The 57671-nt window shown below is 55.9% G+C and carries 53 protein-coding genes; 21 read left to right on the plus strand and 32 right to left on the minus strand.

Going from position 1 to position 57671, the window contains the following annotated elements:
• On the plus strand, window positions 1–387 hold a 387-nt coding region (locus tag ABSE13_RS06345; RefSeq protein WP_424027668.1), incomplete at its 5' end, for a hypothetical protein.
• Window positions 388–914: 527 nt separating this feature from the next.
• Here ABSE13_RS06345 and ABSE13_RS06350 read toward each other — a convergent pair.
• From ABSE13_RS06350 to ABSE13_RS06390, 9 genes are all read right to left on the minus strand, one after another.
• Window positions 915–1523 (minus strand): hypothetical protein, encoded by a 609-nt coding sequence (locus ABSE13_RS06350; protein WP_424027669.1) that lies wholly within the window; start codon window positions 1521–1523, stop codon window positions 915–917.
• Window positions 1524–1672: 149 nt separating this feature from the next.
• The gene (locus tag ABSE13_RS06355) at window positions 1673–1981 is read right to left on the minus strand and encodes a hypothetical protein (RefSeq protein ID WP_424027670.1); all 309 of its coding nucleotides are present in this window, start codon (window positions 1979–1981) and stop codon (window positions 1673–1675) included.
• 52 nt (window positions 1982–2033) lie between these two features.
• Window positions 2034–2861, minus strand: coding sequence for a cobalt ECF transporter T component CbiQ (gene cbiQ, locus ABSE13_RS06360; RefSeq protein ID WP_424027671.1), 828 nt, complete (start codon window positions 2859–2861; stop codon window positions 2034–2036).
• Window positions 2858–3691: an ATP-binding cassette domain-containing protein gene (locus ABSE13_RS06365; RefSeq protein WP_424027672.1), complete on the minus strand. Its 834-nt coding sequence runs from the start codon at window positions 3689–3691 to the stop codon at window positions 2858–2860. Before ABSE13_RS06365 ends, cbiQ begins: the two co-directional genes overlap by 4 nt.
• Before the next feature lie 35 nt (window positions 3692–3726).
• Window positions 3727–4083, minus strand: a complete 357-nt coding sequence (locus ABSE13_RS06370) for a PDGLE domain-containing protein (RefSeq protein ID WP_424027673.1) — start codon at window positions 4081–4083, stop codon at window positions 3727–3729.
• Window positions 4083–4739 (minus strand): cobalt transporter CbiM, encoded by a 657-nt coding sequence (gene cbiM / locus ABSE13_RS06375; protein ID WP_424027674.1) that lies wholly within the window; start codon window positions 4737–4739, stop codon window positions 4083–4085. Before cbiM ends, ABSE13_RS06370 begins: the two co-directional genes overlap by 1 nt.
• Before the next feature lie 189 nt (window positions 4740–4928).
• Entirely contained in the window at window positions 4929–6977 is a 2049-nt protein-coding gene (locus ABSE13_RS06380; RefSeq protein WP_424027675.1) for a type B DNA-directed DNA polymerase, read from the minus strand.
• Window positions 6958–7224, minus strand: coding sequence for a hypothetical protein (locus ABSE13_RS06385; protein WP_424027676.1), 267 nt, complete (start codon window positions 7222–7224; stop codon window positions 6958–6960). The genes ABSE13_RS06380 and ABSE13_RS06385 overlap by 20 nt, the downstream gene beginning before the upstream one ends.
• A complete protein-coding gene (locus tag ABSE13_RS06390; RefSeq protein ID WP_424027677.1) occupies window positions 7224–7841 on the minus strand; it encodes a hypothetical protein in 618 nt (205 codons plus the stop codon). The genes ABSE13_RS06385 and ABSE13_RS06390 overlap by 1 nt, the downstream gene beginning before the upstream one ends.
• 59 nt (window positions 7842–7900) lie before the next feature.
• On the opposite strand from ABSE13_RS06390, the gene ABSE13_RS06395 reads away from it, so the two are divergent.
• Window positions 7901–8143 carry a hypothetical protein gene (locus tag ABSE13_RS06395; protein WP_424027678.1) on the plus strand — a complete coding sequence of 81 codons (243 nt, stop codon included), beginning with the start codon at window positions 7901–7903 and terminating at the stop codon, window positions 8141–8143.
• Between the two features lie 79 nt (window positions 8144–8222).
• On the opposite strand, the gene ABSE13_RS06400 is transcribed toward ABSE13_RS06395, so the two are convergent.
• From ABSE13_RS06400 to ABSE13_RS06410, 3 genes are all read right to left on the minus strand, one after another.
• Window positions 8223–9044: a DODA-type extradiol aromatic ring-opening family dioxygenase gene (locus ABSE13_RS06400; protein ID WP_424027679.1), complete on the minus strand. Its 822-nt coding sequence runs from the start codon at window positions 9042–9044 to the stop codon at window positions 8223–8225.
• 48 nt (window positions 9045–9092) lie between these two features.
• Window positions 9093–9653 carry a ferredoxin domain-containing protein gene (locus ABSE13_RS06405; RefSeq protein WP_424027680.1) on the minus strand — a complete coding sequence of 187 codons (561 nt, stop codon included), beginning with the start codon at window positions 9651–9653 and terminating at the stop codon, window positions 9093–9095.
• A 115-nt stretch (window positions 9654–9768) separates the two neighbouring features.
• Window positions 9769–10932, minus strand: coding sequence for a sensor histidine kinase (locus ABSE13_RS06410; RefSeq protein ID WP_424027681.1), 1164 nt, complete (start codon window positions 10930–10932; stop codon window positions 9769–9771).
• A 308-nt stretch (window positions 10933–11240) separates the two neighbouring features.
• On the opposite strand from ABSE13_RS06410, the gene ABSE13_RS06415 reads away from it, so the two are divergent.
• On the plus strand, window positions 11241–13532 hold the full coding sequence (locus ABSE13_RS06415) for a response regulator (RefSeq protein WP_424027682.1): 2292 nt from the start codon (window positions 11241–11243) through the stop codon (window positions 13530–13532).
• Window positions 13533–13542: 10 nt separating this feature from the next.
• Here the strand turns inward: ABSE13_RS06415 and ABSE13_RS06420 are convergent, their stop codons facing one another.
• Window positions 13543–14697, minus strand: coding sequence for an NAD(P)/FAD-dependent oxidoreductase (locus tag ABSE13_RS06420; RefSeq protein WP_424027683.1), 1155 nt, complete (start codon window positions 14695–14697; stop codon window positions 13543–13545).
• A gap of 46 nt (window positions 14698–14743) precedes the next feature.
• A complete protein-coding gene (locus ABSE13_RS06425) occupies window positions 14744–15316 on the minus strand; it encodes a DUF308 domain-containing protein (protein ID WP_424027684.1) in 573 nt (190 codons plus the stop codon).
• Window positions 15317–15618: 302 nt separating this feature from the next.
• On the opposite strand from ABSE13_RS06425, the gene ABSE13_RS06430 reads away from it, so the two are divergent.
• The gene (locus ABSE13_RS06430) at window positions 15619–16722 is read left to right on the plus strand and encodes a hypothetical protein (protein WP_424027685.1); all 1104 of its coding nucleotides are present in this window, start codon (window positions 15619–15621) and stop codon (window positions 16720–16722) included.
• 119 nt (window positions 16723–16841) lie between these two features.
• Here the strand turns inward: ABSE13_RS06430 and ABSE13_RS06435 are convergent, their stop codons facing one another.
• From ABSE13_RS06435 to ABSE13_RS06445, 3 genes are read right to left on the minus strand one after another with little or no spacing between them, the layout of a single operon-like run.
• A complete protein-coding gene (locus tag ABSE13_RS06435; protein ID WP_424027686.1) occupies window positions 16842–17285 on the minus strand; it encodes a hypothetical protein in 444 nt (147 codons plus the stop codon).
• A gap of 37 nt (window positions 17286–17322) precedes the next feature.
• Window positions 17323–18765, minus strand: coding sequence for an amino acid permease (locus ABSE13_RS06440; RefSeq protein WP_424027687.1), 1443 nt, complete (start codon window positions 18763–18765; stop codon window positions 17323–17325).
• Window positions 18762–21143 (minus strand): Orn/Lys/Arg family decarboxylase, encoded by a 2382-nt coding sequence (locus ABSE13_RS06445; RefSeq protein WP_424027688.1) that lies wholly within the window; start codon window positions 21141–21143, stop codon window positions 18762–18764. The genes ABSE13_RS06440 and ABSE13_RS06445 overlap by 4 nt, the downstream gene beginning before the upstream one ends.
• A 233-nt stretch (window positions 21144–21376) precedes the next feature.
• Here ABSE13_RS06445 and ABSE13_RS06450 point away from each other — a divergent pair, with 233 nt between their 5' ends.
• Window positions 21377–21946, plus strand: a complete 570-nt coding sequence (locus ABSE13_RS06450) for an HdeD family acid-resistance protein (RefSeq protein ID WP_424027689.1) — start codon at window positions 21377–21379, stop codon at window positions 21944–21946.
• Window positions 21947–22747: 801 nt separating this feature from the next.
• On the opposite strand, the gene ABSE13_RS06455 is transcribed toward ABSE13_RS06450, so the two are convergent.
• Entirely contained in the window at window positions 22748–22972 is a 225-nt protein-coding gene (locus tag ABSE13_RS06455) for a hypothetical protein (RefSeq protein ID WP_424027690.1), read from the minus strand.
• Between the two features lie 340 nt (window positions 22973–23312).
• On the opposite strand from ABSE13_RS06455, the gene ABSE13_RS06460 reads away from it, so the two are divergent.
• Entirely contained in the window at window positions 23313–23438 is a 126-nt protein-coding gene (locus tag ABSE13_RS06460; RefSeq protein WP_424027691.1) for a hypothetical protein, read from the plus strand.
• A gap of 724 nt (window positions 23439–24162) precedes the next feature.
• Window positions 24163–25473, plus strand: a complete 1311-nt coding sequence (locus ABSE13_RS06465; protein ID WP_424027692.1) for an STAS domain-containing protein — start codon at window positions 24163–24165, stop codon at window positions 25471–25473.
• A gap of 2 nt (window positions 25474–25475) precedes the next feature.
• Here the strand turns inward: ABSE13_RS06465 and ABSE13_RS06470 are convergent, their stop codons facing one another.
• Together ABSE13_RS06470 and ABSE13_RS06475 are read right to left on the minus strand one after the other, a co-directional pair.
• Window positions 25476–25895 (minus strand): ATP-binding protein, encoded by a 420-nt coding sequence (locus ABSE13_RS06470; RefSeq protein ID WP_424027693.1) that lies wholly within the window; start codon window positions 25893–25895, stop codon window positions 25476–25478.
• 1 nt (window position 25896) lies between these two features.
• The gene (locus tag ABSE13_RS06475; protein WP_424027694.1) at window positions 25897–27279 is read right to left on the minus strand and encodes a PP2C family protein-serine/threonine phosphatase; all 1383 of its coding nucleotides are present in this window, start codon (window positions 27277–27279) and stop codon (window positions 25897–25899) included.
• Between the two features lie 143 nt (window positions 27280–27422).
• Between ABSE13_RS06475 and ABSE13_RS06480 the strand changes: the two genes are divergently transcribed.
• Window positions 27423–27755 carry an STAS domain-containing protein gene (locus tag ABSE13_RS06480; protein WP_424027695.1) on the plus strand — a complete coding sequence of 111 codons (333 nt, stop codon included), beginning with the start codon at window positions 27423–27425 and terminating at the stop codon, window positions 27753–27755.
• Window positions 27742–28548 (plus strand): ABC transporter ATP-binding protein, encoded by an 807-nt coding sequence (locus tag ABSE13_RS06485; RefSeq protein ID WP_424027696.1) that lies wholly within the window; start codon window positions 27742–27744, stop codon window positions 28546–28548. The genes ABSE13_RS06480 and ABSE13_RS06485 overlap by 14 nt, the downstream gene beginning before the upstream one ends.
• A 549-nt stretch (window positions 28549–29097) precedes the next feature.
• Here the strand turns inward: ABSE13_RS06485 and ABSE13_RS06490 are convergent.
• On the minus strand, window positions 29098–29343 hold the full coding sequence (locus ABSE13_RS06490; RefSeq protein ID WP_424027697.1) for a hypothetical protein: 246 nt from the start codon (window positions 29341–29343) through the stop codon (window positions 29098–29100).
• Window positions 29344–29604: 261 nt separating this feature from the next.
• Here ABSE13_RS06490 and mgtA point away from each other — a divergent pair, with 261 nt between their 5' ends.
• Entirely contained in the window at window positions 29605–32196 is a 2592-nt protein-coding gene (gene mgtA / locus ABSE13_RS06495) for a magnesium-translocating P-type ATPase (protein ID WP_424027698.1), read from the plus strand.
• A gap of 167 nt (window positions 32197–32363) precedes the next feature.
• Here the strand turns inward: mgtA and ABSE13_RS06500 are convergent, their stop codons facing one another.
• Window positions 32364–33317 (minus strand): HPr kinase/phosphorylase, encoded by a 954-nt coding sequence (locus ABSE13_RS06500; RefSeq protein ID WP_424027699.1) that lies wholly within the window; start codon window positions 33315–33317, stop codon window positions 32364–32366.
• Window positions 33318–33517: 200 nt separating this feature from the next.
• Between ABSE13_RS06500 and ABSE13_RS06505 the strand changes: the two genes are divergently transcribed.
• Window positions 33518–34285, plus strand: coding sequence for an FHA domain-containing protein (locus tag ABSE13_RS06505; protein WP_424027700.1), 768 nt, complete (start codon window positions 33518–33520; stop codon window positions 34283–34285).
• Window positions 34286–34439: 154 nt separating this feature from the next.
• Window positions 34440–35669, plus strand: coding sequence for a serine/threonine-protein kinase (locus ABSE13_RS06510; RefSeq protein ID WP_424027701.1), 1230 nt, complete (start codon window positions 34440–34442; stop codon window positions 35667–35669).
• A gap of 61 nt (window positions 35670–35730) precedes the next feature.
• On the opposite strand, the gene ABSE13_RS06515 is transcribed toward ABSE13_RS06510, so the two are convergent.
• Window positions 35731–35856, minus strand: a complete 126-nt coding sequence (locus tag ABSE13_RS06515; RefSeq protein WP_424027702.1) for a hypothetical protein — start codon at window positions 35854–35856, stop codon at window positions 35731–35733.
• Between the two features lie 19 nt (window positions 35857–35875).
• Here ABSE13_RS06515 and nudC point away from each other — a divergent pair, with 19 nt between their 5' ends.
• Complete coding sequence (nudC, locus tag ABSE13_RS06520; protein ID WP_424027703.1) at window positions 35876–36799, plus strand: NAD(+) diphosphatase; 924 nt, start codon at window positions 35876–35878, stop codon at window positions 36797–36799.
• A 70-nt stretch (window positions 36800–36869) separates the two neighbouring features.
• Here nudC and ABSE13_RS06525 read toward each other — a convergent pair whose 3' ends face one another.
• From ABSE13_RS06525 to ABSE13_RS06540, 4 genes are read right to left on the minus strand one after another with little or no spacing between them, the layout of a single operon-like run.
• Window positions 36870–38387 (minus strand): hypothetical protein, encoded by a 1518-nt coding sequence (locus ABSE13_RS06525; protein WP_424027704.1) that lies wholly within the window; start codon window positions 38385–38387, stop codon window positions 36870–36872.
• Window positions 38384–39334: a VWA domain-containing protein gene (locus ABSE13_RS06530; protein WP_424027705.1), complete on the minus strand. Its 951-nt coding sequence runs from the start codon at window positions 39332–39334 to the stop codon at window positions 38384–38386. The genes ABSE13_RS06525 and ABSE13_RS06530 overlap by 4 nt, the downstream gene beginning before the upstream one ends.
• The gene (locus tag ABSE13_RS06535) at window positions 39318–40217 is read right to left on the minus strand and encodes a DUF58 domain-containing protein (RefSeq protein ID WP_424027706.1); all 900 of its coding nucleotides are present in this window, start codon (window positions 40215–40217) and stop codon (window positions 39318–39320) included. The genes ABSE13_RS06530 and ABSE13_RS06535 overlap by 17 nt, the downstream gene beginning before the upstream one ends.
• Before the next feature lie 41 nt (window positions 40218–40258).
• Complete coding sequence (locus ABSE13_RS06540; protein WP_424027764.1) at window positions 40259–41245, minus strand: AAA family ATPase; 987 nt, start codon at window positions 41243–41245, stop codon at window positions 40259–40261.
• A gap of 299 nt (window positions 41246–41544) precedes the next feature.
• On the opposite strand from ABSE13_RS06540, the gene ABSE13_RS06545 reads away from it, so the two are divergent.
• From ABSE13_RS06545 to ABSE13_RS06555, 3 genes are all read left to right on the plus strand, one after another.
• Window positions 41545–42018: a hypothetical protein gene (locus tag ABSE13_RS06545; protein WP_424027707.1), complete on the plus strand. Its 474-nt coding sequence runs from the start codon at window positions 41545–41547 to the stop codon at window positions 42016–42018.
• 46 nt (window positions 42019–42064) lie between these two features.
• Window positions 42065–42835: a winged helix-turn-helix transcriptional regulator gene (locus tag ABSE13_RS06550; RefSeq protein WP_424027708.1), complete on the plus strand. Its 771-nt coding sequence runs from the start codon at window positions 42065–42067 to the stop codon at window positions 42833–42835.
• A 332-nt stretch (window positions 42836–43167) separates the two neighbouring features.
• Window positions 43168–46098: a hypothetical protein gene (locus tag ABSE13_RS06555; RefSeq protein WP_424027709.1), complete on the plus strand. Its 2931-nt coding sequence runs from the start codon at window positions 43168–43170 to the stop codon at window positions 46096–46098.
• 318 nt (window positions 46099–46416) lie between these two features.
• Here the strand turns inward: ABSE13_RS06555 and ABSE13_RS06560 are convergent, their stop codons facing one another.
• The 5 genes from ABSE13_RS06560 to ABSE13_RS06580 form a co-directional block, all read right to left on the minus strand.
• Window positions 46417–46953 carry a chemotaxis protein CheW gene (locus ABSE13_RS06560; RefSeq protein ID WP_424027710.1) on the minus strand — a complete coding sequence of 179 codons (537 nt, stop codon included), beginning with the start codon at window positions 46951–46953 and terminating at the stop codon, window positions 46417–46419.
• Between the two features lie 19 nt (window positions 46954–46972).
• Window positions 46973–48451, minus strand: coding sequence for a methyl-accepting chemotaxis protein (locus tag ABSE13_RS06565; RefSeq protein WP_424027711.1), 1479 nt, complete (start codon window positions 48449–48451; stop codon window positions 46973–46975).
• Between the two features lie 5 nt (window positions 48452–48456).
• Complete coding sequence (locus ABSE13_RS06570) at window positions 48457–49053, minus strand: acetate uptake transporter (RefSeq protein WP_424027712.1); 597 nt, start codon at window positions 49051–49053, stop codon at window positions 48457–48459.
• A gap of 470 nt (window positions 49054–49523) precedes the next feature.
• Window positions 49524–49916, minus strand: a complete 393-nt coding sequence (locus ABSE13_RS06575; protein ID WP_424027713.1) for a cupredoxin domain-containing protein — start codon at window positions 49914–49916, stop codon at window positions 49524–49526.
• A gap of 44 nt (window positions 49917–49960) precedes the next feature.
• Window positions 49961–52546 (minus strand): calcium-translocating P-type ATPase, PMCA-type, encoded by a 2586-nt coding sequence (locus tag ABSE13_RS06580; RefSeq protein WP_424027714.1) that lies wholly within the window; start codon window positions 52544–52546, stop codon window positions 49961–49963.
• A gap of 145 nt (window positions 52547–52691) precedes the next feature.
• Between ABSE13_RS06580 and bcaP the strand changes: the two genes are divergently transcribed.
• The 5 genes from bcaP (at window position 52692) to ABSE13_RS06605 (ending at window position 57651) form a co-directional block, all read left to right on the plus strand.
• The gene (gene bcaP, locus ABSE13_RS06585) at window positions 52692–54161 is read left to right on the plus strand and encodes a branched-chain amino acid transporter BcaP (protein ID WP_424027715.1); all 1470 of its coding nucleotides are present in this window, start codon (window positions 52692–52694) and stop codon (window positions 54159–54161) included.
• Window positions 54162–54343: 182 nt separating this feature from the next.
• Window positions 54344–54769: a metal-dependent transcriptional regulator gene (locus tag ABSE13_RS06590; RefSeq protein WP_424027716.1), complete on the plus strand. Its 426-nt coding sequence runs from the start codon at window positions 54344–54346 to the stop codon at window positions 54767–54769.
• A 222-nt stretch (window positions 54770–54991) separates the two neighbouring features.
• Window positions 54992–56032 (plus strand): metal ABC transporter substrate-binding protein, encoded by a 1041-nt coding sequence (locus tag ABSE13_RS06595; protein WP_424027717.1) that lies wholly within the window; start codon window positions 54992–54994, stop codon window positions 56030–56032.
• On the plus strand, window positions 56023–56787 hold the full coding sequence (locus ABSE13_RS06600) for a metal ABC transporter ATP-binding protein (RefSeq protein ID WP_424027718.1): 765 nt from the start codon (window positions 56023–56025) through the stop codon (window positions 56785–56787). The genes ABSE13_RS06595 and ABSE13_RS06600 overlap by 10 nt, the downstream gene beginning before the upstream one ends.
• 9 nt (window positions 56788–56796) lie before the next feature.
• Complete coding sequence (locus ABSE13_RS06605) at window positions 56797–57651, plus strand: metal ABC transporter permease (protein ID WP_424027719.1); 855 nt, start codon at window positions 56797–56799, stop codon at window positions 57649–57651.
• Window positions 57652–57671 lie beyond the last annotated feature (20 nt).

The following is a 57671-nucleotide window of genomic DNA, read 5'->3' on the forward strand; positions in this document are numbered from 1 at the left end:
GAGCGCGGAGCCGGGATGAATGCCGACTTCACCATCACAACCCCGGAAATTTTTGCACCGGTGAAGATCAAACGGATGCGGTACCTTCGCTGCACGATCCGCTGGCTGGAGCGCGAGGCAGCGGAAGAGATCGCCGGCCTCCGGCTCTTCCCGTCATCGCGCGAGATCTCCCGGGAGATCTGGTTCTGCTCGTCCGGGTATGCGTTCCGGTTTTTCCGGGTCTGCGATACCGGCCTCGTGGAGCTCGGGCGGGACGGGCAGCCGCTGCCGGAGAAATCACCGTTGCCGAAGCCCGGTGCGGGAGCAGCACCTGTTGCCCGGCAGGAGATCGTACCTGCCAGTCCTGGTAATTCTCCCGGCGATCCCCTCCCGCCGGATACCCCGTAGCCGGTCCTTCCGTCGGAGAACATGGCTCAGGGGAGCACCTCTCCCTGCCGGGAATCTCATCTTCAAATTTGGCTCCGTTTGGCAAACGGGGGTGTTTACGGTCGTTTTAAAAAAGCACTGCCGGTTTCGGGAACCCGAAAAATTGCCGAATTCACGGGATTACCCTGCTTTCCACTCCAGAAAATGCCCATTCCTGCCCCCATTTGACAGGTCCACGACGAAAGCCAAAAGTGCGCTAACCGGACCTAATACCCTTGGCAAACAGGATCGTTATCGGGTATCAGGACTGTACCCGGGGGGTGTTCCTGGCGTTCGAACCCGCGATTCTTCACCCGAACTCCCCGGCACCGGCATCCGCGATCCCGAGTTCCTTATCAACGGCAACAATCAGCCGCTTCAGGGTGAAGAGCACTTCCCGGGCATCATCCTGATCCATCATGCCCGGTGGATGCCTGATCACTTTCTTCCGGGAGCAGGGTTGTCAGCTACCCGGTTTCTGTGCAGAAAATGGGTGTTCAGATAGTTGTTCAGTGCCTGCGTATGGCGATGAATGCAACTGCGCCGAGACCGATAAGAGCGATCGGCGCATCATAACCGGGCGATCTGGTCGGGGTCGCGGTTGGGGCGGTCGGCGTTGTGGTCGTGACAGGGGCTGTGCCGGTAATGGCCGACGGGGATGCAGGTGCTGTTACCGGCCGCTTCTCCAGGATAATTGAGACCGGGGCGTATGGTACATTCTCAAGGTGGTTCTTGTCCACGGGCCGGCTTACTGCATAGATGGTGTAGACACCGTCAGCAAGTGCATAGTTGGTGGTGTCCCACTTCCAGTACCAGGTGTGGTCACTCTTGACACCTGCCTGCTGGAAGGTGGATGGGATGCCGTTTTCGACCGCCCAGTGCACCGGATCCGGGTTCTGGATCTGTGAACCCTGGTCGGGCAGGTTGGGTCCGGTGATGAACAGGTACGTCAGGTCGCTCGCGGTGTTGACCCCGAGGAATTCGATCGCGTCGCCGAGATGGGGGTTCTGGCTGCCATTTACTGCAACAGCTACGTTTGGTGCTGCCGATACCGGTATGACTGCCATAAGGATAACCAGGCCGACAGCGACAAGGAAAAGTGCCATTCGTTTCGTCATGTGTTCTTACTCCACATATAGTGATTATTATAATCAAAAGTATTCATCATACGAGTAATTAACCGATTCGAATTTAATTTGACAGATATAAAAAACAGTTTTCTGCCATATTACGGTATCAGGAGATAGATGGAATCCGTGGAATCGGCTTACCCGAATTCCCCGGCACCGGCATCCGCGATCCCGAGTTCCTTATCAACGGCAACCACCAGCCGTTTCAGGGTGAAGAGCACCTCGCGGGCATCCTCCCTGTCCATACTGCCCGGCTGGTGCCAGACCACTTTCTTCCGGAGCATGGTCGTGAGTTCTTCAACTTCGGTTCCCCGGAATTTCTCCGGCAGTACCAGTCCCGCGACATGATCTCCTGCACCATGCCAGGCCTGTTCCGGTGGCAGGGCAAAGTGCATGGCGATCAGCGTGAGGCTGGTTATAAACCCATGGCCGAACGGGTGTTCCATGGGAAGATGATGGGGATGGGATCACAAAAAGGTACGGTTGGGAGAACCCGGTTCAGAACAGCCGGACTGTGGTCAGCCAGACCGTCACCGGGACGGTAATGACGAAGATGAGGGAGAGGGAGAGGAATGCCCATTCACGTCCGAGCAGCGGTTTTTTTGAGATAAACAGGTGGCTGTCCCGGCCATAACCCCGGCAGAGCATGCTGGTATAGACCCTTTCGCCCTGTTCGTAGGAACGGATGAACATCGTGCCGATGGTGTACCCCAGCTGACGGAGCCGGTAGCGGTACGGGAGATGGTGATCGAACGCATCGAAACATTTGGTCTTCAGGGTTTCGTTGACTTTCCGGAAGATGTAGCCGAATACGAAGAGGTACCGGATCATCATGCCGAGTGCAAGGGCAATTTCCGCGGGCAACCCGAGCCGGCTTGCGCCCTGGAGCAGGTCCTGTAGTTTCGTTGTAGACGACAACAGGATGATGAAGGAGATGCAGACCAGGAACTTCACTGCGAGTATCCAGGCAAATTCGATCGACTGGGCATAGATGTTGATCCCGAAAGGAAACGACCAGAGTACCGTGTAATCCGTATAGTACTTGTTCTTGAAGAAGATCTGGAAGACGATAATGATGCCCCAGAGGGGAACGATCGCAAGCAGTCTTTTTACATAGACTACCGGGGATATTCCGGAGGCCGCCCAGAGGAGCATAAAGAAGCAGAAGAAGATTGCACCGACCGTGTACACCATTGTCGAGTAGGGTACGGCGACCATGGCGATGATGACAGAAAACGCGAGGAGGATCTTCACCCGGGCGTCCATCCGGTGCATGAAGCTGTCATGGTACGCCTGCTTCTCGATGAAGAAGAGTTCCTCGATCATGGCCTTCCCTTGTAAGCTGCAAGGAGCGATCTCTCGACGTCTTCGTACGTGTAGGCCATCGATACCGGGATGTCGTTCTTCTGGAGCGAGCGGAGGAGCTTAGGCAGCACCGGTACATCGAGGCGCATAGACTTGAGCATGTCCGGCTGCATGAAGATCTGTTCAACGTTCCCTTCTGCTACAAACCGTCCCTTGTTCATAACGTAGATATAGTCCGAGACCTCGGCGACAAGGCCGACATCGTGGGTCGAGAAGATGACGGTCATCCCGTATTTCTTTGAGAGCGAGTTGATGAACCCGACCAGGTCCTTAACCCCCTGCGGGTCAAGCCCGGCAGTCGGCTCATCGAGCACCAGTACCTCCGGTTCCATGGCAATCACCCCGGCGATTGCCACGCGTTTCTTCTCGCCGCCGCTCAGGTGGTGGGGGACCCGGTCCGCCAGATCTTCGATACCCACGATTTTCAGGGCTTCATGCACCCGGTGGTGGATCGTTTCCTCGTCGAGGCCAAGGTTTGTCGGACCGAATGCCACGTCCTGCTCTACGGTCGGGGAGAAGATCTGGTCGTCAGCATTCTGGAAGACGATCCCCACGAACTTGCGCACCTCACGGATGTTCTGTTTCGTGATGGGCTCCCCGCGGACAAGCACGGAGCCGGAAGTCGGTCTGAAGATCCCGTTGAAATGCTTGAAGAGCGTGCTCTTCCCGGCGCCGTTCGAACCGATAACGGCAATCCTCGCATTCCTGGGGGCGATGAAGTTGATGCCTTCCAGTGCTTTCACACTGTGTGGATATGCATAACAGAGATCCCGGGTTTCAATGAGGTGCATGTGTCTGGTATACTGGGTAGAAAAAAATTAAAGTCCTATTGGTTTGTTTCCGCCTGCTTTGCCTTCTTCCGTGCAACGAGCAGTTTCGAGATGCCGAATATGAGTCCGAATGCAAGGAGAATTCCGAGAACGATCGCTACAATACCTCCCGTCGGCCCGAGTTTCTGCCCGAGCGAGTAGTCCGGCATGGGAGCAGAATACGAGAACCTGCCGTCAGTGTTCTCATGGATTGCGGCATCCTGGTGTGCGGTTCCGGTAAGGGTCTTCTGCCCCTGCACTATCAGGGCAGTACTCTCGAGGCCGTCAGGGGCGCTCGATGCCATGAACACTGCGATGATACCGATCAGCAGGGCCACAGCGATGCCGATGGCCAGAAATGTCCTGTTCTCCATTATGTGGGCACCTCTTCCGGTTTGCCAGCCTCGATACTGAAGTCCACAATATCCGGCCGGGCCGTGACGATTAAGCGGATCGCTACGATGGTCACGAACCCTTCGATGAACCCGATAAGCGCATGATATACCCCCATGGCAACGAGGCCCTCCACGAGTGGGAAAGTGCCGGCGAAGTACATCTCAACCGCGCAGGCAAGTGCCGGCAGTACGCAGGCAAGCCATGCGGCTGTGAATCCTGCGATATTCACGTTCTTTGTTGCAGCCATGAGCCCTTTGAACGTATAGAACCCGACAAATCCCCCGATGACGCCCATGTTGATGATGTTGGCACCCATGGTTGTGATGCCCCCGTCACCGAACAGCACGCCCTGCACGATCAGGACGAGCGTGAGGATGAATACCGCAGCAAGGGGGGACCCGAGGATGATCGCCGCAAGTGCCCCGCCGACAAGATGGCCGCTCGTGCCAAAGGAGACCGGGAGGTTAAATGACTGGAGAGCGAAGATACCGGCAGCGAGCACGGCAATAAGGGGGATTTTCTCCTCACTCATCTCGTTGCGGGCCCAACGGAGGGCCAATGCCACAAAAATTAGGGCGATAACCCAGTAAATTGCGCCCTGCCAGATAGGAATAAATGCGTCGGGAATGTGCATGAGTCACCGGAGTAACACTATTATTGCATTTGGTAACACTTGGGATGTTAAGAATATTGCTATTTGATTATCTGGTCTGACTTTTTTTAACAATGTATTGAATAATGTACTATATTTTTGAGAGATTCGAGCCCCTGCTGACCGACTTCACTCTGCGCACAATCCCGGGGTGTTAGGAAATAACCTCTATCACTGCCCGCTTATCTTACCTGTGCGCAATTCAGCCTCATCCCCCCGGCTTTCCCACCGTACCCCGGCAGGCGCCTGCCCGCAGGTGAACGCATACTCCACCTCCCCCCACGCCTTCTCCAGGAGCCCCCGGTAGAATGGCACGTCAAATGTCCCCGCCTCCCACTCCGTATCCACCACGTACCTGCGTGCGTCCCGCACCACGTACCGGATCTTCATGCCCGGTTCGACCGGCACCCCGCACCTGTGGTACGCCTCCACGGCCGCCCCCTCGATGCAGCGGTGGGCATACGAGAGCCTGCTGATCCTGCGGCTGATGAGCAGTTCCTGCGGATCGGCAGCGGGCAGCTGTTTCACCGCGTCCCGGCAGAGTCTCCTGACTTCGTCATGGCACTGCCGGAGTTCCGCGATGGTGCGGGCGCCGGCCATCGCATCCAGCATCCTGCGCTGCAGGGTGCGGATGTACTCCGGTGTATCGTGACGGCGGGCGGCAATGCCCCTGACCTTCACACTGCCATCAGAGAGCCTGCCGTAATACCGGTTGTAGGCACCGTTACCATCGTTCAGGGGCAGGAAGACGAGCCAGTCGAAGTGTTCGACTTCCGTGAAGAGCCCGGTCTCGCGGTCCACCCGCTCCCGGAGTGCCCCGATCCCCGGGCCCTGCACCCAGAGGCAGTCCACGATCCCGTGCAGCACGGTAAATCCCATCGCCTCGGCGATCTCCTTGGTCTGCATCAGGATCTCCCGCGACCGGCCGGTAATCGCCTCGTGGACCTCGATCTGCCCGAACTTCGCGTTCCTGTAGCCGGTGTAGCCAAAGCAGGTGACGAGCATCCACTTCAGGATCGAATCGATCCCCTCGTACTGCGGTCCGTTCTTCTTCAGCCGTTTCGTGGCCCGCCGCAGCTCCACGAGCGGTTCGAGTACCGCGGGCAGGAACCCCGGGCGCTGCCTGTCAGAGATAGTTTCGGGCGAGAGGTTCTCCAGCACGATGATCGTGGGGTACATGGATGTGAAATCGATCTCGTCCACGTCCGGGTAGATGCCCGGCAGGGGCTGGAACATCATCCCGCCCCGGTCTGCGGCCTGGAGTGCGGTGCACTTCCGTGCAGACTCCACGTCGTTCTTCCGGAACGGCACCGCGATCCCCCGCCGCACCGCCTCGTAGGTCTCGTAACTGCTGATGAGCGTGCCCGGCGTGAACCGGGCGGCGAGGTTCGGCGAAAGGCCGGAGAGACGGGCCGCCATCAGGACGCCCTCAAGCCCCCCCTCGCGGTATACGAACGACTGGTCGGTGTCGATCAGGACCCTCCCGTCGGGGATGAGAGCTGCCGCCTTGTACTCCATCCGGCCGTAACTCCAGTAGGATCGCGATCCCATGGTCCGGTACTTCCCGGTCCGGGTGAACGGAGGGGCGATGCCGAGACGTTCGGCCCCCGCCACCAGTTTCTGCATCCACAGGTCCGCGTGGGACATGAGGATCACATCAGGATCGCAGGTCTCCGTAAGGGTAAGGAGATCGGCAAGTACGGTCCGTCCCTCACCCTGCAGCCGTTCGGTCCGCCCGGTCCGTTCGTTGATCACCTCCGCATCCGTGCAGGACGATGCCCGGGCGGGATTGTCACGGATGCGGATCTCCATCACGGTGAGATTGTGCGGGATTGACGGGGAGAACCGGGAGGCCAGGTTCTCCCCGCAGGGAACAAGCCCGTGTTCGGCCAGGAAGCGCTGGTCGCGGCGCACGTCCACGTTGTAGAACTGCGCCCCGAAGTTCACCTGCCGCTCGATCGCCTCGGCCGTGGCCCGGTCTGCATATACTGCCCAGCCCTCAAGAGGCCCGAAGATCGTCCGGACCGTGCAGGCCTCTGCCCGGTACTGCTCCTCCAGCGCCGCGACCAGCTCGTGGTGCCGGTCCGGATCGGGCAGGTGGAGGAAGAACGGGGGATCGTAATCGTGGTGTACCCGCGTGACGGTCCCCTTCCCCCCCGCCTCTTTGCACCAGAGGTCCACGCCGCTGCGGAACGCCGAGTCAAGGATCCACATCGCCATCGTCCCCGGCCACACCCTTTCCTGAAGCGCGGACCCGGCCCCGCTGCACTTCGACCAGTACTGAGAAAAGTACTGCCTCGGCAGGGCCGTTGCAGCCGAAGAACGCTTCGGATGAGTGCTGCTTTGCCCACCCGGCCAGCCTCTCTCCGGCAGCCCGGGGCTCTCCTTTGAGATGTAGTGCAGTCCTTTCCCAGCGCTCCGCCACGCCGTTGAGATCCTGGCGGACGCTGGAAAAACTCCGGCCCATCAACTGACCTCCAGCGTCTGCTGCGCTTTCGGCAGGGCGCTATCCCTGACGGACCGCGTCCCCAGGTATGGCTGCCGGCGCTCCGGTTCCTGCGGGAGCAGCAGTTCGATCAACCGGTCCGCCTGCCGGGCCAGCGCGGAAAAACTCCGGTCCATGGCCGGGGCATAGAGGATCACGAGCGATTCCTGCCCTGCCTGCTTCAGTGCCGAGGAGAGGGGGCCGAGCAGGTGGCCTGCCCCCTCGAAGAGCGTGGGATCGTGCTCTATGAAGATAATGGTGTGTCCCGCCTCGTTCAGGATTGTCAGGAGCTGGTCCGCGGTGAACGGCCGCCGGACCTCGAAGTTCGCCGCATCCCGGCTGATGCGGGAGATGAGCCTGGAGTAGTTGCCGCAGATGAAGAGGAAGAGGAACCGGCGGAGGTCGGGGTTCCCGTTGAGTGCGGCAAGGATGACCGCCTCCGGTGCGATGACCGCAGTAAATGTTGCCGGGTGCAGGGCGATGCCCCTGCGCAGCTCGATCAGCATGGCACCGATCACTGGCAGGGCAGAGCTGATAAGCAGCAGGCCTGAGGGGGTGAAAGTATAGCACCCGTCAGACACCCTCGGTGCAGCGGGCATGCAGGTACGAGCCTTTATCTGGCATTCCGCTCCACAATCTTGAGAACGGAGCTCCACTTATGGTACAGCTTGACTGCATGCAGGGCATGATTGCAGGATACGCGACATCACCGAAAGGACAGGAAGCGATACGGAAGTTCCTCGCTTCCCCAGAAGGACAGAAGACCATCGACAGTTATCTTGCCACCCCGGAAGGGAAGACGATGGGGAGGCTCCTCCTCGGGAAGGCGCTTGACGGCCTGGACCTCCCGGTGCCGGTCAAGGACCAGATCCGCACTGCCCTTGCCGGAACGGCAGACTAGTTCGCCCGGGCCAGTCCCTCACACTCCCTTTTTTGATTTTACGGCGGATTCATTCCTGACACTGCAGGGCACCCTCTCATCAGTCGAATGTGTACGCATCCATCCCGAGATCGCCGAGGTCCCAGCTGTGGTGGATCACGGTCCCCCGGGCTCCCGGTCCCGCCGCCCCCAGTGCGGCAAGGAGGGGCATGTAGTGATCGGGGTAGGGGTGGGCCCGCTGCGCATGGGGGGCGAGCTTCCGGTACCCGATCAGGCGCTCGCGATCCCCACGGAGGACTGAGTCTGTCAGCCAGTCGTTGAATTCTTCCGCCCACGTCTCCGTGGGTGCACCTTCCCCGAGCGAAGCGGTCGGGTCGCCGAGAGGGTGAACTGCTCCGCCGCTTCCCATAACGAGAATTCTCTCGTCCCGCAGCCCCGCGATCGCTTCGCCCATGGCAAGATGCCGGGCCGGGTCGAGGTCCCGCTGGATGGAGAGCTGGACTACCGGGACATCCGCGTCCGGGAACATCAGCATCATGGGGACCCATGTCCCGTGGTCGAGGCCGCGGGCGGTGTCGGTGGTGCAGGTGATTCCCGCACTATCAAGGAGCCCTGCCACCCGGCCGGCAAGGGCCGGGCTCCCGCGTGCGGGATAAGCCAGCCGGTAGAGCGACTGCGGGAACCCATAAAAATCGTGGATGGTCTCCGGGTGCTCCACCGCGTTCACCGCGGGAACTTCAAGGTTCCAGTGGGCCGAGATGCAGAGAACGCCCCTGATGCCAGGAAAGCGGGTGCCCAGGGATTGCAGGAATGTCCGTGCCGGGACGTCTTCCAGGATAAGCGTCGGCGCTCCGTGCGAGACGAACAAGGAAGGTAACCGGGTGCTGCTCATAATATCGTGCATCGATCTGGTGAGCGGCATATGAAAAAATGTTGCATGCCTGCATACAGCAGGCAGAACAAGCGGGGATCAGTGCTCGTGCATCGGGACATCGAAATAGATGTTCTTGCCCGTGGCCTTGAGGGGGATCCCGTACGCCACGCTGCATCCTTTGAGGTGACCGAGTTTCATTGCGGCTACGCCGGCCGAGAACATGATGCGGTTATCTACGTTGTGGATCGCAGCGGTCTTGACCGCTGACCCGACAGCGATGCCGAGGTCTGAGATTTTGAGCACGCAGTTCGGGCCGGGGTAGAGGGCGCCCTTGTTCTTTCCCGCTACTACGGCTTTTGCCATCTCAACACAGCTGGCATGCCCGCACCCGCCGCAGTTGATGCCGAGTGACTTCTGTCCCTCGACGCCAATCAGGAGCGTTGCATCGCTCGCCCGCACCTGCTCGCCGTTGATCCGGAAGAAGTCGAACCCTGTTTCCTTTGCCCCGGCGACCATCGCGTCCGCCAGCTTCTCCTGCTCCTTTCCTGCCAGCACCTCGATCTTAATCGAGTCGATGCCAACCGCCTTGGGGGCGGTCCGGGCCGCGAGTGCCATAAGGCCGGCGACCGATCTGACTGCATCTGCTTCAATGGTCATGCAGGAATGTTGCCCCGTCAGGTAAAAAACCGGATAGTTTCACCAGGGATAGTAAAGAATGTCCGGGGCGGGAGCCGGAACAACTGTGCCAAATGAGCGGGCAACCCCGGAGGTCTCACGTGTCTTTCAGTTCTTTGATCCGGAAATCGCCCGGATGGACAATGATCTCGAACCGTGCGCCCTTCCCCGGGCTTCCCCTCTCCGTGATCGCGATGCCCGTGATGGAGAGGATCTCCCGGATCAGGAAGAGGCCGAGCCCCGAGTCCTTCCCGAATCCCTTTGTGAAGATATGCTGCTTGTCGGCATCGGGGATCCCGATCCCGTCGTCTTCGCAGACGATCACGAGGTCGGATCCGGACAGGTGCCGGGAGAATGCAATACGGGTGATGTGATCCCCGTGCCGGAGGGCATTGTCGATCAGGTTGTAAAATACTTTCCCGATCATGGGATCGGCAAAGATCTCGATCTGGTCCAGGTCAATGGTTACCTTCATGCCCCCGGTATCCAGTTGCTCCATGGCGCCCCGGATCACCGCATCGACCCGATGCCAGCCCGGGAACTGCGCTCCGATCTCCTGGTAGTCTTTGGTGAAGGCGATCTGGTCCTGAATGGTCAGGGCAGTCTTTCCAATCGCGTCCAGGGACGACTGGATCTCACCGTCCCCTGCCACATCTTTTGCGAGGTCCAGCTCTACAAGCAGGGCGAAGACCCGGTTGGAGATGTCATGACGGGTGATCTGGGAGAGGAGGGTGAGTTTCTGATTGGCCATCGCAAGAGCAGCTTCGATCTTCCTGCGCTCGGCAATATCAAGTTTCAGCTCTTCGTTCACGTCGGAGAGTTCCTGCGTCCTGAGTGCGACCCTCTCCTCCAGGGTCCGGGTCAGGACTTCCAGGCCTTCCTGTGCAGCCCGGCGTTCGGCAATCTCCATTTCAAGGAGTGTGTAATTCGTCTTGATCTCCCAGACGAGCAGCGAGATTACCGCGAGCATCAGGATAAAGATCGCCCGGTTCGGCAGATCATCCGGGCTGGTGTGAGCCGCTCCGGAGATCATGCCGCCCAGCAGGATTGTTACTGCGAGGAGCCATGCGATGAAGAATGGTGCATACCGGTGGGAGAGCCAGACCGACATCAGGAGCGGCACAAGGTACAGGATCCAGATGACAAAGCCCAGCGGGATAAGGATATCTGCCGACAGGATACCGGCACACAGGCAGAGGATGGATACGAGGATGAACTGATCATGCTCCTTTGGCGTTTTCCCCAGGTCTACTGCGAGCATCCGTCCTGCACTTCCTGATGTGATGCTTAGAACTTTGAACCATAAGTACATTTTTGATTTTACCTGATGTTTTGGGAAAACCTGTTGGAATACCTGACAATATATCATAAAAACCGGTACACCGGCAGCGTGGCCGGGTACCATGAATGCCGTTGAGGGGAAAAGAGATCCGTGGACACTCCCCGGAATGGGGGAGAAGGATCAGGGAGTTTTTGCCAGTACGGGTATTCACCCTCGCTAAAATACGAAATTTATAAAAAATTTTCATAAAACAACCTTTTTCATGAAGGAAACGATATATAAACTTAATGTTTTCCCTCCTGTATGTGGATGACGAGCCGGACCTGCTCAACCTGGGTAAACTTTTTCTCGAGCGGGGAGGGGATTTTCTTGTTACTACGGCAACCTCAGCACACGAGGGTCTTGAAAAACTTGCCAGCGGATCCTTCGATGCCGTGATCTCGGATTACCAGATGCCGGTCATGGACGGTATTGCCCTGCTCAAGGAAGTGCGTACAGCCCACGGGGCTATCCCCTTCATCCTTTTTACCGGCAAAGGGCGCGAGGAAGTGGTGATAGAAGCGATCAATAACGGCGTGGACTTCTACCTCCAGAAAGGCGGGGCCCCGCGGGCGCAGTTTGCAGAACTCCGCCATAAGATCCTTGTTGCCCTTGAGAAGAGGCGTGCGCTGGACGCACTCAGGGACTCGGAGCAGCGCCTCGCTGATATCATCAATTTCCTCCCCGATGCCACGTTTGCCATCAATACGGACGGTGTGGTGATCGCGTGGAACAAGGCGTTCGAGATCATGAGCGGGATACCGGCATCCGGGATCATCGGAAAAGGGAATTATGAGTACGCATTCGCCTTTTACCCGGAACGCCGGCCGATCCTGATCGACCTGATCCTCGCCCCGGAGGAAAAGATCCGGGATCTCGGGTATACCATCATCCAGCGCGAGGGCGATGTGCTGATCGTGGAATCCGGATCTCCACGACCCCTCGGGAAACCCGGCTATTTCCTCGGGAAAGCCTCGCTGCTCTATGATAAGAACGGGAAGATCGCCGGCGCGATCGAGTCGGTACGGGACATCACTGAGCAGAGGCTGGCAGACGAGCAGATCCGGGAGAGTGAATCCAAATACCGCGAGCTGGTCGAGAATGCCAATACGATCATCCTGAAACTGGACATGGCTGGCAACGTTACCTTCTTCAACGAGTTCGCGCAACGGTTTTTTGGGTACGGGCCCGATGAGATTCTCGGTAAGCCGGTAACCGGCACCATTTTCCCAAGGACCGGGTCGGGTTCAGATCGGAACTCCCCCCACATGATGGAAGATGTCGTCAGCCACCCGGAAGATCATGTCCACAGCGAGAACGAGAATATCACAAAACAGGGTGAGAGGGTCTGGATCCAGTGGTGGAACAAGCCGATCTACGATGAAGAAGGGAAATATACCGGACTGCTCTGCGTAGGAACAGACATCACCAAACGCAAGCAGGCTGAAGACGAGCTCCGTAAAGAGAACGAGAAGAACCGCACCCTCATGGATCATGCCAGCGATGCGATCTTCATCGTGGATGCCGGGACCGGCCTGGTGGTCGACGCGAACAAGAAAGCACAGGAACTGGTGAAAAGACCTCTGGCAGAGCTGGTGACCATGCCTCACTGCGATCTCACCCCCCCGGAGTTCCATGATGCCTGTAATGCCGCTTTCCAGAATATACTCCGTGAGGGGTCAGGATCGCAGCCCCTCGTGGTTATCGACAGCGACAGGCGGCATATTCCCGTCCTTACCAGTGCCGCACTCATCGATCTTGGCGGCAGGCATTATGTGATGAGCATCTTCCACGACATATCAGAGATCCAGATGGCGCAGGATGCGCTACGGCTGGCAAACCGGAAGCTCAACCTGCTGGCAGAGATCACCCGTCACGATATCCGGAACAAGCTCACCGTCATGGGAGGATATCTTGACCTGGTGAAAGACCGGCCTCCTGAACCTGACTATTCCATGTACATGAAGAAACTCGAGAACATTGTCGGGAATATCGGTGAGAATATTGAGTTCACGCGGCTGTACCAGAATCTCGGTGTCGCAGCTCCTGACTGGCAGAATGTGCACGATGTCTTCTTCCATGCCTGTGCCCGGATCGATATCCGGAAGATCTGTGTCCAGTCGGATACCGATGGCCTGGTGATATTTGCCGATCCCCTCCTCGAGCGGGCGTTCCATAACCTGGCGGAGAATGTGGTCCTGCACGGGGGCACGGTCTCAACGATCCGGATCTCTGCCCGTGAATCCGGCGATGCCGCTGTCATTGTGATCGAAGATGACGGCATCGGCATCCTGCCATCAGACAAGGAGAAGATCTTTTCCAAAGGGTTTGGGAAAAATACCGGTCTTGGGCTCTTCCTTGTGCAGGAGATCCTCTCTATCACCGGTATCATCATACGGGAGACCGGGGAATACCAGAAGGGTGCCCGGTTCGAGTTATCGGTACCGCCCGGGGCGTACCGGTTTCCCAAAAAAACCAGAAGTGACCGGTGCCACATCCTGATGCACGGATCTGATTACGTGCGCATTCAGGGTGATTAGGAAAACCCTTTCAGGAAAACAGGGACCTCACGCCAGCCCTGAGGAGTGGCTGGATCAACCCTAATATGCTAGGCCTGAGAAGAAGTTTTCTGACGACTGCAGACGGGCGGTCCATATCGCCAGATTCCTCGATAGTACGGATGATAGCCGGATCGTCGAGTGCCCTGATCAGGTCGTCGGTATCCTGTTCTGTCATGTGCTGCCGCATCGAGAAGAGCCGGAAGCCGGTAGCAAGTTCCCTGCCGAAATCCTCCTGCCATCTCCGCTCGTAGCCGGCAAGCAGCGTGTCGTCGAAAAGGTCCTCTTCGCAGGCATCTGCAGCGATCACAGCTGCATGTCGTGCGGAGCGGACACCGGTATACACCCCGCCACCGGATGTCGGCTTTGCAAATCCTGCCGCATCCCCGATAAACAGGGTCCGGTGACCGTAGGTCCGTGGCATCACTCCGATCGGAATAGTCCCCGTAACCAGATGCGGAGAGGTGGAAGGGAATGTTTTCCTGAATGCGTCAAACAGTTCCGGCACACCTGTCCTGGCACACAGGCCGATCCGGGCCCGGGACGGGGAGGTCGGGATCGACCAGCCAAAGAATTCCGGGGATGCATCCGGGTAGATCTCTACGAGATCCGGGTTGCTCTCCCTCACGATATCCGCCTGGATGCCGGCAAGGAAGACCCGGGCCCGCGCCATCCCGAGCAGGTGTGCCACGGTGCTCCGGGGACCATCGGCTGCGATCAGGATCCGGAACGGGATCTCGGCCTTCCCGTTTACACCCCGCGTTATCACGCGGTTGTCCCGGATTCCGCAGACCGCAGTTTTCAGGAGGAACTCCGCCCCCGCGCCGGCAGCCTGCTCTGCCATCTCCCGGTCAAGGGTCCCCCGGTCGACCACTACGGCTCTGGTGGTCCCGGCATTAAAGCAGAGACTGCTGCCCCGGGCAGATATGAGCCTTGCACCGGATACCCTGTTGAGGATCGATCGTTCAGATGCCCTGCACTCTGCAAACGCTGCTGTGGAGAGGAGGCCGGCACACTGGACGGGATAGCCAATCGTCCCGTGCTCCTCAATACAGAGGGTTTTCAGGCCCTGCCGCGCGCATTCGTGCGCAGCAGCACTCCCGGCGGGTCCTGCCCCTGCAACGATCACATCATAGGACTTGGACATCTGCAACCCGAAGGACACCACAGCCCCTCAAAAAATGGTGACGGAGTTATTTTCTCTCGCTGTATTTGCTTGTGGTACACATGATATTAGCAGGGTTGTTTTCATTCCCCTGCTCATCAAACCGGTAGAATCCCAGCATGATGGAGAAGAGCCCGAACACCATGGCAAAGGTACCCACCACTGAGAGGAAGAGGTTCTTCTCAAATCCCGGGAAGTAGTAGAACAGGGCTCCAAGAAGAATGAACCCGGTCAGGATCATCGCGGGAATGAGGATATATTTTGTTTTCGGGTGCTCCAGGGCAAGCGTGATATCGGTAAACCCGTTGTAACCCGCGATAGCCGCAATGATGAGAATGAAGATGATGGCAAAGAAATCTGCAACAATGAACGAGAGCACGCCAATGACCAGCAATCCCGCAGCAAGGCCGAACCAGAACATCGATTCATCACCTTTTCCTGTGACGGCAAGGAAGATTAAGATCGCAATGCCAATGACGATGAGAACCCCGAAAAGGGTTTGGAATATCTTCAGAGTGATATCCGGAAGCAGCAGGGCCAAAAACCCGAAAACAACCCCGGTAATACCTCGTATAAGGCATGCAGTTTTTGTATCGAACATATGATCACCCCTTGATCACGAGATATATGGTAATCTTACACTTCATTTGGCAGTACAACTACAAAATCTATACTGTCTGGAGTAGTTACTGATTTCTCTTATAAAATACGGCCGTAGCATTGAGGGAAATGACCCTGACACGGCACTGCCAGGCATTTCTCTCCCTGATACTCACTTCTGATGCATCGGATCGCGAGGGTCCGTACGATGTGTACTTATTGTACGGCAGTAAACCGGTATGCTGGTATAAACAGTAAAAAACGGAGACCCGGTTTTCGGTCTCCTGTATTACAGGTGTTCATTTGCCAGCTGATCAGGAAATATCTCCCGATGGGGGGACACATCCAGCCGATATCCCGTTCCGCCAGCTCATCGCACGGGAACTTGCCGCAGCACAGGCCAACCGGATTGATCTTATGTCCGGGAAGGAACCCAGCCGGATCGAAATGTTTATCCTTACCTGCTGCATCCTCACGAACCTGGTGTTCTTTTTTACCCGGAGCGATTACCTCGCGCTCTTCGTTGCTGCCAGTTTCTATCTCAATATGTTCTATTTCATCACCCTCCTCGTTCCCACCAACCTGGGCGCCGCCGATCTCCGGGCGCCGGAGATCGCAAAGTTCCATGCCTGGCTCAGGGATAACGGCATTACTTCCGGCACCCGCCAGTTTACCCGGATCTTCATCAACACGTTCTTCATGAACAGCCGGGCGCTCACCCTTGGGATCGGCCTGATCTTCTCTGTGGATATCCTCTTTACCCTCATCGCTTTCACAAACGGTCTGCCGCTGGATATTGCCCTCTTCGTCATCTCCCAGTCGGCAGTCATCATCATCTTTTACTATCTGGTCTCCAAGGTCGAACCCTTCACTGCGGAGTTTGCAAAGAACATAGACCGGATGAAAGACCGGCTTGCCCGGGAACTCCCCCCGTGGCTGATCTCGCTGTTGTTCATGATGGGTTTTCTTGTTGTGGTTTTCGTCTTCCTCACCACGATCATCCTCCTGCCGGGCATCACGCTGAATGCCTTTCTCTCCGAGTCCGGTCTCACCCAGCTCGCATACATGTTCCTGCCGGTGGGCATCCTTGCCATCAGCCAGTATTTCATCATACGGAACATCCATGGCATCACCAGCAGGGAGATGGCCGGGCGCCTGATGGACTATCGCGAACACGCCCTGCAGGGTCTTGCCGGGGAAGACAGGGATCCCGCCCCCGGAGATGCAGCGGGGGTCGAGCAGAGGTATAAAGTGACTTCGATGCTCCTGGAATCCCGGATCTACCAGATCAAACGCAACTCCCTCCTCGGGGCATTTCCCGTCTATGTCGTGGATCTTGACTTTTCCGTGATGATGGATACCACGACCCTGACCGCAATCAAGGGGTACATCCGGAAATCCGCCTGATCCGGCTATCGGATTGATCAGGTACGGCCCCGGAACACAAAAAAAGTGAAATAACGGGATGGTCAGGAGAGTGCCGGGCGATCCTGGCCCCCTCCTACCACCTGTACGCGAATCCGTTTTTATTTCAGTCTGTTCCTGAGCGCAGGCCCGATCTCATTGAGGATCTCACTGTTTGCGGGGGTTACGTAGATCAGCTGGCTGCCAAGCACGATCAGGCTACCGACAGGGTGGCCCCGTCCCACCGGGTGGGCATTGTACAGCCGGATAACGGCGTCACGGGAATCAGCGCTATCAAAGGACTGCGTGGAGATTGTTACCGTATTGCCCGCAGTGTCCGAGAGCACGTAGGTCTTGCCCCCGGTTGCGCCCGGCAGGTTCCAGGTACTGTCCTTTACACTTGTTACGGTGATACCGGCAGCGATGGCCGCATCCTTCACCGGCTCACCGGATACCGTTGAGTAGGGGACTTCCGCGGCTACGAATATGATCATAACGCAAGGGATCAGGAACATCAGGATGAGGAAAATGGCAAGGCCGTGCTCCTCCCGAAGTGTCAGTGCCATGATACACCTCCGTTCATGTACCGGCAGGTCATATGATTCATGATTGCATCTCCTTAATAACTGCAGGCTTAAGCCAGCCGGGTTTCTTGAATTTCAGGAATACGAGTGGCGGCACGGCCAGGAGGAAGGTGCCGAGCAGGACGGAAAGTATGTAGGCAAGCCCGTCCGATGCAAAGAACGACGGGGGCATAAGTCCGACGACAAACGCAAGGGTCGTGCCAAACAACCCGAGCCCTCCGACAACCCAGACCCCGGCCTTTCCTCCCGGTATCGTGAAGGGACGGGGCTTGTCCGGCTGGCTGTACCGCAGCTTGATCACGGAAGCAAAGACCAGGATGTAGACGATGCAGAGCAGTTCAACGGTCATTGCCGAGAGGATCCAGTATGCCTGGTTGACAGAAGGGAGGAATACATAGAGCAGCGAGATAAGCGACCCGATCAGTGCCTGTATGGCCAGGACGGCCACCGGTGCTCCGTATTTGTTAGTCCGGTCGAACATCGGCGGCATATTCCCTTCTTCGGCTACAATGCCAAGCCCTTTTGCCGGCCCGATCAGCCATGCTGCGAGCGAGACGACTCCCCCGAGGGTGATCAATACTGCCATGGGTGCCACGAGCCCGGGCATGTGGGCAGCGTTAAAGAAGTACTGGATAGCCTGCATGACGCCTGATGCAAGGTTGAGCTGGTCGGCGGGGATCACCACAGCAATGGCAAGCGTGGCAAGGACGGTACAGACAACGATGATCGCTGCCGACAGGGCCATGGCACGCGGGAAGTCCTTCTGGGGATTTCGGGTTTCCAGCGCATGGAACCCCGCCATCTCCATACCGGCAAAGAGCAGGACGATCGTGGCGAAGAACGGCAGGGTGTCAAAATTGATCGCCGGGATCATTGCCCCCGGAGAGAATGGCGGGAGGACAAGTGCCTGGCCGGAACCGATCCACCAGACCCCGAGCAGGATGATGAGGATTGCGGGAATGATGCTCCCGAGGATTACCCCGATATTGCCAAATTTCGTGGATGCCTCTTCCCCGAAATATGCGATGGCGGTCGTGCCCCAGAAGGCGATCATCATAACACTGAACATGTACCACGGGCTCGTGGAGAGCGAGGGTGTAAGGGCAAATGCCAGGGTGGACGCGATAAACGAGAGGACCGTGGGGAACCAGACGAGGTTGTTCGACCATTCGCAGAACAGTGCGGTAAACCCTCCTTTCTCACCGAATGCCTGCTTGACCCAGGCATAGACACCGCCGCCTTCCGGCCACCCGGTCGCCAGTTCGGCACCGGCCAGCGATATGGGGATGAGGAAGAGAATGGCACCGATGATGTACCAGCCGATGCAGGACCAGCCATAGATCGCCATTGAGGGGAAATTCCTGATACTCAGCACGGCCGCCACGTTGATCATGGCGAGGGCGAAGAGGCCCAGGACCTTCTTCGATCCGATCCCCCCGACGGTGCCTGCAGTATCGGTCATTTCTTTGCCTCTCTTTTTGTTGCCATTTTTGCCGCTGTCTTCGTATTCTTCTTCGTCTCCGGCTTCGTACCCTTCCCTTCCTCTTTTATGCAGTACATCCGGTACACACCGTTCTCGCATTCGATCCCGTGGGTATCGTGTTCGAATCCCGGGAATGCGTTATCGAACTCCTGGAGCACCGTGAGGTACTGGAGCAGCGGTCCGTCCTGCGGGCCGGTCCGTTCGCCCGGCGCAAGGATGGGAATGCCCGGGGGATACGGAACGATACCGGTAGCCACGATCCGGTTCCCGGCCTCGCAGACGGGGAGATGCTCGACCTCGTTCCGGACCAGTTTTTTGAAGGCCTTTGCATAGGTGATGGCCGGCTCCGGGAGGATCCCGAAGGCCTCCTGGAGGAGCTCGCACATCCGGTGCTCCTTCTTGAAGGCGTGCATCCTGTCCGAAAGTCCCCTGAGTGTCAGATCCTTATAAAGATCCGGCCATTTTGCCACGAGGTCAGGGAAGATCTCTCCCAGTGGCGCTCCCTCGTCATAGAGCCGCTTGAACTCGAAGAGTTCCGTTATCAGGGTGCCCCACTTGCCCTTGGTGATGCCCATGGAGAAGAGGAAGAGGATGTCGTAGTCGCCGGACTTCTCGTTGATGATCCCCCGGGTGTCGAGGAACTTCACCACGATCGCTGCCGGGATTCCCCACTTCTCAAGCGACCCGTCCTCCTTCACGCCCGGCATCAGCACGGTTACCTTGATCGGGTCGAGCATGCAGTAGTTTTCCGGGAGACCGGTAAAGCCGTGCCAGTCATCGCCCGGGTGCAGCACCCAGCAGGAGGGATCTTCCCGGAGCCGTTCCATGGGGGCATCGGCAAACGCGATCGGCTTCTTTGTCTTCTTATCCGGGATCGTATCCGGCTGCCACATGCCGAACCACCAGTCATGAGGGGTCTTCCCATGGCCGATCTCGCGGGCGATCCGGGCCATGGTCCGCCGGAACCGGATCGCTTCTTCAATAGATTCCGTGGTGAGGACCCTGCCGGGCGCCCCGTCCATCATCTTCGATGATACATCGCAGGAGGCGATGATCGGGTAGAGCGGGGAGGTGGAGCTGTGCATCATGAACCCCTCGTTGAACCGGGAGTGCTCGACGGGTACGCGCCCGTGCCGCACATGGACCATCGAGGCCTGCGAGAGTGCGGCAAGGAGCTTGTGGGTGGACTGGGTGGCAAACACGGTCGGGCCTTTTGGATCTTTCGCACCGTCGCGCATCGCAAACCGGTCCCGGTAGATCGGGTTGAACCGGGCATAGGCATACCAGGCTTCGTCGAAATGGATGCTGTCCACGCTCTTTCCGAGCAGCTTCTCCACGTCGGCCGCATGGTAGCAGAGGCCATCGTAGGTCGAGTTGGTGATGATCGCGTGGACCGGGGTCTGGCTTTCGGCTGTCGGGGAGAGGGGGCAGGACCGGATCTTCTCCCGGATCGAGACAGGGCTCATCTGGTCCGGCGGGATCGGGCCGATGATCCCGTACCGGTTCCGGGTCGGGAGGAGGTAAACCGCAATGGAATGGGTCATGGTCAGGGCATGCTCAGCAGATTTGTGGCAGTTCCGGTCCACGAGGACGATATCATCCTGCGTGACCCGGCCGAAGAAGACGATCTTGTTGGCAGTCGAGGTACCATTCGTGACGAAGTAGGTCAGGTCCGAGCCGAACACTTTCGCTGCATACCGCTCGGCCTCCCCGACGGCTCCTGAATGGTCCAGCAGGGAGCCGAGTTCTCCGACCGAGATCGAGAGATCGGACCGGAAGAGCTGCTCTCCGAAGAATTTGAAGAATGCCCGGCCCGCCGGGGATTTGCGGAAGGCGATCCCGCCGGCATGGCCCGGCGTATGCCAGGAGTACTCGAAATCGTCCGAGAATCGCACGAGTGCACCAAAGAACGGGGGCAGGAGTTTCTGCCGGTACCGTTTCGCTGCTGCCGTGATGCGGCCCGCGATGAACTCCGGGGTATCCTCCATCACCCAGATGTACTCGTTGATCTCCTTGATCATGTCAATCGTCAGCGTCGTGGGTGCCGCCGATGTCGGTTCTCCCATAAGGAAGATCGGGATCTCCTCGTTGCGCTGGCGGATCTCGTGGATGATCGCAGCCGTCTCCTCGTGCCGCCCGGGCGTGTCGCCGCCCAGGTTCCAGTTGATCAGCACACAGTCGATCTCCGGCAGGTTGGAAGCGGCAGCCCGGGCGTCGGCCGGTGAAACGATGTCCGAGACGGTGATGCCGAACTCCTCGATGCCCTTGACGATCCGCCGGATCGCCCGGCCATGGGGGGTTTCCGTGTGGATCGTATCGTCAAGGATTGCCACCTGGAGTTTTTCTTCCGGGTTCATGGCTGGTCTCCCTTGCAGGAACTTCCATGACCCGGTACTTCGTTGATTGCGAACGAACTCATGAACATCGCTTGGGGATGCCTGTAATTAAAAGGAGCGGGTCTGATGCATACGATATCCCCTCTGATCACGGAGCCCCGGTTCTTCGGTTATCCTGTCACCGCATCTGACAAGGCGCGAAAATGGAATAGTAGATATACTATCTTGGGTTATTTTACACCGGAAATGATCACATGACTGAAGAAATCCCTGTTCCGGACCAGTTCCTCACGGCTCCCGGCATCTTCCCCTGGTGGCTCCTGCTTGTCTGGGGAATCCTTACGCTTCTGATTGGCTGCATGTTCCTGATTACACCCGGCATGACCACGGTGCTCCTCATTACGTTCATGGGCGCCTACTGGCTCGTGGGCGGACTGTTTGCCCTTGGCAGCCTCGTGGTCGACCGGTCGCACATGGGATGGAAGATCTTCCTTGCGGTCATCAACATCCTTGCTGGCATCCTGATCCTGCTCTACCCGTGGTTCAGCACCATCTTCGTCCTCTCGTTCTTTGTGATCTTCATCGGGTTCTGGGCGATTTTCATCGGAGTCTCGCACTTGTACCATGGCTGGATCAGGAAGGATGCGGGCAACGCGGTCCTTGGGATCATCAGCATGATCTTCGGGGTCCTCCTCCTGATCAACCCGTTCATTGTCGCTGCGCTGCTGCCTTACGTGGCCGGCGGGTTTGCCGTAGTCTTCGGTCTTGCCTCGATCTATGTCTCGTTCGTGGCAAAGAAGTGTCTGGAATCCCCGGCACAGTAATTTTTTTTAATTTTTGTCCTGTACCGGTAGTTGCTGAATCGCGGCGATTCTGGTGTAGCCGTGGGCCGGTGAGGGATGCTGAAACTGCCCGAAGGGCTGTTGAAGCATGAGAAGAATTCTTCAGAATTCTTCGAAGGAGCGTTTGGCCGGGCTGCGATTGGTATGAAAGGGTTACTTTAGGCTATCGCAGGCCGGGGCTCCACCCACTCGATCGCAAAAGAGGATGCCGGGAGAGAAGGGGATTCTATCCAACTTCCCTTCCTCCGTCGGAGACCCCCTCACTCAGACATCTCATCTCACATCCCCAAATCCGGCCCCTGTACGCCCCCGGTTTGCCAATCCGGGCCACCGATTTCCGGCCGGACTGCAAAAAACATCGAATTCCGGCACACATTTTTAAACCGGATGCAATCCTCCGTTTTCCCGCCGAAATACGCATTTTACGGGCAACAGAAAAACGCTAATAGACGCTTTTGGGAGGCGAAACTGAGGGTGGCGGGGGGTATTGGACGTGGCAGGGGTCAGGAACCCCTGTTTTCGGGATCGATTTTCTGGGGCCGGGAGCGGAATTTATTTTTAATCCGGGCCGGGAAAAATTTTTGAAAATTTTACGGGCAATTTTTTCCGGATTTTTTTTCATTGCCAAAAAAATTTTGACAAAAATTCTGCGGGACGACCCGGGTATCGTGCCCGGCATTTCCGGATCTTTTCCGGCACAATTTTTTTCGTGAGACTTTCCGGAAAAAAACCGGGACCATGTACCGGAAGTACCGATCGGCTGGGCTTTGGGTGATGGAAAATTCAGTCGTACGAAAAACTGAAGAATATGATCCCGGTAATTTTTTCTATGATATACAGGATACCGAAGAAAATCACTGCGTACAGCACAAAGCTGAGGATGAACCCGGCCGGCCCGGTTAACCGTGCTGCTGCCACGATCATATCTGAAAGTGCATTTGCGATCAGGATCGCACAAAGAATACCGGCAAAAAAGATCGCCCATTTTTTTACATTTGCATAATCCATAGAGTGCGTTGGATTGCCGGACTCTTAAAACATCAGATGGTCCGGGCCCGGTTGTGAATACCGTCAGTCAGCCTTTCCTGGCAGGTATCGCACATGCGTCGAACACCCGACCCGGTGACCGTGTTTCACCATGATGTTTTTGTGAAATGACAGCAGGTTTTGTCTTACTCCGGCCATTGAATCATACGTGCCGGAACAGTCACCGTCACAAGAGCGGATAGCGTTGGAGACCCGGGCGCACTTAGTGGTCGGGAACACCATGGCTCCGGGGGAACATCTTCTCTTTTTTACTGCGAACGGGATCGATGGGTATATCAGATTAGACTGATATCCAAAATATATGGAAGCAACAGCCTGTGAACACGAGAATAGCTATATGCTGCTGTTCATGCTGGGGGCAATCATCCTCGTATTTTCCCTGTACCTGAACGTTTACTTCCTGTACAAAACCTCGTTCATGCCCTAGGGATCACGGTGATGAACCGGTCCTGCCACTATTTTCACCGGAGGCTATCTTCCCTGAACGTTCGGACCATGATCGTGCCTCTCTTACGCGATAAGAAACCCGGGTGTATCGGGAATGCGGACGCATGCCGGTGGCGGGTTCTTATTTTCACCAGCGCGAATAGAAACCCGCTCCTGTATTCCTGAAACCTGTCCTGCGCTGTCCGTCTCATTCACGGACCCTTTTGAAGGTACTGGCGGTCATGCCGGTGCGGGAAGAACAAGCAGGTTTAATAAAAAAAATGTGATGGTGAAAAGTAGGACAATAATCATAATATGCTGGGACTCATGATATCCCGACTCCATCACCACTCCATATTTGAATCTTTCTTTATTATACTAAAATATATCTCTATGTTTAAATTCCTTTTGCTCGTTGTTCTTAGAACCGGCGCCAATGGCAGGGTCCCATGAAATTCCGGCTTTGATCCAGGAGATCTCCGCCGTGCCCCTCCATTCACTTCTCTCCCGTGTGACCCCGTTATATCTCCGGCAACGGATCTGACCGGTTAAGATCTTTCGTATGATTCACCGCACGCTGCAGCATTACGGACGGCAATTTTTCCATGGTGCATCCAGACCGTAATTGAGTCAGTCTGCTGGAACCATCACTTACAAAACTTACAAAAAAAATCCCAACCTTAAAAATCCCCTGCGGGTAATAGTCTATCCGGAGCATACGATCAATGGAAGCCAGGAGCGAGAGGAAAGATGGAGTCCTTGTCTTTTTTATCACCGGAAGGCTGGACGCGTTTGGTGCACAGCAACTGGAGACGTGGGTACGGGAAGGCCTTCACGACGACGACCGTGAACTTGTTATCGATATGACCGGTTCGCCGTACCTGAGCAGCGGAGGCATACGGGTGTTCAATACCCTGAAAAAAGAGCTGAAACGGAGGAACGGCCGCTTTGCCCTGTCATCGGTCGGGGATTATCCCATGAAAGTGCTGGAGATGGCGGGATTCACTACCGTTTTCGACTTGTATCCCACCACTGCTGATGCAGTATCAGATCTCATCGGAAAACGAAAAAATCCCTCGCTCTTCAATGAGCTCTTCTATAAAAAAATCGTGGATAAAGGCGTGAAGCTGACGATTGAACCCGGCTGGATGACCTCCCCCCCGGCACTCCGCGTAGTTGGTGATCTCAATAAGGTACTCTACGCAAAGATCACAGAAGCCGATATCCGGACAAGAAAGTTCTCTGAAGTGACGTATTCCCTTGGCCTTGGGGCCTTGGGAGCAGACGCCAGAGAGGCAATGCCCCTCCTTGGCGAGATGATCACCCTGTACGGGTCCATGGTCTGGCTCCCTACGGATGGCAACAACACCCCGGATTTCCTGACTCCTGCGGATTCTTCGGGTGGCGATCTCCCGGTATACACCGCGTATAATATTACGCTGGACGGGCCGTTCAATGAATATTTCACGCTCGATGCAACCAATCCCGAAGGGGTCAGCATCTCGGATATTTACCGGATTATTTTCTCGTCTGCGAAGGATCGTGTCGGTACCTGTCATGGCGTTGTAGCCGTCACAATCTGGGGAGTTATCAGCAGTTTTGCCAGTTCAGGCCTGAAAAAATCACCGGTCGCCGGTTCAGCACCCCCCGGGGGAGAATCGATCATGGCCCCGGGGCAGGTCCACGAATGGATTGCTTCGGATAAGGGATCCTCGTACCGTGGCGACACGCTCGTGAGTTTTGGCATCGGGATCGACCTCACCGATGACCTCGCGCACTTCCGCCCGGATGCCCTTGAATCCCTGTATTACGCAAACCCGCTGAATACGGGTGGCGCAAAAGAGATGTACCTCCATAACCACGGCGTAGTCTTCCGGAATATCCCGTATGATCCCTCGCTGGATCTCAACACGCAGGTAAAGAAGATCGTAACTGACGGCGAGTTTGTCGATATGCGTCACCTGCTGGATGCAACCCGGTTGCGCAAGGCGAAGATTGGTGTTGCCTACATCCAGTCCGTAGTAAAAGACGCTTGAGATCAGGCTTTTTTCCTTTTGGTGAGAACAAGAATATTTTTCCCTTCTTCGAAACGATACCGGATCTCATCCATGACCTGGCGGATCAGGAAGATCCCGATACCTCCGATCTTCCGTTCTTCAACCTCACTGGCCAGGTCTGGTTCCGGAATGGTGAGCGGATCAAACGGTCCGGCCCGGTCTTCCAGCCGGACTTCGACATTCCCGTTGCCCGCCCGGCATGATACGGTGATCTCACCTCCCGCATCCCGGTATCCGTGCACAATGATGTTGGTGATCGCTTCCTCTACTGCCAGCTGGGTGTCAAGAATATCGTCTTCCGGAAATCCGTGGGCACGCATCAGGGTTTCAAGACACGCGGAGATCTCCGGGATCTCGTTGATATCGGATGTAATTACACGAAGAAAGGAGTCCTCCTGCATCTCATTCCACCTTGATAACCATCAGCGTGATATCATCGGATTGCGGATGATCCCCACAGAACTCTCTTACATCCCCGAGAATCGTGGTGATGAGTTCCCGGGCATCATTATCCCGTGAACGGCCGATAACCGAGCGCAGCCGGTCCTCCCCGTACATCTCGAGACCGGCATTTTCCGCTTCCGTGATCCCGTCCGTGTAGAGGACCAGGATGTCGCCGCTGACGAGCATCCTGGTTTCAGAGCCGTACTCCTGGTTCATCAGTGCCCCGACGGCAATTCCCGTCCGCGTTAACTCTTCGAACGAACCATCGGCCGCATGACAGAGAAGGGGGGGGTTGTGGCCGGCATTCACATAGGTAAAGGACGTCTGCTCCGTATCCAGGATCCCATAGAACAGGGTGACGAACATACCGGCTCTCGAATCGGCAGTGATGATATTGTTGGCATCCCGGATCGCATCAGCAGGACGGTCAGGGTACCACGAGGCATTCACCCTCACCACAATCCTTGATAAGGCCATGAAGAGGGCGGCCGGGATCCCTTTTCCGGAAACATCGGCGATCATCACCCCGACCCGGCTTTTGTCTATCGGTATCACTTCGAGGGGGACAACATCGAAAAAGTCCCCGCCTACCTCTTTTGCCATCACACTCCTGGCAGCGACATCAAACCCCGGGATCGGTGCAATCGTATCGGGCAGGAAACTCTGCTGGATCTCGGCAGCAATAGCCAGTTCGGTGTTCTTGCGCTCTATTTCACGCAGCAGGGTATCGCGTTCTGACTGCATCTTCCTCTCGTTCTGGAGGTTTTCAACAATGAAGGCAAAAACGAACATCCCGGCCGCATTGGCCACGATCATGGGTACCGAGATCGCTTCGACGAGGGCAAGCGCCTGGTCGAACGGGCTGCTGATTGCAATGGTGAGGAACATATGCAGCCCTTCCATCAGGATCGCAAAGAGGACCGCTATCTTTATGCCGGCAAATTTCCGTTTGTTTGCAAGCCAGATCAGGCCGCCAATCATGCCGGCCAACACGGTTGCGAGCGAGCAGGAATAGACCGTGAATCCTCCAAGGCTCAGACGGTACGCGGCCCCTATCAGGCCCGCCCCGAGGCCCACATATGGCCCGCCCAGCAGCCCGGCAAGCATCGGCCCGAGATCGCGGACATTGATGATGGCGCCCATGAACTCCACGCCGGCCATGGTCCCATATACCGAGAGTGCCCCAAACACCAGGACCAGGAGTATCTGGATCTTCACGGCAGGGTGCCCGTCGAGCACATCCGGGAAGAACCTGCTGCGGGTCAGCAGGTAAGCAACAACGACGATCACGCAGATCATCTGGAGCAGCACCAGCAGGGAGGAGAGGATCGTGGTATCCAAGGGTATCAGGTACGCATTGAGCACCGGTCATCTTAATAGTGACCACGGGCCCGTGAGATTCAGGGGATAGCATTATCTTTTTTGGAACCGATATTGCTTGCTAGAACACCGGGAAGATCATCATCCCGTTGTGAGGGATAGTTGTGGAAATATCAACCAGAACGCAGGATGGTTCAACAATCATCTCCATTGCCGGCAGGATCGATACGGCGACCGCACCGGCACTTGAACGGGTAATCAATACTGAGATCGCGAGCGGCAATCATCAAGTGCTGCTGAATTTTTCCGGCGTCTCTTATATCAGCAGCGGGGGCCTCAGGGTTCTCCTGGCCACGGCAAAAAAACTCAAAGGTGCCGGTGACCGGTTTGGGATCTGTTGTCTCTCGCCGGAAGTGCTGAAGATCCTCAAACTGGCAGGTTTTACCTCAATCTTTTCCATCCACTCCTCTGAGGGAGAGGCCCTTGCCGGCTGGTAACGACCCGCAGATCCCCCCGCTGCTGGAATTTGTTAATGTCAGTGTTTTTAACGGCGGGCGGCAGGTCCTCGATTCCCTGTCGCTCACTATCCGTGACAGGGAACACCTTGCCATCCTCGGACCCAATGGTGCCGGTAAATCTTCGCTGATAAAGACCATCACCCGGGAATTCTATCCCCGCCTGGACGCGGGCGAGGTGATCTTCCGGATCCGCGGGCACGATATATGGGACGTATTCGAGCTTCGATCCACGTTCGGTCTTGTCTCCAACGATCTCCAGCAGGCGTTTACGCGCGACATCACCGGCAGGGAGGTGATCCTGTCCGGGTTCTTCTCCAGTGTCGGACTCTTCAACCGGGAGATATCGGGTGAAATGGAGCGGAAGACCGATGAGATCCTCGCGTTCCTCGAGATCACGCATATCAGTTCAAAGCGCATGACCGAGATGTCCTCCGGTGAGGCCCGGCGGTTCCTGATCGGGAGGGCGCTCGTGCACGATCCGCGTACGCTCATCCTTGATGAACCGACCAACAGCCTCGACCTTCATGCCCTTCATGCTTTCCGCCAGACGCTCCGGAGGATTGCACAGTCCGGGAAGGGGATCATCCTCGTTACCCATAACCTGCCGGACATCATCCCGGAGATCTCCCGGGTGATCCTGATGAAAAACGGGCGGTTTGTGGAGGATGGCAGGAAGGAGGAACTGCTTACCGACCGGCATATCGGGAATCTGTTCGATGTGCCGGTCCGGGTCAGGAAATCCGGTGACTATTACTATGCCATGGAAGAGTGAGATTGCGGCACAAGAACCGGTATGAATCTTGAATATTCCTGATCGAACTGTGAAAAATTGATAAAATGAAAATATATTTGCGAGGGTTCCCCGCCTCAGGGCCTCTCCGGGGAGGCAATCGTCGCTTCAGCGAGGATTGACTGGAGAAGAATACGCAAGGATTCTTCGACTTGCGGAATCTCATGAGAGATGAGGCACGGCGGGGCAAGAAGGTTTTCACGGGATTCTTTTTAGTCACTGATCCGCCGCGGGGCGCCCCGTCGGGGGCGGCGGCGTGCATCGCAAATTTCCCGTACGAAAGAAAACTCTCGTATCATACTCCTTTATTGTGGCCTTTGCGAGTGGTGACCCCCTCTCTCCCCCGGAGGGGGAGGCAGCCCAAGGGGAGCGCCTCTTGACCCCCCATTTATGGAGATGTCAAGTTGAGGTACCCGAGTGTATACGCTGTATAATTCAGTGATTCGCAACCGGTGATGATCGCGAATGCTCTGCCCTGACTGCTGCAAAGGATTTTACCGACCCTAAAAAAAAGAAAAATTCTCCCAGCCCTTACTGCTGGGTGGGAAGAGCGCTTTTGATCATGTCGGCAGTGCCCGCGGGAAGGTTGAGCCCGCTGAGCACGGTCGGCAGGACACTCAGCATGGTGCTCTGTCCCGCGGCGGTTCCCGCAAAATCCTTCAGCAGTGTGATGCCTTCCGGCGATGCGAGAAACTTCTTTACTGCGTCCTGGCCTTCGGGGGTTGCAATGTAACTGGCAACTGCCCCGCCCATACCACCAATGTCTCCAAAATTCATGATTAAATCACTTCGTAAGATTGTTGGTACACGTAAGCTGGTGATCGGTAATAAAAATTGGGACGGGGCACGTGTATCTCCCGGGGTTCTCTGCCGGTACAACGGTTTTCCCGGCCGGTTTTCCGCAGGCTTTCCGGCCGGTGCTGGTCAGGATCCCGCATCACCATGGATAATACCGTTTCACCGTGCTGTGCTCCGGTGCGGATCACAGTACTCTTTTACCTCCGCAGGTAACCACTCTTTACGGAACGGGATCACCGCATGACAGGTCAGACACCAATACCGGAATCAAAGGCAGGGAAGCCCGATCAGCAGTTCCATACAATCCCGGAAGAGGAACTCTTCTCTGCCTTGTCCTCGTCACCGGCCGGACTTACTGAAGTCCAGGCTGGGAAGAACCGGGCGGTGTACGGGCCCAACGATATCTCGCATATCCGCAAACGCCCGGTTATCCTGCAGTTCCTCGCGCATTTCAAGAACCTCCTCGTCATCATCCTGCTTTTTGCTGCCGTGGTCTCGGTTGTCACGGGAGAGATTACGGATGCCGCGATCATCTTCGTCATCATCTTCGCGAGCGTGACCCTTGACTTCTTCCAGGAGTACAAAGCGGAAAATGCCGCAGAACTCCTCAAGAAGAAGATCATTACCCGTGCCTCGGTATTCCGCGACGGCAAAGCAGAAGAGCTCCCGATCACCGACCTGGTCCCGGGCGACCTTGTCTCGCTGGCTGCCGGCGATATCATCCCTGCCGACGCCCGGCTCTTGTCCTCACGGGACCTGTACGTCAACCAGTCCTCCCTGACAGGGGAGCCGTTCCCGGTCGCGAAGACCGCGGAGCGGGCCGCCCCGGGCGAGCGGCTGGCGGAAGCGGGTAATTACGTCTTCCTCGGCACCTCTGTCGTCAGCGGGATGGCAACCGCGATGATCACGCGGACTGGTGCCGGCACCGAGTTTGGCAAGGTGGCAAAGACGCTCGTGGAACGCCCGCCCGAGACCGAGTTCGAGCGCGGGCTCCGGCACTTCAGCTACCTGATGTCGAAGATCGTCTTCTCCCTCGTCATTATCGTCTTTTTCATCAACGCGCTCTTCAAACACGACGTGCTCCAGTCCCTGATCTTCTCGGTCGCGCTCGCCGTTGGTATGACCCCGGAACTGCTGCCGATGATCCTCTCCCTGAACCTCTCAAAAGGGGCGCTGGCCATGTCGGAGAAAGGGGCAATTGTCAAGCACCCGGAATCGATCCAGAACTTCGGCAGCATGGACGTGCTCTGCACGGACAAGACCGGGACGCTCACGGATAACCAGATCGCGCTCGTCCGGCACCTGGATGCAGAGGGGAACGACAGCGATACGGTGCTCCACTATTCGTACCTCAACAGCTACTTCCAGACCGGCCTGAAGAGCCCGCTCGACGAGGCCATCCTCAACTTCCGTCACATCGATATCGACGACTTCACGAAGAACGACGAGATCCCCTTCGATTTTGTCCGGCGGAGGGTCTCGATCGTGGCCACCGGGAAGTCCGGCAAGGTGATCGTCTCGAAGGGGGCCCCTGAGGAGATCCTCCGGGTCTGCACCTCCGTGGAAAAGGATGGTGCCGTACAACTCCTGACCGATGCCGGCCGTGACAGGATTACGGCCCTGTACCATTCCCTGAGCGCGGACGGGTTCCGGGCACTTGCGGTATGTTACCGTCCCCTGGACCCCGGCACCGCTACATTCTCCGTTGCTGATGAGAAGGAGATGGTCCTCGTCGGGCTGATCACCTTCATCGATCCGCCCAAGGAGAGCGCCCGCGAGTCCATCCGGCTCCTGGCCCAGGCCGGGATCGAACTGAAGATCCTGAGCGGCGACAATGAGCTCGTCACGAAGAAGACCTGTGAGTTGATCGGGCTCGGGGTGAAGGGGGTGCTCACGGGCACGGAGATCGATGCAATGGACGTGCAGACCCTCTCGCGCCAGGTCGAGCACGTGACGATCTTCTCCCGCATGACCCCGGCCCAGAAGAACCGGGTGATGCAGGCCATCAGGCACAATGGCCACGTGGTCGGGTTCATGGGAGACGGCATCAACGATGCACCCTCGATCCGCGAGGCTGATGTCGGTATATCCGTTGAGAATGCAGTGGATATAGCAAAGGAATCTGCGGATATCATTCTCCTCAAGAATGACCTCCGCATACTTCATGATGGCGTGCTGGAAGGGCGCAAGACTTTCGGGAACACCATGAAGTACATCCTGATGGGGACCAGTTCCAATTTCGGGAACATGTTCTCGGTGGCCGGGGCATCGCTCTTCCTGAAGTTTCTGCCCATGCTCCCGATCCAGATCCTCTTAAACAACCTGATGTACGATGTATCCGAGTCTACCATCCCTACCGACAATGTCGATGACTCGTACATCAGCACCCCCAAGAAATGGGACATCGATTTTATCAAGAAATTCATCATGGTGTTTGGCCCGATCAGTTCCATCTTCGATTTCATCACGTTCTTAATCCTTCTCGTGGTATTCCAGGCGGATGCACCCTTCTTCCAGACAGCCTGGTTCGTGGAATCGATCTGCACGCAGACGCTCGTTATTTTTGTCATCAGGACCCGGGTAGTGCCGTTTTACCAGAGCCGGCCAAGCCGGATGCTCTTTGCCAGCACGATCCTTATCGTCCTGATCGCGTGTGTCCTGCCATTCACCGTGATTGGCAGCCTCTTCGGGTTCGTGCAGCTTCCGGTGTCTTTCTACGCGGTCCTGGCAGGGCTTGTGATCGGCTACCTGATCCTTGTTGAGATGGTGAAATACTGGTTCTTCAGGAAGTTCGGGGGAAGTACCGAGCGGCGCCTGGTACCCGACCACTGATTTTTCTTACTGCCGCAGGACCGGGCCACCTCCCGTTCGCTGCCCGTTTTCCCCGGTAGATGACCGGGACTTTTAAAAAGAGGTGTAGCGCCGCGTTGCGACCATGAAAAAAATCCATGCACGTGTCGTGACCGGCCGGTCTCCCGGTCACCGGTCCCTGCCGCAGTTCAGATCGACTGCGACACCCCGGCAAGGGACCGGATCAGTTTCTGGGTCTCGGCGGGTGTACCCGTGGTATTTACCATGTAGACGGTGGTGCGGGAGAGCAGATCGCGAAGATATTTTGTCCTGATCTCCTTCTTGAACGGGTTATTGACGAGCAGGTGCGGATTGAAATAATTATTATCAGAAAAGATCTGCAGTGCAGTATCCGGGTTGAGTGACTGCACGGTAGTCTGGTCTGCGGGATCCCGTTTTAAGACGATGATAATCCGGAGGGTTGTCATGGGCAGGATCCGGCCCTTCCCGATGATCCACCGGATATCGGCAACGGCCCGCCCGTCACCATCGTAATCTCCTTCTTTTACCAGCCCTTCGAACTCCTTCCAGATCTTTTCCAGGTCCTGGCGGATGTAAAAATTCTTTTCCGAACCATAGGCAAGGATCTCAGGGCCGAACACCCGCGAGAAGAACCAGTCATCCGAGACAATGCGGGTGCGCGGGTTTTTTAAAAGACCGTATGTCTGGGTAGTCTTTCCCGCTCCTGAGATTCCGACGATACACAGGCCGCTGCCATTGATGTCCACACAGGCCCCGTGGATAGAGAAGATATCATGTTCGTCTTCAAGGATATCGCCGGCTAGACTGAGTGCAAGCGATTTTATCCAGCCATAGTAGTTGAAGTTGAAGAGGAATGCGGTCTTTGACTGGGGCTCATACAGGACGGTGTCGGGTTTATACGCGGGATCGCTGAACACATACATCCTGCCATGCGACCGGACATTCTGGGACATCGAGTAAAAATTTTCCTGCCAGGTATCCTTTACTTCATGGTCAACGGTGAGGAGCTTGATACAGCACCCGTAGATCTCGGATTTGATCTCATACCGGACCGAGGGCCCAAGCTGCCCGGCGAGGCGCTCCTTCTCATCAGGAGCGATAAGGGAAATCGTATATGCCATAGGAATCACCGTGCCCGTGCTACAGTAATCAGATCTCCTCATGGGTTATTAATAATCCCCTGCCCTGTTCAGGGAAAACAAGAAACCAGAAGGGGCACCTCAAAAACCGGGACCGGTATAACAAAAACCCGTTGTCTTTTTAATCCGGCACAATGACACTTATCTACGTGCAATCGGATTGACATCCGGGTGTCTTTGCCATGACCGGGAAAAAAACCATTTCAGTCTCTTCGGATCCGCAGTTTCTCGAAGAGCTTTCGGAATACCTTGAGGTGCTTTCCAGCCCGGTACGGTTGAAAATACTCAAGTTCGTCGAACCCGGGCCAAAAGAGATCACCGCTATCGCCGAACATATCGGGATGACGTACCAGAATACCAAGAAACATCTGGATCGCCTTGCAGCAATGAGTCTTGTGAAACGGGATGCAGGCTTTGGGAGGGAAACCGATCGTGGTATTGCGCCGGTCTGGAAATATTCCCTTGCGGATGGCGGGCTGGCTAATCTGACGAAGACCCTTGGAATTTTTTCAAGCATACCCGTTTCCCCGGGGTATAATGATATCCGGAAGCGGATCGAAAAGGTCCGTGAATCGGTAATTGCGACAACCGGTGTAAGATCTCCGGTGCTTATTCTCATGGGGGGGATTGCAGACGGGCGTGTATTCCCGGTCAATGGCGATCGGATCCCGGTCGGCAGGGAAGACCCCGGACAACCGCTGCCAGGAACCGTGGCAGCAGTCTCCCTCCCGGAGCAATATCTTGCTGTCACCCGGGTCAATAAGCCCCATGCCATGCTCAGCCGATCCGGGAAAGAATGGATGATTGAAGATAATGGCAGCACCGGGGGAACATACCTGAACTCGGAACGTCTTGCGCCGGGAAAAAAGACCCTGCTTGCGAACGGGGATCTGATCGATCTGTCGGTAGGAACGAATGCGGCCCGTTTCCTGTTTGTCTCGTATGATTAGAAACCATTTTTTTGAGGAATGGGACTGTATCCTCAACGCGTCTCTTCGAACCTTTCAGTATCGATCTGTTCTCCCTGTTCTTTTGATTCTCATTTGCATAATGGGGGCTGTCATACCGGTATCAGCCCAGGTTGTTTCTGGTAATCCCGGGTACATGACTTCCTCATCATCACCGGACGCCCGGATTTATTCTGGCGGTGATAGTATCCCGGCGTTCCCGCTTCAGTCACCGCAGGCTGCATCTATAACCCCGGTCCCGGCCCGCATTTTTCCCACGGGAAGTCCTGTCGTAATTCCTCTCCGCACAAACCGGACCGGGCTCCTGTCGGCCATTGCAAGAATTGCGGCTGAGCGGCCGAAGGTTGCTGTTCCTCTGGTCTGGGCGGTCTTACTCCTTGTTGTCGCCATCGCCGGCCTGAGTGCGTTCTTCTATTTTCTCGTCTGGAGACGATCCTCAACGGGCAGGTCAAATCCCGTTTCCGGAGGGAACGCCTCCGGGAATGTGACCGTGATCGATGCTCCCCCCCATTCCATGGCTCCCGCAGCAGGTCCGGCTCAGGAAGCCATGGGTCCTGCGGTCCCGTTCCCACCATCCCTTGAAAAACGGTTTTCGCATGCGGAGTTTATCGGGGAAGGCGGCCTTGCCCGGGTATTCCGTGCATATGATTCCCGGTTACAGAAGACCGTTGCCGTAAAAGTGCCCATCCGGTATGATGAGATCACGGGAACGCATTTTACCAGGGATATTTTCTTCTGGCAGGGTCTCCATCAGGAAAATATCATTGAGATGTACTCTTCCAACATCCTCCCGGTTCCCTATGTGGAGATGGAATATGCCCCCGGCTCACTTGCACAAATCCCTCTTCCGCTGTCGCAGGAAAAAGCCCTGGTGATTATTACCGGTGTTGCGCGGGGTCTTGCTTATGCGCATGAGCGGGGGGTCATCCACCGGGATATCAAACCGGAAAATATTCTCCTTGCTGAGGACGGGACCCCAAAGATCACCGACTGGGGCCTCGGGCGGGAGATAACCGATACACGCCAGTCCAGTGTCCCTGGATACTCTCCGGTCTATGCAGCCCCGGAGCAGATCGCACCCGCCCGGTTTGGCAGGCCCGGGCCGGCAACGGATATCTACCAGCTGGGGATTCTCCTGCACGAACTACTCACTGGCGTTGTGCCCTTCAGGGACGCGAAGATGTACGACCTGAGCCAGGCAATACTGCATGATGCACCTGTTGTGCCGGAATTTGCAGGCCCGGATGGGAGAAAGGTACAGGCAATCATCCTCCGGTGTCTTGAAAAGAATCCTGCGGATCGATACACGTCAGTCATGTCCCTCCTGGCAGATATCAGTAGTCTTGAGAGTTATCGCGAAAAATAAGAATTTTTACGCCGAAACCTGCTCCGGCTCCCGTTGTGACACCGTGCTTAACCAACGGTATTTACACCGGTACAGCACAGGTGCCGGATGCACCTGCACCATGCCAGAGAGCGAATCCGATACCGACACCGATAAGGATCCCGATCACAAGGACAATTCCCATCTGAATGAGCTGCTGCTTTTCCATAGGTACTTGTTTTTTTGTGATGGGGATAAATACTTTCGAACCCCCACGATCTTCTGCATGGATGGAGTTGTCAAAAGTGCAGCAGGACATTCCCCGGGATCATAACGGCATTTTTTCGGCGGGCACCCTCACTGCCCGCTTCCCGGAACCCGCTGCCATTCCCCCGGATGCCCTCTGGGTCCTGGTGAAAGATACCGGTGTATATGTCACCCCCGGGACCCTGTCCACCATTTTTGTTTCCGGTCCTCCAGAAAACCACGGTTTCACGGGGTCATCGATCCAGTATCTCGGTCACTATGGCGAGATTCCGTGCTATGCTGCCGGTGTTGCAGAACCAGCGGGGACTCCGGAGGGCAGGGAATTTGCTGGTGTAAGGACCCTTTTTGGGAAAATTCCGGATGACGAACTGGCGATTGCCTCCCTTGCAGTCCGGCTCGTCACGTTCGATCGGAATACACGTTTCTGCGGGCGGTGTGGCGCAGAGACCCGGCAGCTCCTGACGGAACGGGCAAAATTATGCGATGACTGCAAGCTTATCACCTATCCCCGCATCTCTCCCGCAATCATCGTGCTCGTGCAGAATGGCGACCGGATCCTGCTCGCCCGGTCGCCCCGGTTTCCTCCCGGGCAGTACAGCGTTGTTGCAGGTTTTGTCGAATCCGGTGAGAACCTCGGGCATGCGGTCCGTCGCGAAGTGCGGGAAGAGACGGGTATAGAAATTACGAATATCCGGTATTTCGGGAGTGAGCCCTGGCCTTTCCCGGACTCGCTGATGATCGGGTTTACTGCGGACTATGCCGGGGGGGAGATCCGGATCGATAATAACGAGATCGTCTCCGCTGACTGGTTTGACCGGGACCATCTCCCGCTGCTCCCCTCAAAAATGAGCATCTCCCGGGCCCTGATCGACCAGTGGATCTCCCAAAGACCACGACATCCCTGATCGATCTGCGTTTTCAGGCATGCTGTCTTTTTTCCGCTAGCTTGGGGAAATATCCGCAACACATACTCTGTTACCGCGGTTCAGTCATGGCATGTATATGCGCGATCATGGCAGCAAATTCCCCTGTCTCCGGCCGCCCTTTTGCAAATTCTACATCGCTGCACCGGGCAAGTATCGTTTCAATCTCCTGATCCGGAATCCCCCCGGCCCGCACCATCGCCAGTATCTCGCTCGCGGTCATCTCTGCACCCGTACCATATTCATGTGCAAGGAACAGGCGCAGCGACTGCCCGGTGAGACCATATGCTTCCGGAAAACGATCCTGCTCAAATGCCGTTTCTGCCATCTCCAGGAGGTGCCGGGCTTCAACCCGGTATGCGGACGCATCCCCGTGACTGACGGGGGAAGTTACCGTGCCAGGATCCCGCCCCCTCCGCCGGATATATCCCCGGTAGAGGCGAACACTGACGGCCGCCAGTACGGCAACCCCTCCCAGCATAATGGCAATAAGGGCCACCGGGAGCGGACCATTCACTGTATCGAGGGACAGTGCCTGAACCTCCTGCCCTGCAACCGTTGCATTGATCCGTGCCTCGGCAGAATCTGTACGATTATAGGTCATGGTCACCGTGGCATCGAGGAGGGAACGGTTGATGGAAGTCCCCGTGGGCAGGTATCCTCCGTCAGCAAGAGTTTTGGCATATGACCGGAATGTAGTGTTGGTGTCGAGTGCCGGGTCTGCGGAAAGAACGCCATCGGACATTTCCAGCACAGCCGGGACGCTGCCATTCATCATCGATCCCCGGACCGTCACCTGCCCGCCAGTCCCCTTCCGGTAGACCATCGAGAATGTGCCTGTATTATTGGTTGAGGGTTGTGCATCCAGCGCCTGGCGGGTGAATCCCTGTGCTGCAAGGCTCTCGTTGGTGATCTGGACGAGTGCGTCACGGGAGAGCCGGTCTTCAAATCCTGACCTGTCCGCATCATGTTGCTGACGGAGGGCTTCGGCATCCGGCAGTGCCAGGGCGGTGCCGGACACCGGCGGCGTACTGCCGTCATTTACCGCCTGTTGCTGGACGCTGATTGGCTGCTCGGAAATGTTGACTGAACTTGATGATGGCACGTCCCCGCTGAACGCACTGCCCGACCCTGTCATTGGCTCCGGTGTGTTGCCGGCCTGGTCAGTACCTGCCCCGAAATGCAGTATGATCTCCGGAAGAAAAACTGCTTTTGTTTCCGGATCCGCGTAATAGAATGAGACATTTACCCGGAAGCTCTCGGGTTCAGCTGACACCCCCTGGGTGATATTCAGGAATGATCTTCCCGGTTGCACCGTAAACGGGGAGACCCGGTTGCTGGTACTGATCATCACCACTCCCGGTTTCTGCAGTTGCCGGGCAACAGAGACCTGGACCGTTCCCGGTATATCCGTGGCATAATCACTTGTCACGGTCAGGGGGATCTCTGCCGGCTCCCCCACCGGAAAATAATAATCATGCCGGTCGGCAGTTATGGTAATTGTTGCGCCGGATAGTGCGGGGATGATGAGGCAGAGGAGAACCAGGAGAATGAGGTAACGGGCGTTCATGGGATGATCCTCCCTCTCCCGTACCGCAGGTACAGTTCGAGCAGGATGAGTATGAGGGCGGCGAGGATGCAATAATCTTTGATACTTGTCTCCTCTTTCTCACCTTTGATGTCCTGGTTGAGCCCCGCATAAATCTCTGCGAGTGTCCGCTCGTCCACGGACCGGAAATATTTTCCCCCGGTATTTTCTGCTATTGACTGGAGGGCGGCTTCATCGATCTGGGCGACCCGCGGGGTGCCCACCCAGTCAGTCCCGAGGACCACCGGCTGTGCGGATCCAATGCCTACGGTATATACCTGGATCCCGGCCTCCTTTGCCATGGTGACCGCTTCATCGGGAGAAACCACCCCGGCATTGTTGCTCCCGTCAGAGAGGAGTATAATCACGTTCTTCCGGCCCGGGATCGACTGGGCCATATCGATTGCAAGTGCAAGGCCGTCGCCAATCGCGGTCTCGCCCGGGCGGGGGCTGATGGCAGCAAGTTTCTGGCGGACCCGGTCCTTATCGGGACTCAGGTACGCGGCGGTAGTTGCCCCGGATTCAAAGATCACGATACCGGCATTGTCGTCCGGCTCAAGGTTGCTGATGAGAATGTCAGCGGCATGCTTTGCCGCTTCCAGGCGGGTCGGCTGGTAATCGGTCGCCTGCATGCTGCCGGAGTCATCGATGGCAAGGACCACATTCACACCCTGGCGGGACTGGTCGAGAGGGATGTGGGGATCGGCGAGACCGATGAACAGGAGAGCGATCGAGCTGATCGCGAGAAAGAACATGACATGGACACGGCGGCTCTTCTTTGTATCACCCAGCGCGGATTTGACAAACGCCAGGTGCGAGAAGATCATTGCTTCCTGTTTTTTTTTCAGGAGCGCGTAATAGTACGCAACTACGAGAACAGGGATGACAAGCAGACCCCAGAGCCAGACCGGATCAGAAAATCCTGCCATGTGCAGCCCTCCTTGCTTTCCCGTCGCGGAAGAACCTGGAAAGGGGAATTTCGTAGGGATCCGTTGTCCGCAGGGAAATGTACCTGGTACCCTGTTTCGTGAACATCCGGGAGAGATCGCGTTCGTAAGCGATCACGCTGGCCGCAAAACGCCTGCGGAACAACGGGTCCGAAGTATTGACAAGCACCTGCTCGCCGGTCTCCGCATCTTCGAGTTCCACGCTCCCGATATCCGGGATCTCCTGCTCGCGGGGATCGGTGACCCTGATAGCGACAACTTCGTGCCGGTGCACGAGGACCCCGAGCGATCTTCCCGGCGGAGACGGGGTAAAGTCCGAGAGGATGATGAAGGAGCTCCTCCGCGGGATGCTGTTTGCAAGGAACCGCAGGGCACAGTCAGGGTCCGTCCCGGGGGACTGGGGTGTATGGAATGCAAGCGTGTTGAGAATGGAGATAAGGTGTCTTCTCCCGCGTTTTGCCGGGATGAATTTCTCAACCCGGTCTGAGAACAGGCACAGGCCGATACGGTCATTGTTCCGGAGTGCTGCGAACGCAAGGCTGGCGGTGACTTCGAGTATCTTTTTTTGTTTTGAGACCGTCGATCCAAACAGGCCGGATCCGGAGACATCCACGACAAAATAAAATGTCTGGTCCCGCTCTTCTGTATACTCTTTGATGAAAGGACGGTTGAGCCGGGCCGTCACATTCCAGTCGATCGCACGCACATCATCACCGGCCATATATTCCCGGATCCCGTCAAACTCCATTCCCCGGCCCCGGAACAGGGAGTGGTGAATCCCTGACTGGAGCCCCTCCACGAGAATGCCGGTGGTGAGTTCGATCTTCCGGAGCTGCCGGATTATGTCTTTTGGATCTTCCATCATCGTCTCCCGGTTAACCAGTCCTGCCTTCGCAGTGCGGAGTTTTAAGGCACCTTTACGTTCCTGAGTATCAGATCGATGACCTGATCCGGTGTAATCCTCTCCGCCTGCCCCTCGTAATTCAGGATAATCCGGTGACGGAGCACATCGTGTGCCAGTGCCTTGACATCCTCGGGAATTACATATCCCCGGCCCGCGAGGAGTGCATTCGCTTTGGCAGCAAGAATGAGATTGATCGAAGCCCGGGGGGACGCGCCATAGGCTACATAGCCTGCCATGCCGGTACCATATGCATCCGGGTGCCGTGTAGCATCGACGAGATCCGTAACATAGCGTTTGATCGCGCGGTCGGCATAGATGCTTTTTGTGAACGCCTGGATTGCCAGGATCTGATCGGTATTCATCACGGTTTCCGGTATAACTGCCGCACCTTCCGTGAAACGGTCGAGTACGACCAGTTCATCCTGTTTGTCCGGGTACGTCATCAGGACTTTGAGCATAAACCGGTCGACCTGGGCTTCCGGCAGGGGATAGGTGCCTTCCGATTCAAGGGGATTTTCTGTAGCAAGGATAAAGAACGGCCGGGGGAGGGGATGGGTCTCACCCTGGATGGTAACCTGTCTCTCCTGCATCGCTTCCAGCAATGCGGACTGCACTTTCGGCGGGGCGCGGTTGATCTCATCCGCAAGTACGAAATGGGCAAAGACCGGCCCCTGTATTGTGTAAAACTCAGACTCCTTCTGGTTGAAGATCTTCGTTCCCATGATATCAGAAGGCAACAGGTCCGGTGTGAACTGGAGCCGGACAAAACTGCAATTGATGCACTGCGAGAGAGTCCGGATTGTCAGGGTCTTTGCGATGCCGGGAACACCTTCGAGCAGGACGTGACCATCCGCGCAGAGGGCGATGATCAGACGGTCGATCACTTCCTCCTGCCCGATAATCACTTTCTGTATCTCGTGCCTGAGCCTGTCCAGCTCACCCTTGTAGCCAGCTGCCTGGCGTGTCAGTTCTGCAATCTCCGCGTTCATCCTGTCACCGTATAGTGCGATCGCGCCCGCAATTCCCTTTCCTGACCGGAGGCCGGAAAAAGCAGTAATCTCTTCGTGAAACCCTGCCAGGGGTCCTGGCATTTTTGCTGCGATCGCCTGCTCTCCATCCGGGTGCTCGCCCATCGGATATATGCTTTTTTATAATCCGGTATTTATGCCGGTGTAAAACCCCCGGGCACCTGGTACCCATGAAAGAGCAGTACAGGATAATTGCATGGGGTTATTTTGTGCCCGGTAAAAAAGAAAGCCTGATATTATTCCACTCATCAGGATTAAGTATGAGAGCGCGCTGGATCGCCGGGATACTGCTTACTGCGGTCCTGCTGATGCTGATTATTCTCTCTCCCGTGATCAACACCCGTCATCTCCTCGAGCCCGCTCTCCGGGATGACGTCCGGTATATCAATTATGACGATAATACCATGAACACCTCGAGTCCCGGACATTCAGCTATCTTCTCCAAATATGTCTCCGATAATACAACCTCGATCATCGCGGATCTCTACAGTGGCGATCCGACCGATCCGCTGACGCTCACGATCATTACACCCCACAGCGTTCTCGGCCCGTTTAATGATTCGAGCGACGGTCGTAAGGATGGCAGGATTTACCTGAAGATCACCGAACCCGGTGGGATGGATACCGGCGAATGGAAATTCCTGCTGTACAGCCGGAAGAATATCTCCGTGGGGTGTATCCGGAATGTCACCATCTGCCCGACCACCAATTATAACTACGTGCCTGATAAATAATCTGAATAATTGTGTGCGTATGAAACCGGGGAACTATATTCTTTTAATGCTTTTCGTCGGGATTTCGCTCTCGCTTATCGTACCTGCATCTGCACTTACGGGCGGGTACTCAATCGATCCCGCGTATGGATCGACCGGCTCTGTCGCTATGGATCTCTCCCGCATCAGTTTCTGGGACCTGTCCCTGCGGGAGATGGCGATTGTTGCAGGATTTGCCGTGTCGCCCTTCATCGTCGTCCTGCTGGAGATCCTGTTTGCCCTCAAATTATTCTCGTTTCTTGGATTCCGGCGGATCTTTAAGGGCAATATCCTGACCAACGCTACCCGCAACAGGGTATATACCGCGATCAGGCTCCGGCCCGGCATAAGGTTTCCGGATCTCTGTGCAGAAACCGGCATCTCCCGTGGTGCCCTGAATTATCACATCGCGCTGTTAAGGCTCTCAAATAAGATCCACATCACGAAACTGCACGGGATTATCCGTTTTTATGAAAATAACGGGAAGTATTCCGCTATCGAGCAGAAGATTCTCAATGGCCTGGACAATGATGCAGCGCGGATCATTATCGGGACTCTTCTTGCCCATCCCGGATCATCGCGGAACGATCTTGAGAAGATCCTTGCCGTGTCCGGTCCAACGGTCAGCTGGCATGTCAAGAGATTGTGCGAAGATGGCCTCATTGAAGTCCGCAGGGACGGCAGGTTTTCGCGGTACGAACTTTCAGAGGCTGTTCTCGACTATATGAGAAAGAATCCGCGTGAAGAAAACACCTGGTATATTCCCGGTCCGGGAACTGCAAACCGGGGCATTGTTTGAACGTTTTACCTCCTGACAGAAGTCCCGGGACTCCCTTTCCCTTTTTTGTGCCTGCGCTGCACATAACTGATTGTTCAGGATCGCCAGGGAGAACATCCGGAAACTTTTTCCTGCAGGAATCTCATTTTTTTGCATAGCAAAGGCACCGGTTTGTCCCTTTCGACCAGAAGTGCTATAATCCTGTATATAAAATCATATAATAAGGCAAATATTTGCAGTATAGTGTATCCCATGTGTGAGAGATCCTGATGAATGCCCCCCAGTCCGACGGAAGCGAGAGCTCTATTGATATTTTCGTTCTCAGTAAGAATCAGACTGAGGTGCCTGCGCGGATGGCACCTCTCGAACAGATGGGTTACCGGATAACCCTTTTTGACGATCCCCCGACCCTGATCGAATCCCTGCATGACGGGAAACCCAATCTCCTGATATGTGATACGCTCTCTTTTCCCGAGGCATATGATCTCTGCCGGCATGTCAAGGATAGCAATGATCTCTGGGTGATCCCGGTCCTGATCCTTACCGGGGCGTCAGATCTCTCGGACCTTCTTCACATTCTCGACTGTAACGCTGACAATTACATTGCGTATCCTTATGATCCCGACTATTTCCTCTCCCTTATCGAAGGTATGCTCTCGACACCTGTTGAACGGCAGACCCCGGAGCAGATCAAGACCCAGTTTAAGATCCAGCATGACGACCGGATTTTCGTAGTCACCGCGGATCGGCGCAAACTGCTTGAGTTTCTTCTCTCATCATTTGAAATTACGGTCAGCAAATTCCATGATCTGTCCCGGGCAAACGATGAGATCCACGTCCTTTCGGATGATGTGAACCGTCTTGAGATGTTTGTTGCCGGGCAGAAACAGAGTTTTGAGGAGCTCGACAGTTCCCTGCGCCAGAAAGAGCAGGAAAACAGTATCCTGGAAGAGATCCGTCATGAAAACGAGCAGGCGCTTCTCGGCAGGACCGGCGAGATTGATCAACTCACCCGGGATCTCGAGTCAGATAAGAAACTGCTTGGTGCGGCGGAAGAGCAGCTCCGCAACCTTATCCGGGACAAGGATGAATCTGAACGCCAGTCAGGTGCAGAGATTTCCCTTCTCCGGCAGCAGGTAACCACCCTGTCAGCAGATAGTGCGGCAACAACTGCTGAGCTGGAGGAGTCCCGGAAAGCTCTCACTCTTGAGAAATCCGGCCGGGCCGGGGCACTGGTCTCCCTTGCAGAGACAACGCAGCAGAAAGAGCTGGCAGAGAAATCCGCACGCGCCCTCACTCTTGAAAATGAACAGATGAAGATCTCCCTTGCTGCAGAGAAAAATCGTGCAGTGGCCGCCGAACAGGAAATACGATCGGTTCTTCATGCAAAAACCGAATCCGAACAGGATCTGACAGTAATCATCAATGAACTCAAGGAAACGGCAAAGCAACAGGCGTCCGATATTTACCGGCAGAAAGCGGAGATGGAGGATGGGAAAACCCACATCCTCAATCTTGAAATCCAGCTGGGGAACCTCAAAACGGAAAAAGAAAAGATCGAGTCCGATCTCAGGTCCACAACTGAACACCTGCAGCATGACCTGGCCGGCGCCCGGGAAAAACTGGATGCCACGCAGGCAATCGTGGATGAGAAGGATCTCGATAATGAACGTCTGACCGTATCGTATAATGGAATTATTGATGAACGCAATAAAACCGATGCGGAACTTCAGGCTCTCTCTCAGGAACTCCATAACGTGCAGCACGCCCTTGAGCAGGAAAAAGAGCGTCATCAAGCCACTGATGAGAACCTCAACATTGTGATCCGCGAACGGGATGCTGCATTCCGGTCCCTTCAGGGTTCACACCAGTCAATCCAGGCAGATCTTGCAGAACACCGGGACAACCTGGCGCAGGCCAGGGATGATCTCGCATCTGCCAGCGCTCATCGTTCAACTCTTGAGCGCGATCTTGAATCCGCGACAACGGGTATGCGGGAACTTGAATCACGGATGCACAGTGAGACGGCCAGCCGGGAGCAGGCGCTGCAACAGGTCCGTTCACTCTCTGATGAACTGGAAGGAGTGAAGGCAGCCCTTGAAAACGAGCGCAGGCTGCACCACGCCACGGTCGAGTCCCTGCGCTCTTCTGCCCTTGAAAAGGAGCGATATGAGCGGGATCTCCAGGCTCTCTCGGATCAGCTGGCCTCCGTCCAGTCATCCCTTGATTCGGAAAAGGAATTACGTACTGCGGCTGCATCGGAAAGAGAAGATCTCCGCCGGAATCTCATGGCTGCTGAAGAGCAGGGCCGGTCTCAGGAAGCAACACTCGCGGCAACGATTGAGGCCCTGAAGGCGGATCTGTCATCTGCCACCTGCCGGCAGCTTGAACTTGAAGGCCAGGTCCAGGCTCTCAGCCACGAGAAGCGGTTGGCTGATGATAAGACGGCCTCCCTTGCTGCTGAGATTGACCAGGCCAGGACTGCGCTTGCCGATGAGTGGGAAGATCACATGAATGATCAGGAACGACTCACGGCCACAGCCCGGGAGAAACAGCAACTCGAAAAGTCTCTCTCCCAGCAGGATGCGCCGGAAGCAGAAAAAGCCAGAAAACGTGCGCTCATAATAAAAGGTCCCGACCTTCCTATGGAGATCGGGACGGGATCCCGTGCTCTCACGAATCCCCGTGTTCCCGATGAGCCCTTGCCTGATGTGAAGCGCATCACCGGCGTTGAAGATCTCTTTGAAGATGATGAACCTGCCGGAGAGCCTGATACAACACCCAAGGTATCCATCATCCAGGAACCCTCCGGTGATGTGGAATGGACTCCCCCGGACCTGTTGCAGTATCCTGGTGAAATTCAATCCACTCCCTTTGGGGAGGAACTTCCTGGTGATGGCGGGGCCATTCAATCCGAAGCTGACGGTCCTGATGAGGTGACTGGCGATGAGGTCACGGAAGATGATGATAGTAATGGAGAGGTGGCAGAGGATGGCTCTCCGGAGCAGGACGGGAACGATGCCGATGAGGATACTTCAGGGAATACCCCATCGCCAGGAGAGTCCACGGAAAGTATCCCCCCCGGGATATCGTTCAACCGGGCACAATGGTTTGATCTCCTCAAATGGGCACACCACTCCGGCGCCCTTACCCCGGAACAGCGGATGCAGATTGTCCGTATGGGGCGGCTGATCCAGAAAGGCCGGAAACTTACGCGAAAACAGAACGAACAGGTCAGGGAAATGATTGTTCTTGTCCAGGCACTTGGGTACCGGTTTTCCTGAACCCCTTGCCGGCCTTACAAATTCCCCGGTTTTTGCATTTTTTCCTCTCTTTTTCCCTGTCTCTTTTCCGGCCGATGGAGTGAGACCCCGGCCCGTATGTGCCTGATCAGGGATATCCCGTCCCTGTCCGGCATCTGGAAATCCGGGACAAACTCATCAACGGGATTGTGCCGCAGCATCTCCCGTGCACGATATGCCGATAGAGCAGTCTGCGGTGATGTCACCGGGCTGTTCAGGGAAAAATTTTCCCGTCCGGGGGCAGGTCCGGCTCGTCGTCCCCATACAGCACGTGGATCATCGCCACCGCGCCTCCCCGGATTACAATGAGGTATCGATGTCGCTGAGCAGCTGCTTGATATCGATCCAGATGATCAGTTCGTTGATCTCCTTGTCCTTGCGCTTGACCTTGCGCTTGATGATCCCGATGATGGACGTCTCCTGTTTGCTCACGGAAGCTGAGGTGTAATCTACCTGGTTGCCTTCGAACGTTGACACGGAGGTTACGTCATCGACCAGGATGCTGGTCTTTGACTTGGCAATCTTGTCATCCAGGACAATAATCCGCGAGGATTCGAGGGATGTTGAGCTCTCTTCGGAGATGTTCAGCCGGTGTTTGAGGTCGATGATCATCGTGATCTCGCCGCGCAGGTCGATGATACCGCGTACGTACGCCGGCACGTTGGGAAGTTTGGTAATGGTAGTATATTCCACCACCTCCTTCACATCGAAGAGATCGATGGCGAAATGTTCGCTCCCCAGCACGAATTCAACTACCTGGATCGAGTTTGGCATTTTTTCGGAAGCAACGGGATTTTTTGCCGTTGCGACAGGTTCACTCGCTGCTTTTGCTGTCATGGGCAATTTACCTCCCGCACTAGCCCACCTTGAATCGCTTGTTGGCTTCCATGGCCTGGACCGCCGTATTATTAACGGTCTGGATCATGCGGGTGATCTCATCGATCGCTGCCGCCGACTCTTCGCTTGCCGCAGCCGCATCGCCGGCTTCCTTGGCCGTCTGTTCGATCAGGTTTGCCACCTCATGCACACTTGCCGTGATCTCTTCCGTGGTCGCAGCCTGTTCCTCGGTGGCGGCGGCGACTTCGGAAGCACTGTTGGCAACCGTTTCCGCAGCCTTCTGGATCTGCCTGAAGGCTTCGAGTGCCTGCTGGGATTCCGTGAATCCTTTGTTAACGAGGACCTTGGATCCCTCCATCGCATCCGTCGCCCTCTTGGTGGCAAGGTTGAGCTGGGTGATCATCTCTTCGATCTTTTCTGCACTGGAACGGGACTCCTGTGCCAGCGATTTGACTTCCGATGCAACGACGGCAAAGCCCCTGCCGTGCTCGCCGGCCCGGGCTGCTTCAATGGCCGCATTGAGTGCAAGGAGGTTGGTCTGGCTGGCGAGGTCGCGGATCAGGACAATGATCTTGCCGATGTCGTGCATCTGTTTCTCGATGTCCTTGACAATCCCGTACACGTTGTTCGTGGAACTGGTGATCTCCGTCATGTCCTTGTTGACGTTATCCGCAAGGATCGCACCACTCTTGGCCGAGGCATTTGCCGTGTTTGCCTGGGATGAGACACTCTCCATACTGGAGGTAATTTCCTCGACCGCGGCACTCATGTCCTGCATGGCCTTGGACATCTGCTCTACGCCTTCGGAAGCTTTCTGGGCGTTCTCGGAGACAACACTTGCGTTCTTTGCGATCTGGTTGACACTCTTTGAGGCGTCCTCAACGCTTGTCGCTGCATTATCAGCGGTTGTGGTCAGGTTTGTCATCTGTTTATTGACATCGTTGATATTTTTCTCAAGATTGATGACGATACCCCGGACGGCGTCCCGGAGCTTGACTATCTGCTCGTAGGTTTCCCTGGTGTCTTCATCCGGTTTTGTAATCTCGTACCGTACTGTCAGATCACCTTCCGCCATCTTCGAATAGGCCTTACTGAGTTCATCAACTTCATGCGCCATGAACTCCTGGGATTTTACAATTCTGGTGACATCATGGTAGGTGATGTATACATGGGTTACCTCGCCTTTTCCATCAAGGATCGGGATATTTGCCCGCTGAACTACATGGATACCGGTCGGAGCTTCAATGGTGGACTCACCGAATGTTCTTTTCTTCTGGGTGATCGCATCGGTATATGACTTGCCCGTGTCCTTGAGATATTTTAATAGACCCTGGGACCGGAGATCCGTGATTTTCATTGCGAGAAGCCGGTCTGCGGAAATTCCAAAGAGCTTGACGAATGCCGAATTCACTTTGATGAATTTCAAATCCCTGTCAATAATCACCTGTGCAAGGGGATTGTACTCAAACATCAGTTCGTATTCTTTTAATTCAATCATCGAATTCACCCCAGATAGACAATTTTCTGTTTATAGACTTCATTCATGACTTCTCCGAGACCTGTGTACATTGCAGAGAGGCCGCAGATGATTCCTTCAATACCGGCAATCTGGACGATTAGTGCACTGCCAAGAGCAATCCCCACAACAAGCAGCAGGAAGAGCAGTACCAGGAGGCCGAAGACAACCTGGAGGGCCTTCGATAGCCGGAACGTGATGACAAACATCACGAGCGAGAACAAACCCCATAATGCAAGATATGCTGCGAGAGCTTGTGTCGGGAGTGCATCACTCCATCCCAGGGCTGGCATAAGGATCATGAAGACCAGTACGATCCAGAAGGAACCGTACGAGATGAACGCGGTCATACCGAACGTATTGTTCTTCTTCCATTCCATGATGCCTGCAATGATCTGGGCAATGCCGCCGTAGAATATTCCCATGGCAAAGACCACGGAACCCATGCCGAAGAGCCCTGCATTGTGCAGGTTCAGGATGACTGTTGTCATACCGAATGCCAGCAGGCCCAGTGCGCCGGGGTTTGCTGTTGTATCTGAAATTCTTACTTCATTTTTGAATACCGGATCAACCGTAGTTTCCATACATTATTCACCATTCTCTCATATTTTCTTCAGTTTCATCCATTCGCCTCGTGTGCAGCCACGCATACGGCAGCCGGGCCCGCCCGGCATCAGAAGAGTCCGACCGGATTGCTGTCGGCATCTCCCTTCACCTTACTGCAGGACTTCCTGCTCTTATGTCGCCCGGGTAGTTTGACCGCATCCGCTCTGTTTGCCGGGTGTCATCAATGGACCGCAGGACAAAGAACGCATGGTTTTTTCAACCGGTTCAGGAGGAACCTCCGCTCCTGCGTCCTGTCATGCGATCTGATATATGCCGGGAAGTGTCCACCTTACCGGATTTCATGTGCGGAATCTGCTGTCGTTTCCGTTAACGCGCATCAGAGCTCAAGCCAACTCTGCCATGCCTTTTGTTTTAGCAAATCCCATTATACGCGGCTTTATTAATAAATGTATGGTTGAGCCAAACCTTTGCTTATGGTATATGCCCCTCAGGAGGTCACGGTAATGATACCTGTCATGGATGGATGGATCGAACAATGGTAATTGTAGGTACCTGGTTTTGTTAGTGTGAACGCAAAGGATCCTCCCTGGCTGAGGGGACCGGAACTGAACGCTTCAGGTGCTCCGGAATCGGAGACAACCGTATGCTGGATACTGTCCTGGTTTGTCCAGGTGACCGTTGTTCCCTGCGTCACCGTAATCTGCTGGGGACTGAACGCGAAGTTTTTGATCGATATAGCACCCGGCCCGGCAACGTGTGTTGCAGGACCTGTGCTCTGTGGGGCAGGGTTCTGGTTTGCAGTACATCCGGTGATTGCGACTGCAAGAGCCAGCAGAGTCAGGAGTATAAAAGTGGTACGGAATCGTGGAACGGTGGCCATACAGGTATCAATAGTGCGGGGGAAGAAAAAACATTGGGTCGGGATCATGCAGGCCCGTCTGCGATCTTCCGGGTGTAGTACCGGAATGAGGCCCGGAGCAGGAACCCGATCACAAGGACGGATGCAGTAGCGACGATGATCCTGCCCCACTGGTATGCAGAGAGCGGCACGGTCTCAAAGACCGCACCTCCGAATTGTACAACGGCGATCTGGATTGCGATCACCCCCCCCATGATAACGAAGAAGAGCGGGTTGCCACGGAAGAACGGGGGCATCTTCCCGTCGAGCGCCCGGCAGTTCACGCCATTCCAGACCGCAGCGACAATGAAGGCCGAGAAGAATACCGTGGAGATCTCTGCCGGAGTATTCCCGCCAAGGAACCCGGTCGACATCTGGAGGATGCCGGCAAGGACAAAACAGGTGCCGGTCACCACGATCGAGAGCACCATGAACGGGCTGACGATGGCGGCGTCCCGGGCAACCGGCTTCCGGTTCATCAGCCCCCCGTGAGGTGCCTCGGAGCAGAGTGCGAAGGCGGCAAGTGTGTCCATGATGATGTTGATCCAGAGGATCTGGATGATCGTAAACGGTTCCGGGTACCCGAGGAGCGGGACGATGAAGACGAGTAGGCAGGCGCAGAAGTTGATGGTCAGCTGGAAGAGGAGGAACCGCTGGATGTTCTCGTAGAGGGAGCGGCCCCACGAGACTGCCCGGACTATGGAGGCAAACGAGTCGTCGAGCAGGATGATATCCCCTGCTTCCCGCGCTACTTCGGTTCCCGCAATGCCCATGGCGAAACCCACATCTGCATGTTTGAGCGCGGGGGCATCGTTCGTGCCGTCGCCCGTTACCGCGACTACGTCCCCGTTCTTCCGGAGTGCCTCGACGAGAAGGAGTTTGTCGAGCGGTTCGGCACGGGCCATCACGTCAATGTTCCTGGCTGCCAGAACCTGTTCTTCCGGTGAGAGCGAGCGGAACGCAGCACCCTGCACCACGGTCCCGTTTCCCAGAATACCGGCCTCGTGTGCTATGGCCCGGGCGGTCCCGGGATTGTCTCCGGTCACCATCCTGACCCGGATGCCGGCAGTGCCGCATGCGGCAACCGATGCGACGATATCCTCACGGAGCGGATCGCGTATGCCGACATATCCGTCCCAGACCAGCGCAGTCTCATCCTCATTCTCACCGGTGATCTCACGGTGGGCGAAGGCAAGGGTCCTCATGGCCCGGGAGGCAAGTGCGCTGACACCGGTAAGGTCGGGAGCATCCGTGCAGAGCGCGGCAAGGATCTCTGGTGCTCCCTTTACCAGGAGCCATGATCTGCCGTTGAGCCGGATAACTGTAGACATCCGTTTCCGGCTGCCCTCGAACAGGTGCTGTTTTGCCACGTGCGTCTCCGCCCGGATCTTCCCGTAGTCAAGCCGGTGAACTGCGAGCCAGCGGAGCAGGGCTCCTTCCGTGGAGTTGCCGATGACCGTGACATTTCCATCACGGGTATCCAGGTGGGCGGTGCTGTTCACGGCGGCATTGAGGGCGATCCATTCCGCAGGGGAACCCGGCAGCCCGTCGTTTCTGGCCGGGAACCCGGCAGGAGATTCAACAACCGTCATCTGGTTCTTCGTGAGCGTTCCGGTCTTGTCCGTGCAGATGGTAGTGGCAGACCCGATCGTCTCGCAGGCGATCAAGCGGCGCACGAGGCAGTTGGCCCGGGTCATTTTCCGCATGGCAAGCGAGAGCGAGAGGGCAACGCTCATGGGCAGGCCCTCCGGAACTGCGGCAACCACGATCACGACCGCCAGCATAAAGTAGCGGAGGAGGTTGTTTGCGGTGTCCAGGTTGATCCCGGTGATCTCACCGGTAAATATCCCCCGGATGAAGAGGGAACTGCAGATGAGAACAGCCATCATGTACCCGAATTTACTGATGACACCGGCAAGGTTCCCGAGTTTCTGTTCGAGCGGCGTCTCAGTTACGTGATCAATCCCCAGCGAGGCCGCGATCGCGCCCATACGGGCCTCATCCCCGACTGCGGCGGCGATCACCTGTCCCTTTCCTGCGGTGATGTAGGTCCCTTTGAGCACCCGGTCGCGGACATCCCGTTTCACCGGCTCGCTCTCCCCCGTGAATGCCGATTCGTCCACGGTGAGTTCACAGGAAGAGAATACAAATACGTCGGCAGGGACAGCGTCGCCGGCCTCAAGGAGGATCAGGTCGCCGACAACAATCTCCCGTGACGGGACCTGACGGGGATGGCCGTCGCGGATCACCCGGACCGCCATCTCGTCCCGGTGGGCGTTGAGGATAGCGAACTCCCGGCTGCTCCGGTACTCGTTGAAGAATGCGATACCGGTTGAGAGGAAGATGGCCGCAATAATCCCGATAGTATCGAGCAGGCCGGTTCCTTTTATGACAGCCACTATCGCTGAGATGCCCACTGCGAGGAGCAGGATCCGGATGATCGGGTCGTCAAATTTTTCCAGGTACTGTTTCCAGAGCGGCTCCCGGGCCGGGGGAGTCATCACATTGGCACCATACTGCTGCCGGAACGTCCCGACCCGGTCTTCAGAAAGACCGGACGGGCCGGCGAGGGAAGTCAGTTCCTCAAAGGAGATCTCGGTCTTATCGGTCATGAGGTATTCTCCTGGTATGGAGGATCCGATGGATCCGGACGGGAAACTGCAGATGGGATCGCTTACGTTACGCTCCGGTGTACATCGGGCAGGTCATAATAACGTCACCTTTAAACCTGATAAACAATGATTCTCCGGTGGACCCATGGACCTGCAGGCCTTTTTCCGGAGATACTCCGCCATCTTTGAGACCAAGCCCATTGCCAAGCTGATGGAGTGTACCGGCGGGGTGCACGGCCTGAAAAAAGTGCTCTCCCCCTTCGAGCTGACGCTCCTTGGGATCGGGGCGATCATCGGCACCGGTATCTTCGTCATCACCGGTGTAGTTGCAGCAAATTATTCCGGCCCTGCGCTCGTAGTCTCTTTCATCATCTCCGGTATTGTCTGTGCGTTTGCCGCGCTCAGCTACGCGGAGTTTGCCGCAATGGTGCCGGTAGCCGGAAGCGCATACACGTACGGGTATGCCTCTCTTGGTGAGATCTGGGCATGGATCATAGGCTGGGACCTGATCCTCGAGTATTCGGTCTCCATCGCGGCGGTCGCGGTCGGGTGGTCCGGCTACATGGTGAACCTGCTCACCGCAGCCGGGATCATCCTGCCCCCGGGCCTTGTCAACCCTCCCGGCACGAGCGGGGGGCTCGTGAACCTCCCCGCCATCCTGATTATCCTTGCAATCACGGCGCTCCTCATCATCGGCGTGAAGGAGAGCGCCCGGGTGAACAACGTGATCGTTCTCGTCAAGATTGGCGTGATCCTGCTCTTCCTCTTCCTCGCGTACTCCCATATCAATCCCGCGAACTGGACGCCGTTCATGCCCTATGGCTGGACCGGGGTCGTTACCGGGGCAGCGATCGTCTTCTTCGCCTACATCGGTTTTGACGCGGTCTCGACGGCTGCGGAAGAAGTGCAGGATCCCCGGAAAAATGTCCCGATCGGGATCCTCAGTTCGCTGGTCGTGGCCACGGTCCTGTATATTGCCGTATCTGCAGTCCTGACGGGAATCGTCCCGTACCTTGCATTCAAAAACACCAGCGCACCCGTTGCATTTGCCCTTGGTGCAATCGGGATCAGCTGGGGCTCAGCCCTGGTATCGGTTGGAGCGATTTGCGGGATCACGTCGGTCCTGATCGTGCTCCTCTACGGCCAGACCCGCATCTTCTTTGCCATGTCCCGCGACGGCCTGCTCCCCGGCGTCTTCCGGGAACTCCACCCGGTATACCGTACGCCCGTCAAAGTCACGCTGCTGGTAGGCCTTGTCACGGCACTCATCGCAAGTCTCCTCCCGCTCCAGACGATCGCCGAGCTCGTCAATATCGGGACCCTTGCCGCATTCATCATCGTCTCGCTCGGCGTGATCGTGCTGCGCAGGACCCGGCCGGAGATCGAGCGGCCGTTCCGGTGCCCCTTCGTACCGTGGGTACCCCTGCTCTGTATCATCTCCTGCGGGATCCTGATCGTCATGCTCCCGTTTGTCACCCATCTCAGGTTCGTGATCTGGCTGGCCATCGGACTCGTGGTATACTTTGCCTACAGCAGGCACCATTCCCGGCTCCACGAGGACACGGCCGGCCTCGGGTGCTGGGGTACAGAGGGTGGGGAAAAGGGCGGGGACTGAATACTGGCTGGGTTCACGAAATCAGTTCCGTAGATTCCGGTGTGTTGTCATGACTCGCCAAATACTAATCACTTGTCGATTATAAGGGAGCTATTTTCATCGGGTCTCGCTAACGCATCAGGACCAAATTTTTTTTGGAGTTATAGCAAACATTTTTTGGTTTTTACATTAATATTATCTGCATGAGTATTGAGACCGGGCTTGAACTTTCGCCAAAGAAAGTTGAATATATCAAGTTCATGAACGGGAAAAACGGTCCTGTAAAGACGAATGATATTGCCGCCGGGTTTGGTGTTGATCCATCAACTATTACAAAAACAATTGTTGAACTTGCCGATGAAGGACTTCTTGATTATGTACCATACCATGGAGTATCACTTTCAGCAAAAGGAAAGAACATTGCTGAATTCCTGATAAAAAGACACCGGATACTCGCCCTGGCGCTGACGCATTTTGGTCTTTCGCATGAACAGGCATGTCTTGAGGTCTCAAGGTTTGAGAGTTTCATATCAAAGGATGCAATAGATAAGATGTGCAGTGCCATGGGACATCCAAACAAGGGTATTTGCGGAGATATTACGCACGATGACGGCTGCCTCACAGTCTGAGACTGGAAACAGAAAAGGTTGTCCAGCGGGAATATATCCTCTCGCCGTTCCAGGTGATCTTCCGATAGTATCCTGAAAGGTACTTTGGAATTTTTGATGGGATTTATTGTCGAAGTCTAAGTTTGGGAAGTATCCAAAATTCTCGCAACTATTATATATACAACCCGCGAAGCAGATTTGCAGAAACAATATACAAATGTCATGCGAAGGATTGTGATCCGGATGGTACAAAGACAATATAAATCGATTCTGCCGATCGCTGCTCTGGTAATCATTATTGCACTCGTTGTAGCAACCGGGTGCACGAGCAGCTCACAGGTATCCCATCAACCGGGTGCGGCACCCGCAAATACTACCACGGGAGGTTCACCCAGCACTGGCATATCCGGCTCACCACCGGCAGCCGGTACCGGTTCCGCCAGCGGATTACCGGTAATCACATCGTTCCGGCCGTTCACGCTCCTCGTTGCCCCCGTTGGTGGAGATCATATAACAATTACCCAGATACTTCCTCCGGGAGCCGATCCTCATGACTATGAGCCGACACCGAACGATGCAGTGGCTCTCAAAAACGGGAAGATTTTCTTCTATGACGGACCGTTTCTCGAACCCTGGGCAGCAGATCTTGCCGCCTCGACAAACCCTGACATACAACTCGTGACCTTTGCCGATGCCATCCCGGGACCCGCCTATGATACGATGAAAAGCCAGTACGCGGACTTCCCGAATATGACCCAGGACCCGCATCTCTGGTTATCGCCGCAGCTTGCAGAATATTATGTTCCCTACGTAGCCCAACAGTTATCAAAAGCAGATCCGGAAAATGCAACCGATTACCAGAATAATGCTGCGGCATTTGAAACACGGCTGAAAAAACTTGATTCCGATTATAAGGCAGGGTTTTCGAACTGCACGACCAGAACATTCCTGAGCTCACATGCCTTCCTCGACTACACGGCGGCGGCGTATAACCTGACACCGGTCTCCATTGCAGGGATGAGCCCCGACGCTGAACCGTCCCTCCAGCAGATGGCGGCTATCGTTGGGGAGGCAAAGGCACACAATGCCAGAGGAGTCCTCGCGGAACCGGATGAAGCTGAAGATCTGAGTAAATCCGTATCAACCGAACTCAATCTTCCTGTTTATCCGTTCACGACAATGGAGGTACTCCCTTCTGGTACCCTGACTCCGGATGATACTGATTACGTGGCGATCATGGAAAACAACCTGCAGGAAATGAAAAAAGCGATGGTATGCCAGTGACATATTCGAAAGGTGAGCAGGTCTGTCTCACCCTGGACAATGTCTGGTTTGCTTACGGGGCAAATACCGTTCTCGAAGATGTAACTCTCTCGATTCGCCAGGAGGAGCTCGTGGGAATTGCCGGGCCGAATGGTTCGGGAAAGTCCACTCTCATGAAGATCATGGTTGGTCTCCTGAAGCCCGATAGGGGGAGTGTTTCATTTACCTGTCATATCGACGAATGCGAGGGTGTGACCCCCTGCAGACCCTGCATTGGTTATGTACCCCAGAATCCGGTCATCAGGCAGGAACAATTTCCGGTTACTGCCCGTGAGGTCATTGAAATGGGAACGTTTGGCCAGGTAGGTCTGTTCAGGCGCATGAACTCCGACAATAAGAGGGCAGTCGATAATGCTATCGCGGAAGCAGGCCTTGACCGTGTTCAGCACGAATTGTTTTCAGACCTTTCCGGTGGCCAGCAGCAGAGGACCCTGATCGCCCGCGCACTCGTCGGCAGGCCACACATTATCGCCCTTGATGAACCGACCAACGGTGTTGATGCGCAGAGCAAGCAGGAGTTCTATAAACTAGTCACTCACCTGAACAAAGTGCACCGGATCACCGTCCTGATGATCCTGCACGATCTGCCTGACCTGGCAGCGCATGTTGAAAGGGTCATATTCCTGCAACGGAAGGTGATCTACGATGGCCCCGCTGCGAACCTTAACGCAGAAGGCCTGTGGAACCTGATGATAGAGGCTGGCAAAAGCACCTGATACAAAATTATGGTTCTTGAATTTCTGGCATACCAGTTCGGAGTCCGCGCCCTGATAGGGGGGCTGATCATCGCAGTCACTTGTTCGAGCCTCGGGGTATTCCTCGTCCTCCGGAGACTGTCACTTATAGCAGACGGGTTGAGTCATGTAGCCTTTGGCGGGATCGCTTTCGGGTTATTCACGGGAATTTACCCATTATACACTGCTGTTGTCGGGGTGGTACTTGGGGCACTGGGTATCCACGCACTCGGTAAATTACGGGTGGCCTCGGATGCGGCAATCGCGATCCTGTTTGCAGCAGGACTTGCGATTGGTATTATACTGATAAGTATCACGCAAAATGTGGCTGTTGACGTCCTGTCCTTTCTTTTCGGGACAATACTTGGAATAAACCAGACCGACCTCTATCTTGCCGCAGGACTCGGGATCCTGGTTCTCGGCATTTTATTGTTGTTCTGGAAGGAATGGGTAGGGATCACGATTGATGCAGAGTTCGCACGGGTTTCAGGACTGCCAGTGCCGGCACTGGAACTTGTTTTCACGATACTGACAGGTTTAACGGTAGTCGTTGCAATGCGGCTTGTTGGTGTGCTCCTGGTATCAAGCCTGATCGTAATCCCGGCATCTGCGATGATACAACTGAAGATGCCGTTCAGGCAGACAGTGCTTTGTGCATGTGGCGTAGCAGTTTTTTCTGTCGTTGCAGGATTGCAGTTGTCATTTATGTACAACCTTGCCCCGGGCGGGTCAATTGTCCTCGTTACCATTTGTTTCTTCATCCTTGCTGCTATTGTAGCACGGCTGGTACCGAAAATCCCAAAAAAACCGGCGGGAGGCAGCTGGCATCATCAGTGTGATCGATAGCCCCGGGCAGGTATGCTGCC

This window comes from Methanoregula sp., from assembly GCF_049518935.1.
Classification (GTDB): domain Archaea; phylum Halobacteriota; class Methanomicrobia; order Methanomicrobiales; family Methanospirillaceae; genus Methanoregula.

Coding starts and splice junctions, on each gene's coding strand:
- cbiM (WP_424027674.1), bottom strand. CDS start 4,739: ATGCACATTCCCGACGCATTTATTCCTATCTGGCAGGGCGCAATTTAC.
- ABSE13_RS06460 (WP_424027691.1), top strand. CDS start 23,313: ATGGAAGCAACAGCCTGTGAACACGAGAATAGCTATATGCTGCTGTTC.
- ABSE13_RS06400 (WP_424027679.1), bottom strand. CDS start 9,044: ATGCCGCTCACCAGATCGATGCACGATATTATGAGCAGCACCCGGTTA.
- ABSE13_RS06550 (WP_424027708.1), top strand. CDS start 42,065: ATGCTTTTCGTCGGGATTTCGCTCTCGCTTATCGTACCTGCATCTGCA.
- ABSE13_RS06505 (WP_424027700.1), top strand. CDS start 33,518: ATGACCGGGAAAAAAACCATTTCAGTCTCTTCGGATCCGCAGTTTCTC.
- ABSE13_RS06405 (WP_424027680.1), bottom strand. CDS start 9,653: ATGACCATTGAAGCAGATGCAGTCAGATCGGTCGCCGGCCTTATGGCA.
- ABSE13_RS06465 (WP_424027692.1), top strand. CDS start 24,163: ATGGAAGCCAGGAGCGAGAGGAAAGATGGAGTCCTTGTCTTTTTTATC.
- ABSE13_RS06530 (WP_424027705.1), bottom strand. CDS start 39,334: ATGGCAGGATTTTCTGATCCGGTCTGGCTCTGGGGTCTGCTTGTCATC.
- ABSE13_RS06395 (WP_424027678.1), top strand. CDS start 7,901: ATGGTACAGCTTGACTGCATGCAGGGCATGATTGCAGGATACGCGACA.
- ABSE13_RS06560 (WP_424027710.1), bottom strand. CDS start 46,953: ATGACAGCAAAAGCAGCGAGTGAACCTGTCGCAACGGCAAAAAATCCC.
- ABSE13_RS06580 (WP_424027714.1), bottom strand. CDS start 52,546: ATGACCGATAAGACCGAGATCTCCTTTGAGGAACTGACTTCCCTCGCC.
- ABSE13_RS06455 (WP_424027690.1), bottom strand. CDS start 22,972: ATGGATTATGCAAATGTAAAAAAATGGGCGATCTTTTTTGCCGGTATT.
- ABSE13_RS06575 (WP_424027713.1), bottom strand. CDS start 49,916: ATGGCCACCGTTCCACGATTCCGTACCACTTTTATACTCCTGACTCTG.
- ABSE13_RS06500 (WP_424027699.1), bottom strand. CDS start 33,317: ATGGCATATACGATTTCCCTTATCGCTCCTGATGAGAAGGAGCGCCTC.
- ABSE13_RS06600 (WP_424027718.1), top strand. CDS start 56,023: ATGCCAGTGACATATTCGAAAGGTGAGCAGGTCTGTCTCACCCTGGAC.
- mgtA (WP_424027698.1), top strand. CDS start 29,605: ATGACAGGTCAGACACCAATACCGGAATCAAAGGCAGGGAAGCCCGAT.
- ABSE13_RS06365 (WP_424027672.1), bottom strand. CDS start 3,691: ATGCACCTCATTGAAACCCGGGATCTCTGTTATGCATATCCACACAGT.
- ABSE13_RS06510 (WP_424027701.1), top strand. CDS start 34,440: ATGACTTCCTCATCATCACCGGACGCCCGGATTTATTCTGGCGGTGAT.
- ABSE13_RS06435 (WP_424027686.1), bottom strand. CDS start 17,285: ATGGCACTGACACTTCGGGAGGAGCACGGCCTTGCCATTTTCCTCATC.
- ABSE13_RS06515 (WP_424027702.1), bottom strand. CDS start 35,856: ATGGAAAAGCAGCAGCTCATTCAGATGGGAATTGTCCTTGTGATCGGG.
- ABSE13_RS06545 (WP_424027707.1), top strand. CDS start 41,545: ATGAGAGCGCGCTGGATCGCCGGGATACTGCTTACTGCGGTCCTGCTG.
- ABSE13_RS06370 (WP_424027673.1), bottom strand. CDS start 4,083: ATGGAGAACAGGACATTTCTGGCCATCGGCATCGCTGTGGCCCTGCTG.
- ABSE13_RS06410 (WP_424027681.1), bottom strand. CDS start 10,932: ATGCTCGCAGTAGACCTGGGGAAAACGCCAAAGGAGCATGATCAGTTC.
- ABSE13_RS06555 (WP_424027709.1), top strand. CDS start 43,168: ATGGCACCTCTCGAACAGATGGGTTACCGGATAACCCTTTTTGACGAT.
- ABSE13_RS06590 (WP_424027716.1), top strand. CDS start 54,344: ATGAGTATTGAGACCGGGCTTGAACTTTCGCCAAAGAAAGTTGAATAT.
- ABSE13_RS06415 (WP_424027682.1), top strand. CDS start 11,241: ATGTTTTCCCTCCTGTATGTGGATGACGAGCCGGACCTGCTCAACCTG.
- ABSE13_RS06450 (WP_424027689.1), top strand. CDS start 21,377: ATGACTGAAGAAATCCCTGTTCCGGACCAGTTCCTCACGGCTCCCGGC.
- ABSE13_RS06470 (WP_424027693.1), bottom strand. CDS start 25,895: ATGCAGGAGGACTCCTTTCTTCGTGTAATTACATCCGATATCAACGAG.
- ABSE13_RS06570 (WP_424027712.1), bottom strand. CDS start 49,053: ATGGAAACTACGGTTGATCCGGTATTCAAAAATGAAGTAAGAATTTCA.
- ABSE13_RS06445 (WP_424027688.1), bottom strand. CDS start 21,143: ATGAACCCGGAAGAAAAACTCCAGGTGGCAATCCTTGACGATACGATC.
- cbiQ (WP_424027671.1), bottom strand. CDS start 2,861: ATGATCGAGGAACTCTTCTTCATCGAGAAGCAGGCGTACCATGACAGC.
- ABSE13_RS06390 (WP_424027677.1), bottom strand. CDS start 7,841: ATGCCCGCTGCACCGAGGGTGTCTGACGGGTGCTATACTTTCACCCCC.
- ABSE13_RS06425 (WP_424027684.1), bottom strand. CDS start 15,316: ATGTTCGATACAAAAACTGCATGCCTTATACGAGGTATTACCGGGGTT.
- ABSE13_RS06565 (WP_424027711.1), bottom strand. CDS start 48,451: ATGATTGAATTAAAAGAATACGAACTGATGTTTGAGTACAATCCCCTT.
- ABSE13_RS06440 (WP_424027687.1), bottom strand. CDS start 18,765: ATGACCGATACTGCAGGCACCGTCGGGGGGATCGGATCGAAGAAGGTC.
- ABSE13_RS06355 (WP_424027670.1), bottom strand. CDS start 1,981: ATGGAACACCCGTTCGGCCATGGGTTTATAACCAGCCTCACGCTGATC.
- ABSE13_RS06350 (WP_424027669.1), bottom strand. CDS start 1,523: ATGACGAAACGAATGGCACTTTTCCTTGTCGCTGTCGGCCTGGTTATC.
- ABSE13_RS06525 (WP_424027704.1), bottom strand. CDS start 38,387: ATGAACGCCCGTTACCTCATTCTCCTGGTTCTCCTCTGCCTCATCATC.
- nudC (WP_424027703.1), top strand. CDS start 35,876: ATGGGGATAAATACTTTCGAACCCCCACGATCTTCTGCATGGATGGAG.
- ABSE13_RS06380 (WP_424027675.1), bottom strand. CDS start 6,977: ATGGCGATGTGGATCCTTGACTCGGCGTTCCGCAGCGGCGTGGACCTC.
- ABSE13_RS06535 (WP_424027706.1), bottom strand. CDS start 40,217: ATGATGGAAGATCCAAAAGACATAATCCGGCAGCTCCGGAAGATCGAA.
- ABSE13_RS06490 (WP_424027697.1), bottom strand. CDS start 29,343: ATGAATTTTGGAGACATTGGTGGTATGGGCGGGGCAGTTGCCAGTTAC.
- ABSE13_RS06385 (WP_424027676.1), bottom strand. CDS start 7,224: ATGGGCCGGAGTTTTTCCAGCGTCCGCCAGGATCTCAACGGCGTGGCG.
- ABSE13_RS06605 (WP_424027719.1), top strand. CDS start 56,797: ATGGTTCTTGAATTTCTGGCATACCAGTTCGGAGTCCGCGCCCTGATA.
- ABSE13_RS06420 (WP_424027683.1), bottom strand. CDS start 14,697: ATGTCCAAGTCCTATGATGTGATCGTTGCAGGGGCAGGACCCGCCGGG.
- bcaP (WP_424027715.1), top strand. CDS start 52,692: ATGGACCTGCAGGCCTTTTTCCGGAGATACTCCGCCATCTTTGAGACC.
- ABSE13_RS06595 (WP_424027717.1), top strand. CDS start 54,992: ATGGTACAAAGACAATATAAATCGATTCTGCCGATCGCTGCTCTGGTA.
- ABSE13_RS06540 (WP_424027764.1), bottom strand. CDS start 41,245: ATGAACGCGGAGATTGCAGAACTGACACGCCAGGCAGCTGGCTACAAG.